We start from the raw sequence: 56,323 nt of genomic DNA, 5'->3' as shown, positions 1-56,323 counted from the left end.
GACGCCCGGAAGCCCGGGTGCTGCTGTCGACCCCAGAGGTGCCCCTCGAGGACAACAGAGCCTGGCGGCTCTACCGCAGGCTCGGATTCACCGACGTGGTGAGGCACTTCCGGTTCAGCGGCGACAGCCGTCCCTTCGCGGTACTGGGCCGGGAGCTACCCCTCCACCGCCCCACCGCCGGCCCCGGAGCCACCTCATGATCGACGCCGTCGTCGTGGGTTCCGGACACAACGCGCTCGTCTCGGCGTGCTACCTCGCCAGGGACGGGTGGTCGGTGCAGGTCCTCGAACGGGACACCGAACTCGGCGGCGCCGTCTCGACCGTGGAGCGCTTCCCCGGACACCGGGTGGATCGTGGCTCGTCGGCGCACATCATGGTCCGGCACACCGGGATCGTCGAGGAGCTCGACCTCGCGTCGCACGGCCTGCGCTACCTGGACTGCGACCCGTGGGCGTTCGCGCCTGCCCCGCCGGGCGATTCGCGTCCGGGCATCGTCTTCCACCGCGACGTCGACGCCACCTGCGCGTCGATCGCGGCGGCGTGCTCGCATCGCGACGCCGACGCCTACCGACGATTCGTCGAGGTGTGGGGACCGCGGACCGCGTCGGTGATGAAGGCATTCGGTGCGCCGCCCACCGGTGGACGCCTGGTCCGCTCGTTCTGGGGTCTCGACACCGGCGCCGGTCCCGCCACCCTGTCGCGAGAGTTCCTGGCGTCCGGCGACGCCCTGCTCGACGACTGGTTCGACGACGAACGCCTCAAGGCGGCTCTGGCCTGGTTCGGTGCGCAGTCGGGCCCACCGATGTCCGAGCCGGGCACCGCGCCGATGGTGGGTTTCGCCGCGCTGATGCACACGATCCCGCCCGGTCGCGCAGTCGGTGGCAGCGGCGCGTTGACCGCGGCGCTGGCATCTCGGTTGGCGGCGGACGGGGGCACGATCCGGTTCGGGGACGCCGTCGTGGAATTGCGCCGGGACGGCGACGGCTGGGTGACGCGCACCGAGGCGGGCCACGAGGTGCGCTCCCGCACCGTGATCGCGGGCTGCCACGTCCTCACGACACTCGGCCTCCTCGAACGCGGCGGATACGACGCGCAGCGGATCACCGACTGGCGACGCCGGATCCGCGTCGGACCCGGTATCGGCATGGTGGTGCGCCTGGGCACGTCCGCGCTGCCGCGGTATCCGAGTGCTCCCCCCGATGCGACGGTCACGTCCGGGCTGCAGTTGCTCGTCTCCGATCGCGCTCAACTGCGGCTCGCGCACGGCGCGGCCCTCGCGGGTGAACTGCCGCCGACGCCTGCCGTCCTCGCGATGAGTTTCAGCGGCCTCGACCCCAGCTTGTGTCCACCCGGCGAGCACCAGGCGACCCTGTGGTCACAGTGGCATCCGTACCGGCTCTCGGGCGGTCGCCGCTGGTCCGATCTGGCCGAGTCCGAGGGCGACCGCATCGTCGGTGAGATCGAGCGCCTCGCACCCGGTTTCGCGGGTTCCGTCACACACCGCCTGGTGCAGACGCCCGCCGACCTCGAGTCGGAACTGGGCCTGATCGGCGGCAACGTCATGCACGTGGAGATGTCGCTCGATCAGATGTTCATGTGGCGTCCTCTCCCCGAACTGGCCGGACATCGGGTGCCCGACGCGAGGGGGCTGTACCTGACCGGCGCATCCACCCATCCCGGCGGCGGGGTGTCGGGGTCGAGTGGCCGCAGCGCCGCGCGAATCGCGCTGTCGGATGCGAGATTCGGCAGGTTCCGCCGCCTGCTGAACAGATGAGTCGGCAGGCCCCGGCCGTCGTCGCCGCGGTGGTCGCGGTCGCCGCGCAGATCGTCTACCCGCTCGTCGACGGCGACGCCCGCGACACCGTCACCGTCGTCGTGGTGCTCGCGTTGACCGTCGCCGCGGTCGCGCATGCGTGGGCGACGCGCGGAGGCCGGTGGACCGCGATCATGCTCGCCGTCACCGCCGGACTCGGGCTGTTCTCGGAGATCGTGGGCACCGCAACGGGCTTCCCGTTCGGCTGCTACGCGTATGCCGACGGCAGGCTCGGCCCGGAACTGGCCGGGGTGCCGCTGCTGGTGCCGCTGGCATGGACGGCGGGCAGTTATCCGGTGTGGATCGCCGTCACCCACGTCGCCGACCGCACCCGGCCCGTCGTGCGGGTCGCACTGGTAACCGTCGGCATCGTCGGCTGGGACCTCTACCTGGATCCGCAGATGGTCGCGGACGGGCAGTGGGTGTGGTGCTCGCCGCATCCCGCGCCGCCCGGGCTCGAACCGATTCCGTGGACCAACTACCTGGGTTGGCTGCTGATCGCGGGCGCGATCGCCGTCACCCTCGCGTGGCTCGACCGGTCCCGGCCCACCTCGACCCGACGTGAGGACGTCGTTCCGCTCTCGCTCTTCCTGTGGACCTGGCTCGGATCGGCGCTGGCCCACGCCGTCTTCCTCCCGGAACTCGGGTGGTCCGCGCTCTACGGGCTCGTCGGCATGGGGATCGTCGGCGTGCCGCTGGTGACGCGTTCTCGGCGGGCTGGCACCATATCCGAGTGCTCACCGACACCCCGCCCCGTGTTCGACGACCGCGCGCCCGAGTGGCCGCGCTGACCGCGCTGCTGCTGCTCGCCGTGCCGCTGCTCAGCGGATGCCTGCGGGTTCAGGTGTCGATGGGCGTGTCCTCCGACGACCGGGTATCGGGCCAGTTGGTTGCCGCGAACGTCCCCACCAGCGCCGAGGACAAGGGTCCCGAGCTGACGGCGCCGGACTCGCTGACCGGCAAGGTACGCGTCCAGGAGTACAAGCAGGACGGGTACGTCGGCAGCCAGGTGTTCTTCACCGACCTCACCTTCGGCGAGGTCCAGCAGCTCGGATCGATGTCGAGCCAGACCGGGACCGCCGTGCAGTTGAACTTCCAGCGGGCTGGTGACGTCGTCACCCTCGACGGCAAGGCCGACCTCAAGGCCGTGCCCGACAGCAGCGACATCCAGGTCACCGTCGCGTTCCCCGCGCGGGTCGCGACCACCAACGGGACCAGGGACGGCGACTCCATCGTCACCTGGAAGCTCGTGCCCGGCGAGGTGAACACGATGCGCGCCGAGGTCCGGTATCAGGATCCGAGCACCAGGGGCTTCGCGGGCTGGGCGGGCATCATGGGCGGCATCACCCTCGGTGTGGCAATCGTCGTCGGCGTGATGGCCTACGTGAAGCGGGACCGCTCTCCCCGGTACGTGCGCAGCGACGGCGCCAACCAGAACAAGGTGTGACGCGCCGATTCGTCGGTGTCCCGGTCGCTGTGTCCGCGGCAGGGCTGGCCATCGCGGCGCTGAATGCGGCGACCGCGCCGCGTCTGCGCGCGGGTTCACCCGTCACCGAGCCGGTGACGGTGTGCATTCCGGCTCGCGACGAGGTCGAGACGCTGCCGCGTCTCGTCGCCGACCTGCGTGCGCAGCGCGGCGTCCCGGACCTACGGATCCTGATCCTGGACGACGATTCCGGTGACGGGACGGCTGCGGCGGCCATAGCAGCCGCCGCGGCCGACGGCAGGTTCTCGATCGAGGAGGCCGAAGGCGATCCCCCGGCCGGATGGCTCGGCAAACCGCACGCCTGCTCGCGACTCGCGGACCTGTCCGCCGATCGCGGCGGTGTCCTCGTCTTTCTCGACGCCGACGTCCGACTCGCCCCCGACGCGCTGGCCGCTGCCGCGCGTGCCCTGCGCGAGCTCCGGGTGGATCTGTTGTCGCCGTGGCCCTTCCAGGTCGCGGTGACGGCGGGCGAGCGGCTGCTGCAGCCGCTGCTGGGCTGGTCGTGGTTGGCCACCGCGCCGTTGCCGATCGCGAACCGAAGCATGCGCCCCTCGATGGCGGTGGCGTGCGGCCAGTTCCTGGTGTTCGACGCCGCCGCCTACCGCGCCGTCGGAGGACACCGGGCCGTCGCATCGTGCGTGGCCGAGGACCTGGAGTTGGCGCGGACGATGCGCCGCGCGGGCAGACGTACCGCCGTCGCCGTCGCAGGCGAGTTCGCGTCGTGCCGGATGTACTCGTCGGCCGCCCAGGTTCGAGACGGTCACGGCCGCTGGCTGTGGACGCAGTTCGGGTCCCCGGTCGGCGCCGCGGCGGTGCTCGGCGTGGCGGTCCTCGGGTACACGACCGGCCCGCTCGTCACCCGTCCGCGCCGGTGGGGTGCGGCGGCGTTCGCCGCTGCCGTGGCATCACGACTGCTGGCTCGCCGCGTCGAGTCGGGACGCGGACTCACCGTGCGGGACGGTGTCGACGCCGCCGCGCACCCTTTGTCCGTGGTGGGGCTCGCGGCGCTGACCGCCGACTCCCACCTACGACGCCGCCGCGGCACCCTGACCTGGAAGAACAGGCCGCTCCGCGGCTCGTGAGCGCCTTCGGCCCGCCCACGGACCACGAGGACTCACGGGCGCCGCAGGCGCCTACGCGACGTGGCTCGCGAGGCCCAGGTTGGTGAGCACCTCACGAGTGGCGCGCGCGAAGTTCAGCGTGATGAAGTGCAGGCACGGTGCACCCTCGGAGATCAGCCGCTCGGCGAGTTCGGTGGCCACCTCGATGCCCACCTCGCGGACGGCGGCCCGGTTCTCCTCCGGCCCGTCCCCGGCGGCCCTCGTGAGCCGCTCCTCCAACACCGCAGGCAGCTTCGACCCCGACAGCTCGAGACTGCGCCGCGCCGACCGCAGCGACGTGATCGGCATGATCTCCGGGATGATCGGCTTCGCGCCCTGCTCGGGGTCGAGCGCAGCGACTCGGTCCCGCAGGCGCAGGTAGTCGTCGACATCGAAGAACATCTGGGTGATCGAGTACTCGGCGCCCGCTCGGAGCTTCGCCACCAGGTACTTCGTGTCGTGGTCGAGGTCCGGTGCGCGGTAGTGCCCCTCGGGGAACGATGCGACGCCGACGTGGAAGTCGCCCATGTCGCGGACGAGGCGAACCAGTTCCTCCGCGTACTCGACGCCCTCCGGATGCTTGACCCAGTCACCCAGCGGGTCGCCCGGGGGGTCGCCGCGCAGCACGAGGACGTTGCTGATTCCGCGGTCCGCGTACGCGCCGCACATCGTGCGCAGCTCGTCGACGCTGTGCCCGACCGCGGTCAGGTGTGCGACCGGAAGCAGCGTGGTCTCTTCGGCGAGGTCGCCGGTGACGCGCACGGTCCGGTCTCGGGTGGACCCGCCCGCCCCGTAGGTCATGGACACGAAGGCCGGGCCCATGCGCTCGAACTCGCGGACGGCGCGCCACAGCCGCGCTTCGGCGTCGGCGTCGCGCGGCGGAGAGAACTCGACGGAGAACGGGATCCTGCCCTCGGCGGCACCGATACGGTCGACGATGGACGGGGTCCGGGTCACCCATCCCTCGCTGGACCGCCCCCTGACGGCATCAAAAGTCACGGCCCAATCATAGGGGCGAGCCCGTGGGGCGATCACCGGCCACCACTAGGCTGACGCCCATGACCACCCCTCCCGGCCCGACCATCTCTCCACTGCCGGCTGTCGAGGCGGCATTGCGCGGCTTCTTCGAGTCCCGTCGTCCCCTGACCGAGGCGGTCGGCGGCACGTTCACGGACGCGACGGCGACTCTGGAGGCGTTCGTCCTGCGGGGCGGTAAGCGGGTGCGGCCGGCGTTCGCGTGGACAGGCTGGCTCGGCGCGGGTGGCGACCCGAACGGCCGGGACGCCGACGCGGTGCTCCGCGCGTGCGCGGCCCTCGAACTGGTCCAGGCGTGCGCACTCGTGCACGACGACATCATCGACTCCTCGGCAACCCGCCGCGGTTTCCCGACGCTGCACGTCGAGTTCGCGCACCGGCACTCCGTCGGCGGCTGGGCCGGAGACCCCGGGAAGTTCGGCGAGTCCGTCGCCATCCTGCTCGGCGACCTCGCCCTCTCCTGGGCCGACGACATGGTCCGCGAATCCGGCGTCGACGCCGCGGCGCAGGCCCGGATCGCGCCGGTGTGGTCGGCTATGCGCACCGAGGTCCTCGGCGGGCAGTACCTCGACATCAGCACGGAGGTCACGGGCGACGAGTCGGTGGCGGCGGCCCTGCGGATCAACCGCTACAAGACCGCGGCGTACACGATCGAGCGGCCACTGCATCTCGGTGCCGCGCTGGCCGGCGCCGACGACGCGCTGATCGCGGCGTACCGGGAGTTCGGCACCGACATCGGTATCGCGTTCCAACTCCAGGACGACCTGCTCGGGGTCTTCGGGGACCCGGCGGTGACCGGGAAGCCGTCCGGTGACGACTTGCGGGAGGGCAAGCGCACGGTGCTGTTCGCCGAAGCCCTGGTGCGCGCGGACGCGTCCGATCCGGGGACCGCGGACTTCCTGCGCCGCGGTATCGGCGCCGATCTGACGGACGATCAGGTGCAGCGGATGCGGCAGGTCATCACCGACGTCGGCGCAGTGGACGCCGTGCAGGCGCGTATCGACGACCTCACCGCGGCCGGGTTGCGTGCACTGGACGCGTCGACGGCGACCGCGGCCGCGAAGGACGAACTGCGGGCGATGGCCGTCGCGGTCGGCAGACGCAGCGCCTGATGGTTCGCACGGTTCCCGGGCCCACCGACCGCGTCGTCGTCGTCGGCGCCGGCCTCGCCGGGCTCGCCGCTGCCCTGCACCTGCGCGGATCGGGACGCGAGGTGACGGTCCTCGAGCGCGACGACAGCGTCGGCGGCCGGGTCGGGGTGTTCCACGGCCCGGGATACGACATCGACAGCGGTGCAACGGTTCTCACGATGCCCGACCTGGTCGACGAGGCTCTCGCCGCAGTCGGCGCCACTGCCGGATCCGTGACCCCACCGCTGCGCATCCACCGTCTCGACCCGTCGTACCACGCTCGATTCGCGGACGGGTCCGCGCTGCGCGTGCACGCCGACGAGGACGCGATGGCCGACGAGATCACGCGGGTCTGCGGACCCGAGGAGAGCACCCGATACCGCCGGCTGCGGGCCTGGCTGGCCACGATCTTCGACGCCGACTTCGACAGCTTCATGGACGCGAACTTCGATTCGCCACTCGACCTGGTTCGCTCGTCGTCCGCGCGCCGCGACCTGGTGACGCTGGTGCGACACCGCGGGTTCGGCCGACTCGGCCCTCAGGTCGCCCGCCTGGTGCACGATCCGCGGCTGCAGCGGATCTTCACCTTCCAGGCCCTCTACGCCGGCGTCGCGCCGTCCCGGGCTCTCGGCGTGTACGGCGCGATCGCCCACATGGACACCTCGACCGGCGTGTACTTCCCCGAAGGCGGCATGCGTCGGGTCGCCGAGGCGATGGCGTCGGCGCTGACCGATGCGGGCGGTCGGATCGAACTGGATACGGAGGCCGCCTCGATCGACTACGACGGGGATCGCGCCGCGGCGGTGCGAGCCGCGGACGGACGGGTCTTCGACGCCGACGCCGTCGTCGTCACCGCCGACCTCGGTTCTGCCGAGTCCCTGCTCCCCCGCAGACGGCTGCCGCGCCGGCCGGTCCGGCACTCCCCGTCCGCGGTCGTCGCGCACGGCACCGTCCCGGTCGCGGTCGCGCAGCAGTGGCGTGACAGCGGACACCACACCATCGACTTCGGCGACGCGTGGTCGCGCACCTTCAGGGAGATCACCGCGCGCGCCGGTCGTGGCCGACTGATGAGCGACCCGTCACTGCTGCTCACCCGGCCCGCCTGCACCGACCCGGCCCTGCGGCTCACCCGCGACGGCGAACTGCACGAACCGCTCTCCGTACTCGCCCCGTGCCCCAACCTGCGCAGCGCCCGTCTCGACTGGGCCGCTCTCGGCGAACCGTACGTCCGGGAGTTGCTGGCGCTGCTGGAGTCGCGCGGCTACACCGGGATCGCCGAGCACTTCCGCGTCGATCTCCTCGACACCCCGCTCACGTGGGCGGCCAAGGGCATGGCGGACGGCTCACCGTTCGCCGCCGCGCACCTGTTCGTCCAGACCGGCCCGTTCCGACGCGGCAACCTCGACACCGGCGCCGAGAACGTCGTGCTCGCCGGCTGCGGAACAACCCCGGGAGTCGGGGTACCGACGGTTCTGTTGTCGGGCAAACTCGCAGCTGCCCGCATCGCGTGCGCGTGACCGGAGACGAAACGCCAGGTGAACAGCTACGCGTCGGCACAATTCCCGGGTCCGGCCGAACACCTACTAAACTCTGTGGCCGACACTGTTCCACCGCTCCGACGCCGGTGGCTGCCGCACGCCGATTCGGGGGGAGATCCGCAACCGATGTCAGCCCCCCTGCCTGTGTCGGCCCCACGCGGCCGTTTCCTCCGCAGTGACGCAGGCCACGCCGCGATCCTCGGAGTCGTCGGTGCGGTGATGATCACCTTCGGCAGCTTCGGCTCCGGTGCCGTACGCCGCCGCGATCCACTGCTCGAATCGATGTATCTGTCGTGGCTGCGCTTCGGACACGGCCTGATCCTGTCCGGCCTGATCGTCTGGATCGGCGTCCTGCTGATGATCGCGGCCTGGGTGCGGATCGGTCGCAACGTTCGAGCCGGGCTCGTGGACGTGCGGGAACTGCGCTGGGTGATCGCCGCACAGACCGCGCCCTTGCTGCTGGCGGTCCCGCTGTTCAGCCGGGACGCCTACTCGTACCTCGCCCAGGGCGCACTGCTCCGGGACGGGTACGACCCCTACGCCGTCGGGCCCGTCGCCAATCCGGGCGTCCTGCTCGACAACGTCAGCAACGTGTGGACGACCACGACGGCGCCGTACGGTCCGGTCTCGCTGCTCCTCGGGCAGGGCATCACCACCGTGACCGGCGACAACGTCATCGCGGGCACGATGCTGTTGCGCCTGACCATGCTTCCGGGTCTGGCTCTGATGATGTGGGCGCTGCCGAAACTCGCACGCCACCTCGGCGGCGACCCGGCGACCGCCCTCTGGCTGGCCGTTCTCAATCCGCTCGTCCTGATCCACCTGGTCGGCGGCGTGCACAACGAACTGCTCATGGTCGGCCTCATGGTCGCGGGGATCGTTCTCGCGCTCGAACGCAGGCATGTCGCGGGCATCGCGGTCATCGCCCTCGGCGTCGCGGTGAAGGCGATGGCGGGGATCGCGCTGCCGTTCGTCGTGTGGATCTGGATGATCCACGAACGCGAGAAGGCGCGCGACGAGGGACGCGAACCGGCGTCGCCCGTCATGCTGTTCGCCCGGACCGCGGGCGCCGGTTTCGGTGTCTTCGCGGCCGTATTCGCGGTCTGCTCGCTGATCGCCGGGGTCGGGCTCGGGTGGCTGACCGCGCTGCAGGGTTCGGCGAAGATCATCAACTGGCTGTCGGTTCCGACGATCCTCGCGCACATCGTGACCGTCTCGACGTCGTGGGCGACCGGACTGCGTCTCGGACCGGTGCTCGAGGTGACACGCGCGATCTCCGCGCTGGTCATGGTGGTGGCGCTGGTCGCGATCTGGTGGCACTTCCGCAGGACCGAGAAGCAGGCCGTGCTGGGCATCCTCGTCGCGCTGGTCGTGATCGTGCTGCTGTCCCCTGCCGCGCTGCCCTGGTACTACTCGTGGCCGCTCGCCGTCGCCGCGGGCTTCGCGATGTCCACGACCACCCTGGCGTGGCTCGTGGGCCTGTCCACGTGGCTCATGCTGGTGTTCCAGCCCGACGGGTCCATCGGCCTGTACTCGCTGCCGCACGTCCTGCTCGCGACGTTCGCGGCCGTGGTGGCGGGACGCTCACTCGTCGTGGTCGATCCCCTGCGACTGCGATCGGTGCGGACCGCGAAGGCGAACGCTCCGGCGGCCGCCGTCGTCACCGCGACCAGTGACTGACGTGACCGCCGTGGGCCTACCGCAGGCCGACCCCGACCTGGACGCCGCGTACCGGTACTGCAGGCAGCTCGCCGCCCACCACGGCAAGAGCTACCACCTCGCGACGCGACTGCTTCCCGGCCGCGACCGGCCCGCCGTCCACGCCCTGTACGGATTCGCCCGGACCGTCGACGACGTCGTGGACACCTCCGCCGACTCCCCCGCCGCGCGTCTCGCGGAGCTCGACCGCATCGAGACGGAACTGGCGGCGGCGCTGGCCGGCGACGCGACGAGCACCCGGTCCGTGGTGCGGGCCGTCGCCGACACAATCACCCGGTACCGCATCGACCCCGCTCACTTCGCCTCGTTCCTCACCGCGATGCGCATGGACCTGCCCGGCGCTCCCCACTTTCGGGCCACCTATCCGACGATGACAGCCCTGCGCGAGTACATGCACGGGTCTGCGGCGGCGATCGGACTGCAGATGCTGCCCGTCCTCGGCACCGTGGTCGCGACCGCCGAGGCGGAACCTGCGGCCGCAACGCTCGGCGAGGCGTTCCAGCTGACGAACTTTCTGCGCGACGTCGGCGAGGACCTCGACCGGGGTCGCGTCTACCTCCCGGCAGACGAGCTCGCCGCGTTCGGCGTCGACGCGGACCTGCTCCGCGCGTGCCGCGACCGCGGCCGTCGGGATCCGCGAGTCGACCGCGCCCTCGCGCACCTGATCGCGGTCAACCGACACTGGTACCGCCTCGCCGAACCCGGCCTGGCGATGCTGTCCCCACGCGTGCGGCCCGGGATGATCGCCGCGTTCGAGCTGTACGCGGCGATCCTCGACGAGATCGAACGAGGTGGTTTCCCGGTGCTCCAGCGGCGGGTGGTGGTGCCGCGGCGCAGGCGTGCCGCGATCGTCGCGGCAGCCCTCACAGGACGGCGTCAGCCGGCCGTGTGACCGTCGCCGAGGGCGCGGGTCCGGGCACTGACGGATCGTCCGAGCGCCTCGACCTCGGCGTCTCCCTGCGGCACGAGCACTGCGGCCGTCCGTCGGGTGTCACGCTCCCCGAGCCGCGACTGCAGTATCGGACGCAACCGCCGCAGCCATGCGACCCAGCCCGGGACGTCGATGTGTCGGGACCGCTTGGCGATGCCCTTCTCGAACCGCTTCCCGCACTCCTGCACCGACGTCGTCCTGCTCAGGGGACCGGGCAGCGAACCGAGCATCGTCCTGAACGATTCGAGGTCCGCCTTCGCCTCCCGCACGAGCGGGGTGTCGATCCACGCCATGTGCGCGGACCCGACGTCGACGCCGCGATGGGCGACCTCGAGGCGCAGGGCGTTCGCGAGGTGTTCGACTCCCGCTTTCGAGGCGTCGTACGCGGCCATGCCCGGGGCCGGGGCATAGGCCGCAGCCGACGACACGACGAGTACGTAGCCCCGGCTGTCGATGATCGAGGGCAGGGCTGCGCGAACGGTGTGGAATGCGCCGACCAGGTTGACGTCGATCACCCGCCTGAACGCCGCCGGGTCGACGGCGAGGACGGAGCCGTAGCTGCAGATTCCCGCATTGGCGACCACGACGTCGAGTCCCCCGAACGCGTCGACTCCCGTCGCCACCGCGGCGTCCATCGACCGCAGATCCGTGACATCGGCGACGGCGGTCGCCACCCGGTCCCCGAGTTCGGCGGCCAGAGCGTTCAGGGGAACCTCGTCGAGGTCGACGAGAACGAGTCGGGCGCCGCGGCGGTGCAGCCGCCGGGCCACCTCTTCACCGATGCCGCGCGCTGCGCCGGTGATCAGTACGACCTTGCCTGCAAGGCTGTCCACCGGCGTGACGTTACGCCGGTGGACAGGCGTCGAACAGGGTCAGAAGGCCATTGCCTGTGCGCGCCGGACCACTTCGCGCGCCGAGTCGGTGTGCAGGGCGGCGACCGGAGTCCCCGGCAACGTGTCGTCCTCGGTGAACAGCCAGCGAAGGATTTCGACGTCGGTGTACCCGCCGTCGCGCAGGACGCTCAGCAGGCCGGGAAGCATCCGGACGACGCCCTCGTCGGAGAAGAAGTCCTCGGGCACGGAGATGATGCCGTCACGCCGGATCGCGATCAGCTCGCCGTCGCGCAGCATCTGATGGACTCGTGTGACCACGAGACCGAGGACCTTGGCCACGTCGGGCAACTGCAGGAGCGAGACGCTGGGATCGAGGACGTCGTCGGTGTACGGAATGGCACTCACACCCGCTACGGTATCGGGTTCGGCCGACGGGTGACCGCGCTGGCTACGATCGATCGCACAGGACCGCCTGCGGGCGGCGTCGACCTGCCTGCGGGCAGCATCACGAGAAGCGAGGTAACTCCGGGTGGGGGCAGGCGATCAGCGGCTCATCGGCGAGCTGCTCGAGCGACGCTATCGGGTGGACGCCCCGATCGCGCGCGGCGGCATGTCCACGGTCTACCGCGGCATGGACCTGAGGTTGGACAGGCCGGTCGCGATCAAGGTCATGGACCCGCAGTTCGCGCAGGACCCGCAGTTCCTGTCCCGATTCGAGTTCGAGGCCCGAGCCGTGGCCCGACTGAGCCATCCCGGCCTCGTTGCCGTCCACGACCAGGGCGTCGACGGCGAACACGTCTTCCTCGTGATGGAGCTGGTCGCGGGCGGAACGCTGCGGGAACTGCTCCGTGAACGCGGACCGATGCCACCGCATGCGTCGACGGCGGTGGTCCGCCCGGTGCTCGATGCCCTCGCCGTCGCGCACCGCGCCGGACTGGTGCACCGCGACGTCAAGCCGGAGAACATCCTGATCTCGGACGCGGGTGAGGTGAAGATCGCCGATTTCGGCCTGGTTCGCGCGGTCGCGGCGTCCAACGTCACCTCGTCGAGCGTCATCCTCGGCACCGCCGCGTACCTGTCGCCCGAGCAGGTCACCTCCGGCTACGCCGATCCCCGCAGCGACGTCTACGCCACGGGCCTCATGCTGTTCGAAACGCTCACCGGTCGAACGCCGTTCACCGGCGACACGTCCTTGTCGATCGCCTACCAGCGGATCAACACCGACGTCCCGGCACCGAGTTCGATGATCCCCGGCGTGCCCCCCGAGTTCGACCAGATCGTTCTCCAGGCCACTGCCCGCAACCCCGAGGACCGGTTCGCACACGCGGGCGAGATGAGTGCCGCGCTGCAGGGCGCGGCCCGACAGCTCAACCTGCCCGACTACCGAGTACCCGCCCCCCGACGCTCCGCCCAGCACCTGAGTGCGGCGATGCAGGTCGCGGCGGCCACCACGGCCACCGAGGTGCCGGGGGCCGCGGCACCGACGGTCTCCACCGCCGCGCCGACCACCGTCGTCGCGCATCCCGCGGTCGAGCACGTCACGCCGCAGCCGACGAAGGCCGTCACCCAGCTGACACACCGCGAGGACTGGCCCCTCGATCCGATGGATCCGGCCGCACCGGACGACCATCCGGAACCGCGCGGGTACGAATTCCCCGATTTCGCTGCCGACCGGCTCCGGTCCCGGCGGTCGATGGTGATCTGGTTGACCGTGATCGTCCTCCTGGCAGCTCTCGTCGGGCTGGGGGGCTGGTGGCTCGGCTCCGGTCGCTACACGTCGGTGCCGTCCGTGGAAGGGATGAACCGGGCTGGGGCAACGGCCACGATCGAGGCCGCGGGACTGACGACGGAGATCCGCGGCGAGTACTCGGACACCGTGGCCGTCGACACGCTCCTCGGCACCGACCCCGACACGGGTGCCCGGGTGCCGCGCGACGGATCGGTGGCGCTGCTCGTATCGCTCGGCAAACCCACCGTCCCCAGCCTGTCCGTCGGGGCCGACATCGCCGCCGTCGAGGACGCCCTCCGGTCCCGGACGTTCGTCCCCGTCGACGGCGGTGAGGCGTTCAGCACCAACGCCCCGGTCGGGTCCGTCGCCGCCCTCGACCCCGGCCCCGGCACCGAACTCCCCGTCGGATCCGAGGTGAAGGTCCTGCGCAGCAAGGGGTCACCGCCGGTCGAGGTGCCGGATCTGCAGGGCAAGACCGTCGATCAGGCCCGCGCCGAACTCGATGCGCTGGGAATCGCCGTGTCCGACACCCGCGAGGTCTTTGACGAGGATGTCGACGCGGGCGACGTGGTCGGCTCCGATCCGGCACCGGGCACCACCGTCGGCGCCGGATCGAGTGTGACGTTGACGGTGTCGACCGCGGTGAAGATGCCGTCGATGCTGGGACGCACCGTCAAATCGGCCCGGGACGAGCTCGAACGCCTCGGCCTCGACGTGGAGATCCGGCGCGTCTCGAAGTCCGACAAGTCGCTCGTGGTCGCGCAGAATCCCGGTGTCGGTGAGCGAATCGAGCCGGGCGGCACCGTGACGCTGACAGCCCTGCCCTGACGAACACCTGGTAACGCGCGCCTCATCTCCCACGACACACAGGACACACGTCCCGAGGAGGCCCGATGCCCCGTCGCTCGATGTGGCTCGCCGGCCTACTGGCCTCGGCCGCGCTCGCTGTTCCCGCTACCGCCCACGCGGCGGACGCCTGGCCGGACCAGAAGGACTACTTCAGTTCCCTGTACGAGACCAGTGGGTTCCTCACTCCCACCGACCTCGACTACTGGAACCCACTGGTCGACCAGAGCCGACTCACGTCGCCCTACGGCACGAGCACCCGCATCGTGTGCAGCTCCTGGCGCGGCGTGCTGCTGGAGTGCTGGCAGGCGGACAGGGACGGCAATCCGCACAAGCTGCGGGCACTGCCGATGAACTTCCCGGCCCTGTTCCCCGACGGGCGACCCGGCGGAGGCGCCAAGCACTTCGTGTACCCGCTCTGGACCACAGGAAGTTGACCGAAGGAGTACCGATGCCCGCAGTCCACTCTCGTCGGTTCGCCCGGGCGGCTGTCGTACCGATGGCCACGGTCGCCGTTCTCGCCGCACCGACCGCCGCCCACGCCGCGGACGCCTGGCCGACGGTGCCGGACTACCCGACTCCGCTCGTCCCGTTCGAGAAGTCGGACTTCCTGACGCCGGACAACCCCGCGTACTGGAATCCGTTCGTCAACCAGGATCGGCTGACGTCGCCGTACGGCAACAGCACCCGCATCGTGTGCACCGCCTTCCACGGCGTGCTGCTGGAGTGCTGGCAGGCCGACCGCTACGGCAACCCGCACAAGCTGGTGCAGTTGCCCGCGAACCTGCCGAACGTCACCGGGTCGTCACTGCCGGGCGGCGGACCGGGCCACTTCGTCTACCCGGCGTGGTCTGCGCCGATCTAGCGGGTTCCGATCAGGACTGCGGGGTGTAGATCGCGAATGCCCCGCCCTGCGGGTCGGTGAGCACCGCGAACCGGCCGGTGCCGGGGATGTCGGTGCCGGGGACGTGCACCATGCCACCGAGCTCGGTGGCCTTCGCCGCCGACGCGTCCACGTCGTCCACACCGAAGTAGAGCGCCCAATGCGGCGGGATGCCCTCCGGAAAATCCGGTCCCATCGCCATCATGCCGCCGAAATCGGCGCCCTCCAGCCCGAACTGGGTGTAGCCGTCGCCGGCGTTGACGGACCAGCCGAACACCTCGGCGTAGAACGCCTGCGCGGCGGCGGTGTCGCGGGTACGCAGCTCGATCCAACACAGTGCGCCGGTCTCGTCGCGCCGCGCGGCACCTGCGAATCCGCGGGCCTGCCACACGGAGAACACCGCGCCCGCCGGGTCCGCGAGGACCGCGAACCGACCGAGGTCGAACACGTCCATCGGAGGGGCGATCACAGTTCCTCCGGCCGCAGTCGCCTTCGCCGCGGTGGCGTCGGCGTCCGCGACCGCGATCGACACGGTCCAGGCGACCGGCTGTCCCTCCTGGTACAGCGGGCTGGTTGCGGCCACCGGGTCGCCGTCGAGGAGCATTCTCGTGTAGCCGCCCGCGTCCGCGCTGGGCTCGCCCGGGGTCCAGCCCAACAGTTCCGAGTAGAACGCGCCCGCGGCGGCCAGGTCGGTGGTGCCCAGTTCGGACCAGCAGGGTGCGCCGAGCTGCGGTTCGGTGATCTTCATGATGCGTGCCTCACTCTCGGTGTGGGATTCATCGATCACCGCGACCATAACGCCGGGCGCCGACACCGTCGGCCCGAGACGCACCTCGGCCCGCCCCGGAGAAACCGGGACGGGCCGAGGGTCAACTGAAAATCGTTCAGCCACGCAGCATTTCGGCGACCAGGAACGCGAGCTCGAGGGACTGCTGGGTGTTCAGGCGAGGGTCGCACGCCGTCTCGTAGCGTCCCGACAGGTCGACGTCGGAGATGTCCTGAGCACCGCCGAGGCACTCGGTGACGTCCTCGCCCGTGAGCTCCACGTGGATGCCGCCCGGGTGCGTGCCCAGAGCGTTGTGCACCTCGAAGAAGCCCTGCACCTCGTCGACGACGCGGTCGAAGTGGCGGGTCTTGTACCCGGTTGACGACTCGTGCGTGTTGCCGTGCATGGGGTCGCACTGCCAGATCACCTGGTGTCCGGTGGCCTGGACCTTCTCGATGATCCCGGGCAGCAGGTCGCGCACCTTGCCGTTGCCCATCCGGGAGATCAGCGTCAGGCGGCCCGGCTTACCCGTCGGATCGAGGCGCTCCACGTACTCGACGGCCATCTCCGGCGTGGTGGACGGGCCGATCTTCAGGCCGATCGGGTTGGCCATCAGCTCCGCGAACGCGATGTGCGCGCCGTCGAGCTGGCGGGTACGGTCGCCGATCCACAGGAAGTGCGCCGACAGGTCGTACAGCTTGGGATGGTCCCCGGTGTTGTCGAGACGCAGCATCGCGCGCTCGTAGTCGAGGACGAGGGCCTCGTGGCTGGCGAAGATCTTCGCGGCCTTCAGGTTCGGGTCGACGACGCCACACGCGTCCATGAACCGCAGGCCGCGGTCGATCTCGGCGGCGAGTGCCTCGTACCGTGCGCCTGCGGGCGACGACGACACGAACTCACGGTTCCAGTCGTGCACGCGGTGCAGGTCGGCCTCGCCTGCCGCGGTGATCGCGCGGACCAGGTTCATCGCGGCACTCGCGTTCGCGTACGCGCGAACCAGACGCGACGGGTCGTGCGCGCGGACCGCGGCGTCGGCGACGATCGAGTTGACCATGTCGCCGCGGTACGACTGCAGACCGAGCGCGTCGGTGTCGGACGAGCGCGGCTTCGCGTACTGACCGGCGATCCGAGCGACCTTCACGACCGGGAGCGAGGCGCCGTACGTGAGCACGACGGCCATCTGCAGCAGGGTGCGGATGTTCCCCTTGATGTGCGGTTCGGTGTTGTCTGCGAACGTCTCCGCGCAGTCACCGCCCTGCAGCAGGAACGCCTCGCCGCGAGCCACGCTCGCCAGCTGGTTCTGCAGGTCTTCGACCTCGCTGGCCACCGTGATCGGCGGGACGCTTTCGAGAACGGTGCGCATCGCGGCAGCCTGGTCGGCGGGCCACGACGGCTGCTGCGCGGCGGGCTTGCTCAGCGCCTCGTCCAGCTTCGTTCGCAGCGCCGCGGGCAGCGGCGGCAGTTCGGGCAAGCGGTCGATCGGCACGTCGACAGTCCAGTTCACCGATCCAGGATATTCGGTCGCGGTGACGACCGACACGGGTGGGTGCGATTGTCGCCCTCCCGTGACCGGGCGGGCCGGTCGGTCAGCGCAGCATCTGGGCCCGACGGATGGCCTCGAACTTCACCAGGTTGTGGCGGGCGTCGGCGAGCGCGTCGTGCGCGTCGGTCGGCGCGGGCGGCAACGCAGGCCTGCCGCCGTCCTCCCAGTACTGCTTGAGTTCCCTCGTGAACCGCGGCATCGACTGCGGCAACGCCGTCATGTCACCCCACAACTGGCACAGGGCGACGTGGTCGTACGCGGCCACCCACGCCCACAGTTCGGGCACGATGCCGGGCCGCGGGATCAGGAACTTCAGCAGGTCGTCGCGAATCTTCTCGCGGCTGCGCCACGCCGGGGACGACCGCGGCGGCAGCTTCGGGAGCACATTGCTGCGAACCCACTTTCCAGCGCGGGACGCGTCGAACTCGGTGGACACCGCATAGAACTCTCGGCCGTCCTCGGCGGCCACGCCGATGGATACCAGGTCGATTGTGCGACCATCCTCGATGAACTCGCAGTCGTAGAAGTAGCGCACGACGGGCACCTTATGCGCCCGGCACACTGGTGACGCGACCGCCCCCGAACCGAAGGATGACTTGGTGCCGACTCCCCGCGACCCCGCGACAGCCGCTGCGCAGGTCGACGCCGACCAGTCCGCATCACCTCGACGCAGTTGGCTGCCGCCCGCGGCGACCCCGGCAGGGGCGATGCTGCGGATCGCGGCGACGGTCGCCGCACTGATCGGAATCGCATACAACCTCGTCGGGTTCCCACCGCTACGTGAGTTCGCCGCCCACTACCGCATCGACCTCGACGTCTACCGACTCGGCGGAACCGCCCTCGTGGACGGCCTCGCACTGTACGGCGCGATGCCGCCGACCGAGATCGGCAGCGCACTGCCCTTCACCTATCCCCCGCTCGCCGCGATCGTGTTCAGTCCGCTGTCGCTGATCAGCCTGGAACAGGCGAGCGTCGTACTGACCGCGATCTCGCTGGCGGCACTGTTCGGCACCGTCGCCCTGACGCTCCGCTCACTCGGGATCGTCGACCGCGCGACGGCGACATGGACGGCGGTGTCCGTGTTCGCGGGCGCGTTGCTCCTCGAGCCCGTGTACTCGACGCTCGACTACGGGCAGGTCAACATCGTGCTGATGGCGCTGGTGGCGGCGGACTGCCTGCTTCCCAGGACGCCGTGGCCGCGCGGACTGCTCGTCGGGCTGGTGGCCGCGATCAAGCTGACCCCCGCGGTGTTCGTGCTGTACTTCTTGCTGCGCAAGGACTTCCGCGCCACGATCACCACGGGCATCGGCTTCCTCGGCGGAACCGCACTCGGATTCCTCGTGACGTTCGACGACGCGAAGCAGTACTGGACGGACACGCTCCTCGACTCCGGCCGCATCGGCCGGCCTGCGTATCCGGCGAACCAGTCGATCAACGGCATGCTGGCCCGCCTCGGGCTCGACGGTTCGGTTCGATCCGTCGTGTGGCTGGCGCTCTGCGCGCTCGCCCTCGTTCTCACGGTGATCGCGGTCCGGCGCGTGCTCGCGTCCGGTCACCTCGTGCTCGCGGTGTCGTCGGTGGCGGTCCTCGGACTGCTGGCGTCGCCGGTGTCTTGGTCTCACCACTGGGTGTGGGTGGTCCCGCTGCTGATGGCGTTCGGTCACCTCGCGATCGGCCGGGCGGAGCAGGAACCGAAGCGGCGGGCGCTGTGGGCCGGGTGGACGCTCGCAGGCATCGCGCTGATGGTCGTCGCCCCGCACTGGCGGCTCACACCCGGCCGGTCCAGCGGCCTCGACTGGCCGATCCTCGACCAGGTGCTGGCGTCGTCGTACGTCTGGTGGGGCGTCGCGACGCTCGTGTTGCTCGCGGTGGTCCGACTGCCCGCTCGGACGTCGATGCCTGCCGCGGAGCGGCCCGTCGCCGATCCCGTCACCACACCCTGATCAGCCACACACCGATCACTTCTCCGCGACGGCGCGCTTCGGTGTGGTCGGCGCCTGCGCCTTCGGGTCGGACGTCTTCAGCGACGCCGCGTAGACGTCGACGTACTCCTGTCCGGAGAGTTGCATCAGCTTGTACATCACCTCGTCGGTGACGGCTCGCTCGACGAAGCGGTTGCCCGCCATCCCGTTGAAACGCGAGAAGTCGATCGGCTCACCGATCCGGACCACGATCTTCGCCGGTCGCGGAAAGCGGGATCCGATGGGATTGAGTTTCGCGGTGCCGATCATCGCGACCGGGATCACGGGCACACCCGACCAGAGGGCCATCCGGGCCATGCCGGTCTTGCCCTTGTAGAGCCGTCCGTCCGGGGAGCGTGTGCCCTCCGGGTAGATGCCGAGCAGATTGCCGTCACCGAGTACCCGCAGTCCCGCGGCCAGCGCGTCGGCCGCGGCGTCGGCGCCGGTGCGGTCGATGGGTACCTGCCCGACCGCGGTGAAGAACCACTTCTGGAATCGACCCTTGAGCCCGGGGCCGGTGAAGTACTCGCTCTTCGCGAGGAAGGTGATGCGCCGCGGCGCCCGCAGCGGCAGGTAGAACGAGTCCATCACCGCCTGGTGATTGCTCGCGAGGATCGCCGGTCCGTGCGCCGGAAGGTGTTCCGCCCCTTCGATTCGGGGCCTGCCGAGGGCGAACAGAACGGGGCCGAGAAGAACATATTTGAAGAGCCAGTACCACATGCTCGCCTCCCGACCCGGACGACACATCCGGTGTCGCGAACTGTACCGACGCCCCGTGTGCGCGACCACACGACGACACGCCAGTGGTGTCGACGGTCACATCCGCGTGCGGGCCAGATCCGCGGCCCCGACCATCGCCGCGGCCTCACCGAGTTGGGTCGGGCGGATCCGGGCGAGTGGACGATGTCCCGCCCCCGTGAGCGCTCGGGCGTAGTGCTCCCGCGCATCGTCGAGGAACAGGCCCGCCGAACTCGCGACGCCACCGGCGATCACGATCAACTCCGGATCGAAGACGTCCGCGACCATCGCCAGCCCGAGTCCGAGCCACCGTGCGAAGTCCGCCATCGTCCGTGTCGCGACCACGTCTCCGTCCCTGGCCGCCCCGGCGATCCGGCGCCCCGTGAGCGATCCCGGATCGCGAGCGACCTCCGCGGCGAGCACCGTCGAGCCGGACGGGTCGGCGGCGAGCAGTTCGATCGCCGTCTCCACCAACGCGGTTCCGCTGCAATAGCGTTCCCAGCAGCCGCGTTTCCCGCACGAGCAGGGCCTGCCGTCCGGCACCACCTGGAGGTGCCCGAGTTCCGGCGCCACTCCGAAGCTGCCGCGGTACAACTCGCCGTCCACCAGCAACGCGGCACCGATACCGGTGCCGATCGCGACCGTGACGACGTTGCCGCCGCCGGTCGCGGCACCGAAGCGGCGCTCGGCCCACGCCGCTGCGTTCGCGTCGTGCTCGAGCACGACCGGGAGCCCGAGGCGGCCACCGAGTTCTCGGGCCACCTCCACCTCCACCCACGGCAGGTGCGGGGCGAACCTCACGACCCTGCGGTCCTGCGAGACGAAGCCGGCGACCGCGAGCCCGACCGCGTCGACCGCGTTGCGGCCGATCAGTTCGCGGAGCGTGCGGTCGAGGGCGTCCTCCAGTGCGCTCGCCGACCTCGGCGTCGGAGCCTGCGCCGTGTCGAGGACGTCGCCGCCGGAGTCGACCACGGCCGCGCGGATGCTGGTGCCTCCGACGTCGACGCCGATCGTCAGGCCGGTTCCGCGCGCTGTCGTCATGCTTCGGGATTGTCCTCGATCCGGACCTGGATCGGGACGAAGGCGCGACTCCGCGTCGCCTGCGGGTCACCATCCGAACCCCCGCCGTCGGGACCGTCGCCGCCGTCGTACTCGGCCAGCAGCGCCCGGACCAGCGCAAGCAGTGCCGCGATCTGCGTGCTCACCAGTGTCACCAGATCGTGCGGTTCGCCCCTGACGAGGGCGACGAGCGCGCACACCGGGCACCACGAGCAACCAGAGGTTCCCCCCGCGGCATCGCCGGCGGTCTCGGTGCCCGGATCCTGCTGCGGGCCGTCGTGTGTCGACTCCGAGGCGGCCTGCGCCGCACGTTCGAGGATCGGCTCGAGGCGGTCGAGCGCGGCCAGCGCGATCGCCCGGAGTTCGGCCATCAGCGCGGCGTGGTCGGCGGTCACTGCGGCCATACCTCCGGATTCGGCCGGAACCGCACCACGAGATCCTGCCCTTCGACGCCCGCGCCGATCGCGTCGCACCGTTTCAGCACCGACGCCAGTGGCCACCGCCGCCGCACTCCGGCGGCGCCGACGAGCAGGTCGTCGCCGACGCGTCCGAGCGTCACGGTCGCGGGGTCGACGAGGGGCAGCGGAATCCGCAACGCGTACACCGAGTCCACCCCCACTTCCGATTCGAGTTCCACCGTCGACACCAGGCGCGTCGAACCGTCCGCGGGTGCGGGATCGACTCCGTCCGGAAAGGCGTCGTCGGCGACGACCCCGAGAGCGCCCAACCCTACCGGCTCGCCGCCGTCGTCGTGGACCACCCGAATCGGCGGGTCCGACAGAGCCGCACGCAGTTCCGCCACGACGGCGGACTGTTCGCTGCTGCGGCGGGCGTACCACCGGCCCGACTGCGATCCGGAGTCGTCGACCTCGTCCGGATCCGCACTCGAATCAGTCTGCGGGAGTACACCGTTGACAACGACGTCGTCGACGTGAACACCCAGGAGCGCCAGCACGGTGATCGTCCGCCGTACCTCCGCGGCGGCGACCCTCCTCGGCTCCGTCACCAACCGGACGCCGCACCGCTGCGGGTCCGTCAGCAGCGCACGGATCGGCGCCGTCGACTCGACGAGACGGTCGACGAGCAACGCCGTCACGAGCTGCCACTGCGCGGCACCCTGCCCCAGGGTGACGCGCGCGTGCCGCGGCCAGATCCGCTCGACGCCGTCCGCTACCAGATCGGCGACCGTCAGCAGTCGCACGCTGTCCGCGGTCGCGGGACAGTCCACGACGACCAGGTCCCAGTCGCCGCCGTCGGCGAGCCTCGTCACCTCCGCGAGCCCGAGCAGTTCCTCGGCCAGCGGCAGCCCCGTCAATTCCTCCGGTTCGGGAAGCGAGAGCGGCGAGGTGTGGTCGTGGTCGCCGCCCGCCGGCACGAGGGCCGCGAGCGTCGTGAGCCTGCGCTCGAGCAGAGCGCGGGTGTCGAGTTCGAGCATCGCGATCGCGCCTGCGGTCAACCCCGGGACGTCGTGGATCGCGTCCGCGCCGCCGGGCCTCGCGTCGACACCGAACACCGTCGCGAGCGAATGCGACGGGTCGAGCGAGACGACGAGTACCCGGGCACCCGAACGCGCAGCGGCCACCGCGGTGACGGCCGCGACGGTCGACTTGCCGACGCCTCCCTTGCCGACGACGAACTGCACCCTCGGATGCGCGTCGGCCTCCCGCGGGCTCAGCCCTCCACCCTCTTCTTGAGCTCGTTGAGCGCGGTGTCCGTGATCGCCTTCTCCGCCTTGCGTTTGAACAGCCCGATCATCGGAATCGTGAGGTCCACCGTCAGTTCGTAGGTGACCAGGGTCGACCCGTCGGGCTGCGGCGCGAGCAGGTACGACCCGGACTGCGCCTTCTGGATCTCGCCGGAAACCAGTTCCCACGACACCGCGCGACCGTCTTCGGCCCACCGGAACTCGAGAACGTAGGTGTCCTTGACCATCCCGGCGTCCAGCACGAATCGCACCCGGTGGGCACGACCCGACGGCCCGACGTCGAGGACCTCGACCGACTTCGCGGCCGCGACCCATTCCGGGTAGCTGTCGTAGTCCGCGATCACGTCCATCACGCGGCCCGGCGGTGCCGCGATCGTGATCGACCTCTTGGTCTTCTCCGACATCCGAGAACGTTCCCTTTCCTCGCGCCGTCACCCACGCCGCGGCGTCAGCTGGACTGCGGCGACTCTCCGGCGGGGCGGCCTGCCTCGAGCTCCCGCTTCGCCTCGAACGTGACGACCTTGCCCGCGAGCCTGCGAGCGTGGTTCATTCCGGCGAGGTCGAGGGACGCAACGTCTCCGGCCGCCACACCTGCCGGTTCGGCGTGCAGGAAGTAGTGGACGATCGTGCCGTCCAGCTCGGGCTCGAGCCAGACCTCCATCGTCCCGGTGAGCGCACCGCCGACGGTCCAGCGAATCCCCTTCTCGGCGCGGTCCTCCCGCACGTCGAGGCGGAGGTCCGGCCACCAACGGCCCCATTTGCGCTGCGCCGACAGACACTCGGCGACGCGCTCGGGCGCCGCCGCGATGAACGTCTGGTCTGCGACCTGAATGCTGCTCACCCGGACAGCTTCACACATCACCCGCGATCGACGTGGCGCAGGTCGCATCCTCGAGGGTTTACAGTGAGAAGAGCACAACCTACTCGTCAGTATTCTTTCAGGTCGGAGGCCTCACGTGCGTGAGTTCAGTGTCCCCCTCAACTTCACCGTTCCCGACGACGGATCCGCTGTCGACGCGGTGTACGCCCACGCCGAGAAGAACCCGACGCTTGCTCTCTTCAAGCGGCGGACGGGCGGCACGTGGGTGGACGTGACCGCCCGCGAGATCGCCGAGACGGTCACCGCCGTCGCCAAGGGCCTGATCGCGTCCGGCGTCGGGCCGGGCGACCGCGTCGCCCTCATGTCCGGCACCCGCTACGAGTGGCCGATCCTCGACTTCGCGATCTGGTCGGCAGGCGGCGTGACCGTCCCGGTCTACGAGACCTCCTCCGCCGAGCAGGTCCGCTGGATCCTCCAGGACTCCGCCGCGGTGGCCCTGATCGTCGAGAACGCCACCCACACGAACACCGTCGCCGGCGTCGTCGGCGACTTCCCCGGCCTGACGACGGTCCTGCAGATCGAACCCGGTGACGACGAGCCCGGTGCGATCGCGACCCTCGTCGAGCGCGGCGCCGACATCGCCGACGACGAGGTGCGCGCCCGCACGGCAGCGCTGAAGGCGTCCGACCCCGCCACCCTGATCTACACCTCCGGCACCACCGGACGCCCCAAGGGTTGCATGCTCACGCACTCGAACCTCATCGCGGAGTCGAACGCCATCGCCACGTCCGGCTTCGGGGTGCTGCTGCAGCCCGGGCGACGCAATCTGATGTTCCTGCCGCTCGCGCACGTCCTCGCTCGGGCCGTGAGCCTCGCCGCGTTCAACGCGGGCACCACCGTCGGCCACACGTCGGACACGAAGAACATCGTCGCGATCTTCGGCGAGTTCAAGCCCGACTTCATCCTGTCGGTGCCGCGCGTGTTCGAGAAGGTCTACAACACCGCCCGGCAGAAAGCGCACAGCGAAGGCAAGGGCAAGATCTTCGACGCGGCCGCCGAGGTCGCGGTCGAGTGGAGCCAGGCCCAGGACACCGGCGGCGCGGGCTTCTTCCTGAATCTCAAGCACACCGTCTTCGACAAGCTGGTCTACGGCAAGCTCAAGGCGGCCCTCGGTGGCCAGTGCCAGCTCGCCATCTCCGGCGGTGCGCCGCTCGGCGCGCGACTCGGTCACTTCTTCCGCGGCCTGGGCGTCACCATCTACGAGGGCTACGGCCTCACCGAGACCACTGCCGCGATCACCGTCAACTCCCCCGGCAACCAGAAGGTCGGTACCGTCGGAAAGCCGTTGGCAGGCAACTCCGTTCGCATCGCCGAGGACGGCGAGATCCTGCTCAAGGGCCCGGTCGTGTTCACCGAGTACTGGAAGAACGAGGCCGCCACGAAGGACGCCATCGAGGACGGCTGGTTCCACACCGGCGACCTCGGTTCGCTCGACACCGAGGGCTACCTGAGCATCACCGGTCGCAAGAAGGAGATCATCGTCACCGCGGGCGGCAAGAACGTCGCCCCCGCGGGCCTCGAGGATCACCTGCGGGCGCACCCGCTGATCAGCCAGGCCCTCGTCGTCGGCGACCAGAAGCCGTTCATCGGCGCACTGATCACCATCGATCCGGAGGCATGGCCGGGCTGGCTCGAGCGCAACGAGAAGGCCTCCGATGCGACCATCGAGAGCCTGATCGCCGACGTCGACCTGATCGCGGAGATCGACGAGGCCATCGCCGAGGCGAACAAGCTCGTCTCGGCCGCCGAGTCGATCAAGAAGTACCGCATCCTGCCGCTCGACTTCACCGAGGAGACCGGCGAACTGACGCCGACCCTCAAGCTCAAGCGCAACATCATCCTGCAGAACCACGGCGCCGCGATCGAGGCGATCTACAGCCGGTAGTGGGTCCGCCGCCCGTGAGTCCTTTCGCCCCGTGCGGGCGAAAGGACTCACGGCGCGAAGCGCCTACAGCAGCGACGCGAGCTTCGCGGCGAGCACGTCCCAGCGCCACTGCTCCGCGACCCAGGCCCGCCCCGCGACACCCATCGCGGCCGCGCGGTCACGATCCTCGAGCACCGAGATCACCGACTCCGCCACCGCCGACACCGAGCGGCCGTTCACGACATGGCCGGTCTCGCCCTCGCGCACCGTTTCCGGGGCGCCACCCGAGGCTCCCGCGATGACCGGAACACCCGACGCCGAGGCCTCCAGGTACACGATCCCGAGGCCCTCGACGTCCAGCCCTGCACCGCGCGTGCGGCACGGCATCGCGAACACGTCCGCAATCGTGTGGTGTGCGGCCAGTTCCGCGGACGGGACACCACCGGTGAACACCACGTGGTCCTCGACTCCGACCGAACGCGTCAATCGGCGCAGCGACTCCTCGTAGGGCCCTCCGCCGACGATCACCAGCACTGCACCGTCGATGGCACGACGAATCTGCGGCAGCGCACGAATCAGGACGTCCTGCCCCTTGCGCGGCACGAGCCGCGACAGGCACAGGATCGTCGGCCGCTCTCCCAGCCCGTACCGGGCCCGCAGCTCCGCTCGGGCCGCGGGGTCGGGGCGGAACGTCTCACTGTCCACGCCGGGCGGAACGTGCTCGAGCCCGGCCCGCGGACCGAACGCGGCCGAGAACCGTCGCCGCGTGTACTTGCTGACGTAGGTGACGGCGTCGGTGGTGTCCCCGATCCGGCGCAGCGACTGCCGTGCCGCGGGCAGCATCGACCATCCGACCTCGTGACCGTGGGTACTCGCCACGATGCGGTCCGCGCCCGCGCGACGCAGGTGCGGCCCGAGCAACGCGAGCGGCGCCGCGGCGCCGAACCAGACCGTCTCGCAATCGTGCCTGCGCACCAGCTTTGCCGCCTTCCGCGCGACGAGCGGAGTGGGCAGCATGAGGGTCGTGGAATGGCGGACCACCTCGAACGGTTGCTCGGCGTCGAACCGGATGTGGCTGTCACCGCGCCAGCGGGGGGCGTACACGATGAGCTCGTGCGCGGGCAGCGCGGACGTCAGGGACTGCAGATAGGACTGGATGCCGCCCGGTCGCGGTGGAAAGTCGTTCGTCACCAGCAGAGTTCGGCGCATGCGATCACGGTAGGCGGTGGTCGACGCGGTGCGGGAAGAGGGGTCGGGTCACCGGACGTTGTCGGACAGCCACGACCCCCACTGTCCGATCAGTTCCTGCGCCGGCACCCCGATCGACGACCGGATCCGTTCCTCGACGGTCGCCTGATCCGCAGGCCCGGTCGACAGCTCCCCGTACATCGACCGCAGGCTTTCCTCGCCGAATCGGTCGGCGACGAATTCGGCTACGGTCCAAGCGGATTCGTAGGCCGCGAGCGACCGCTCGCCGCCTGCCCCGAAATCGTCGTCGGAGGGAAGGCGAACCGGCGGTCCGTGTGCCACGACCGCGGCGGACACCGTCGGTGCGACGTCGACGACGTCGGAACCGGAACCGCGGTGACCGACGTAGTCGGCGAACCCTTCGAGAACCCACATCGGGGACCCGTCGACGGTGGTCGACCTGGCCGCGACGTGCGTCAACTCGTGCCGGAGCACCGCCCGCCTGCTCGCCTCCGTGAGACGCTCTCCCGCGGTGGGGCTGAACACGATTCGCTGACCGGTTACGGTGTCCGACCCCGGCGTCACCGCATCGGACACCGCGACGGCGGCGATGTCCGAGCCACTGTGCTGATGGCCCACCTGTTCGGTGAACTCCTCCTGGCCCGCAGTGACGAGTACCAGTGCTCGGCGTGGCCACTGCGGCCCCCACACCTCGGTGACCGCGGGAACGGCGGTGACGAGTTCGGCAGCGATGGCGTCGACGCGGTCCTGCTGCCACGGGTGGCCGAGCACCACGGACACGCCGCCATCGGTCGGCACGGACCGTGCCACGACGGGCCCGAAGTCCCAGGGGCCACGCCAGGTGCTCCGGTCGTACTGAGGCAGTGCGCCGTCCGAGACGAGCTTCCACTCCTCGCCGCGCCGCGCCACGACGAGCGAGACGGGCTTGCGGGTCGAGGCCGTGTCGGCGCCCGCGATCCCGTACCTGAGGAGGACGTGCGGCGCCCACACGTCGGTGGCCTGTAGGCGCTCGGCGATGTCTCCGGGGACCGGAGTCTCTGGGCCGGAGCCGATTTCGTAGCCCCAGTCCGCCAACGGCACCCCTGCCAGGTTGCGCGACCGACGCACCTCCGCGGCCAGGAACTCGGGCGCGGCGCCCGCGTCGAACAGTGCCGCCAACGCGGCATCATCACCCGATCGGACGGCTTTGGCCCACCGGTTCAGCAGGTCCTGCACGCCCTCGCGGCGAGCCTGCTCGAACGGATTGGACTCCGCGGACACCGTGGAAGCACCGTCCGGCTGCTGGCTCAGCACGATCCCCGCTGCGCCCGCGACGGCGACGAGGAGCCCTGCGAGCGCAACCGCCTCCCAGCGCCGAATCCCGCGCCGCGTCTCCCGCGGCGAACTCCCCCGCTCGATGGTCAGTACCGGCGGGCGCCGTAGAACGGATACGCATCGACCGGTGCGACCTTGACGGGCACTCCGTAGGTCGACGCGTGCACGATGTTGCCGTCGCCGACGTACATCCCGACGTGGGACGCGTCGTCGTAGTACAGGACGAGGTCCCCGGGCTGGAGATCCTGCCTGCGCACCGGGATTCCGGCCGCCGCCTGCGCCTGGCTCGATCGCGGCAACCCCTTGCCGATCTGCCGGTACGCCCACACCATCAGGCCCGAGCAGTCGTAGCCGTCGGGCCCGGTGGCGCCCCACACGTACGGCTTGCCGACCTGGGAGAGCGCCGCCTCAACGGCACTCACGTTGGACCCGGGAACCAGACCCTTCAGGACGATCGACGGGTCGAAGCCGGGAGGAAAGACCGAACCGGCGAGCTGAGCCTTCTCCGCGCTGCTCAGCTCCGCGAACGCCGCCGTCACGTCGGCGATCTGTTCCTTCAGGTCGCTCTGGGTGCGCTGCAGGTCGTCGCTGATCACCCGTGCGTGCTCGGTGGCGGTCCTGGCATCGTCGGCGGACCTGCGCGAGGACTCCTCGGCGGCGGTGGCGGCGTCACTCGCATCCTTGAACTCGCGCACCTGGGCGGCGGTGTCCGCGGAGAGCACGCTGAGCGTGGACATCTGGTCGAGCAACTGCTGCGGCGAATCGGACACCATCACCGCGAACAGCCGGTTGACGCGTCCGCCCTGGTAGTTCGCGGCGGTGAGCCGGTCGACGGCCGGCTGGAACCGGGCCATCTCCGCGCGCGCGGCGTCGGCGCGTTCGAGATCCTGCTGGTGACGTGCCTCCGAGTCGCGCTGGACGGCCAGTTTCGAGTCGAGATCGATCTGGGCGTTGTGCATGGCCTCGGCCGTCTGTTCGGACGTGCGCGAGAGCTCGGAGAGTCGTTCGAGGGCCGCGGTCGGATTGTCCAGTGCGGGATCTGCTGCGGCAGGCCCGGCCGTCCCGGCGATCAGGGCGAACGCGAGCACGCCGGTCGCAAGTGTGGTGGACCTACTTCTCAGTGACGCCACGAACCGGGTACTCCTCTTCTCCCGCGCTGAAAGGTCTCGGCAAGGTTACGGAACGGCATACGACGGTGTCCACTCTGACAGACGGGATCTCCAACGCCGACGGGCCCGGCGATCCGAGTCGGATCGCCGGGCCCGTCGTGAGCTCGCCGAGAGCGCCCGCGACACTTCCCCTGTCGCGGTGCGCGGCGTGTCACAGCCGCGGTGCGCAGCCTGTCACAGTCGCGGTGCGCAGCCTGTCACAGCCGTGGTGCGCCATGCCTCAGTAGCGGCGTGCGCCGTCCATCGGCATGGAGGAGATCGGGGCGCGCTTGACCGGGGTGCCGGACGTCGCGGCGTGGATGACCTCACCGTTGCCTGCGTAGATGCCCGAGTGCGAGCCACCGTAGAAGGAGACGACGTCGCCCGGCTGGAGGGCGTTGGTCGACACCGGGGTGCCTGCCGCGGCCTGGTCGTAGCTGGTGCGGGGCAGGTTCAGGCCCGCCTGCTTGAAGGCCCACTGGACGAGGCCGGAGCAGTCGAAGGAGTCCGGGCCCGATGCGCCGTAGACGTAGGGCGCGCCGATCTTGCTGGCGGCTGCGTCGACGGCCTTCTGACCGGCGGTGATGATGGGGGCCACGGCCGCGGGAGCGCCGGGGACCTGGCCCTGCAGCTGCGGGAGGCCGGGGATCTCGATCGTCTGGGCGGGGACACCCGGGATGTCGAAGGTGCCGACGCCGGGAACGGTGACGGGCTCAGCCAGTGCCGGGGCCGCGGATGCCGCGATCGCGCCGAGGGCGAGGGTGCTGGCGACGGCGACGCGCCGGGCCTTGGTACTCAGTGTTGCCACGAAAGGAGGTGCCTTTCTTCCATTCCTCCGCCGACCGAGTTAGCTGACGGGTTCGGGCTGGGAAGATCAGCCCTACCCGGCGTCACGCGTGTGCGCTCCGTCGGGATTCACCCCAGAAAACGGTGGGTTCCCGGTTCGAGTCCCTCACGGGAGTTCGATTAGGCGGTACCTCGCGACGCCGCTCCGGTCTGGGGCGGCGAGACTCCGCTAGGTCTCGAGAAGATTACGAAAGCACCCGGGCGGTGTCGACTCATCGGACGTCGCAAACCCGACATTTCGCCCTAATTGCGCGCAAACCACCGGCTACGCGACACCCGCATCACGAACAGATAACGACCAGGCGGTCTGTGTCCCGCCGGCCGCCTCGACGAGCCGAAGCGGAGGAACGAGGTCCGCATCGGCCAGCACCGCCAGCGCGACCCGTTCGTCCTGCTCAAGACTCATCCGCGCGACAGCACCCGACCGAGGGGTCTGCGTGGACTCGTCGAACTCCGGATAACCGAGCAGAACCGTGACGACGCAGTCGCCGCACGCGACACCGCGCACCGCACATCCGCTGCAATCAACAATCACTGTGACCCTCGTCTCTTTCGGCGTTTCCGGGCGATTTTCGAGCCCGACAGGGGCAAAGTAACGCCCCCTGCCGACAGGAATGCCCAGGACGAATCCCGCTCCGGCGGGCGGTGTCGGTGCCGCCCCCTAATCTCGGCACCGTGAGTTCCCGCGACGCAACAGCACGCCAGTTGACGTTCGACGAACTGGACACCCCGCTCCGGGACACCACCTTCGTCGTCGTGGACCTCGAAACCACCGGAAGCAACTCGGGCGACGACGCGATCACCGAGATCGGCGCGGTCAAGATCCGCGGCGGAGAGGTCATCGGCGAGATGTCGACCTTCGTCGACCCCGGCCGGACCCTCCCACCCTTCATCGTTCAACTGACCGGCATCACGTCCGCGATGCTCGTCGACGCACCTCGTATCGAGCAGGTGCTCCCCAGCTTCCTCGAGTTCGCCCGCGGCGCCGTCCTGGTCGCACACAACGCCCCGTTCGACATCGGCTTCCTCCGAGCCGCAACCACCCGCTGCGACGTCGCCTGGCCACCGTTCCAGGTGCTGTGCACCGTGCGCCTGGCCAGGCGCGTCCTTTCCCGCGACGAAGCCCCGTCGGTGAAACTGTCCGCGCTTGCCGACCTGTTCCAGGTGTCGACCCGACCGACCCACCGGGCGCTCGACGACGCCCGCGCCACCGTCGACGTGCTCCACGCCCTGATCGAACGGGTCGGCAACCTCGGCGTGCACAGCTATCCGGAACTGGTCGACTACCTACCCAACGTGTCGGCCGCCCAGCGCGGCAAACGGGGCCTCGCGGCGCACCTGCCCCGGACACCGGGTGTCTATCTGTTCCGCGGACCGTCGGACGAGGTCCTCTATGTCGGGACCGCCGTCAATCTGCAGCGACGGGTGCGCGGCTACTTCACCGGGTCCGAGACCCGCGCCAGAATGAAGGAGATGGTCGCGCTCGCCACCCGAGTCGACCACGTCGAGTGCGCGCACGGACTCGAGGCAGGCGTACGCGAACTGCGACTTCTCGCCGCCCACGCGCCCCCCTACAACCGCCGTTCCAAGTTCCCGAAGCGCGCCTGGTGGATCACCCTCACCGATGAAGCGTTCCCGCGCCTGTCGATCACCCGGCGCGCGGGCCGCGACGCACTCGGCCCGTTCACCAACCGCACCGACGCCACCGACATCGCGGCCACGATCACCGAAGCCTGTCGACTCCGGCAGTGCACCAGGAAGATTCGCCCGGACGGCCTCCACGGGCCGGACTGCCCCGACGACGCCGTGGGCGGCTGTCCGGCCGGGAGCACGCCACAGTCGGCCGCACAGTACTCCGTCACCGTCGACCTGACGCGGGACCTGATCCGCGGCGAGACCGACCGTCCCCTGCTCGCACTGCGTGCCCGTATCGAAGACCTGGCCGCCTCCGAACTGTTCGAGAACGCCGCCCGACTTCGGGACCGGACGGCCGCACTCGGCATCGCGCTGCGGCGCTGTCAACGCCTCGCGGCGGTCGCGGCGATCGACGAACTCGTCGCCGCCCGTCCCCGCGACGAAGGCGGGTGGGAGTTCGCGGTCATCAGATCGGGACGACTGGCGTCGGCGGGTGTCGCGGCACGTGGGGTCGCACCGATGCCGGTCGTTGACGCACTCACCCTCTCGGCGGAAACGGTTCTCCCGGACCCGTCGCCACTGCGCGGGGCCATGGCCGACGAGGTTCGCCTGGTCGCGAACTGGCTCGACGCGCCGGGGGTGCGGATTGTGCGCACCACCGACGGCTATCGCGAACCTGCGCGCGGCGCGGGTTCGTGGCAGGAGTGGTGTGCGCTCGCCCGGGGTGCGGGCGAATACGCTGAACGAGCACCGCACCCCCGTCACTAGGAGCGAGATGATCAACGCCATCGTCCTCATTCACGCCGAGGCGAACCGGATCCCCGAGACCGCCCAGGCCGTCGCCGACATCGCAGGTGTCTCCGAGGTGTACTCGTGCGCGGGCGACGTCGATCTGATCGCCATCGTCAAGGTGCGCGGCCACGAGGAGATCGCCGACGTCGTCACGGGCGCCATCAACAAGGTCGACGGAGTGTTGCGGACGACCACCCACATCGCGTTCCGCTCCTACGCGAGCGCCGACGTCGAGGCCGCCTTCTCCATCGGAGAGTGACGGTCGGGCGAACGCCGGCCCCGGTCGGCGTTCGCTAGCCGGCGATGCGCGTGCTGACGTCCACCCAGCGCTGGAGCAGCTCGGCCGCCGCCCCGTTGTCGACGACCTCGACGGCACGCGCGATCCCCGATCGCAGCGCGTCGTCCAGGTTGCCGCCGAGTCCGCTGTAGGCGGCGATCGCCGCGCCTGCATTGAGCACCACGGCATCGTGGACCGGCCCCCGTTCGCCGGCCAGGACCGACCGGGCGATCGTCGCGTTGGCCTCGGCGTCCCCGCCGCGCAGGGCGTCGAGCGGTACACGCTCGATTCCCAGCGCCGTCGGGTCGATCCGCGCCTCACGCACGGTCCCGCCGTCCACCACGAAGGCCGTGCTGGTCGTGGAGGTGGTGATCTCGTCGAGTCCGTCGTCGCCGCGGACCACCAACGCCGACACGCCCCGGCGCGCCAGGACCCCGGCGACCACCGGCTGCAGGTCGGCGAACGCGCACCCGATCAGGCCTGCGCGGGGCCGGGCCGGGTTCGTCAGCGGCCCGAGGACGTTGAACACGGTGGGGATGCCGATCTCCTTGCGCGGACCGGAGGTGAACCGGAACGCGGGATGGAAGGTCGGTGCGAAGCAGAAGCCGATGCCGACCTCGCGGACGCACTGTGCGACACCGGCGGGGTCGAGGTTGATGCGGACTCCGAGCGCTTCGAGGACGTCGGCGCCACCGCTCTTCGAGGACGCCGCCCGGTTTCCGTGCTTGACGACGCGGACACCCGCTGCCGCCACCACGACCGACGCCATCGTGGAGATGTTGACGGTGTGCTGACGGTCCCCGCCCGTTCCGACGATGTCGACGGCATCGTCGTCCACGTCGAGGGTCCGGGCGTTCTCGAGCATCGCGTCGGCGATCCCCGCCACCTCGGACGGCGTCGGGCCCTTCATCTTGAGCGCGACGCCGAACGCCGCGATCTGGGCCGAGGTGGCGTTGTCGGACATGATCTCGCTCATCGCCCAGGAAGCGGTCGTCGCGTCGAGATCCTGTCCGTCCGTCAGAGCGCCAAGCACCTCGGGCCACGTCGCCATTCCAACCGCCTCTTGTCGTCGCTGCAATCCGCAAGGCAGCTTAGTCAGAGCGCCCCGCTCCGCGGAGGTTGCAGGGCATCCCAACCCACGACGGTTCCGCCCGCTCGCTGCGCCAGACCCGCCATCCGCGACTTCTCCTGTGAGCAGTGCAGTGCGTCGAGGGTCTGGGTGCGTTGCAGGACGACGGCGACCAGACCGTCGGACACCTCCACTCCGGGGGCGTCGACGGGATCCGAGGCAATCACGTACCCGTCCTGGGCGGCCAGCTCGACGGCGCGCTCGACGCCGCCCCCCGGCAACCGGAGATGGTGCCGTAGGACAGCCTCGTCCTGCTCACTCCACGCGGGTGCGGTCTCGGCGCCACGGGCCAGTGCGGTGCTGCATGCCTCGGCGTCGTCGAAGCTCGACACGACCACCACCAGATCGGTGCGATCGGCGTCCAGCGCCACCGTCTTGCCCCGTCCGAAAAGCTGCTTCCACCACCGCGCACCAGTCATGTGATCAGCCTGCCATGAGCACCGACCTGCACAATCGCGACTTCAGGCATACTGGAATTCGGGCACGACGCGCCAACAGCGGACCCGGGTGGTCCTCTCGTACGACAACGCGTCATACTTCCTTCTGTGACGAGCGCAGTAGGGACCCAAGGATCCGCAATCACCCAGCGCGTGCACTCGCTGAACCGGCCGAACATGGTCAGCGTCGGCACCATTATCTGGCTGTCCAGCGAGCTGATGTTCTTCGCTGGTTTGTTCGCGATGTATTTCGTCGCGCGTGCACAGGCGAACGGCAATTGGCCGCCGGAGCCCACCGAGTTGAACCTGGCACTCGCCGTGCCGGTCACCGCGGTGCTCGTGGCCTCGTCGTTCACCTGCCAGATGGGCGTTTTCGCCGCCGAGAAGGGCGACGTCTTCGGCCTGCGCCGCTGGTATGTCCTCACGCTGGCCATGGGCACGTTCTTCGTGCTCGGCCAGGCGTACGAGTACATCCACCTGGTGGAGCACGGCACGACGCTGTCGAGCAGCGCGTACGGCTCCGTCTTCTACATCACGACCGGCTTCCACGGCCTGCACGTGATCGGTGGTCTCGTCGCCTTCGTCTTCCTGATTGTCCGAACCAAAGTCAGCAAGTTCACCCCGGCACAGGCGACGGCTGCAATCGTCGTCTCGTACTACTGGCACTTCGTCGACATCGTGTGGATCGGCCTGTTCGCCACCATCTATTTCATCCGTTAGCAGCTGAACGCAGTACCCAGCCCCAGCCCGTTCAGTCCGTCCCGCGAGACCAAAGGGATACAGATGAGTTCATCCCCCCCTTCAGCAGCCGCCGACAGCGCGTCTGCAACACGAGCCCGTCGTCAGCGCAAGTTCCGCCGCCGGATCACCGGCGCGCTGATCCTGATGATGGGACTTGTCGGCGCCGGCTTCCTCGCCTCGGCCCTCACGCCCACCCCGCAGGTCGCCACGGCGTCCGACGACGCGTCGGCGTTGATCCGCGAGGGCAAGCAGCTCTACGACACCTCGTGCGTCACCTGCCACGGTGCGAACCTGCAGGGTGTCCAGGACCGCGGCCCGAGCCTGATCGGTGTCGGTGAGGCAGCCGTGTACTTCCAGGTGTCCTCCGGCCGCATGCCGATGGTCCGCAACGAAGCACAGGCCGTCCGCAAGCCGACGAAGTTCGACGCCCGTCAGACCGACGCCATCGGCGCCTACATCCAGGCCAACGGCGGCGGCCCGACCACCGTGCGGGACGAGAATGGCGAGATCGCAACGACGTCGCTGCGTGGTGACGACATCGCCCGCGGCAGCGAGCTGTTCCGGCTGAACTGCGCGTCCTGCCACAACTTCACCGGTCGCGGCGGCGCACTGTCGTCCGGCAAGTTCGCGCCCGAGCTCGACGCCCCGAACGAGCAGCAGATCTACCAGGCGATGGCCACCGGTCCGCAGAACATGCCCAAGTTCTCGGATCGCCAGTTGAGCCCGGACGAGAAGCGCGACATCATCGCGTACATCAAGTCCGCCAGCGAGACGCAGAGCCCCGGCGGCTACGGCCTCGGCGGTTTCGGCCCCGCCTCGGAGGGCATGGCCATGTGGGCCATCGGAATCGTTGCCGTCGTCGGCGCAGCAATGTGGATCGGAGCAAGGTCATGAGCGACGCCGGACACGGCGGTACGCCGAAGAAGGACTACACGAAGGAAGAACTCGACGCGATGAGTCGCGACGAGCTCGTCACCCTCGGCACCAATCTCGACGGTGTCGACGTGGCGTTCCGTCGTGAGCGTTGGACAGTCGAGGGAACCAAGGCAGAGAAGCGTGCCGAGCGCGCCGTCGCCTACTGGTTCGCTCTCGCGGGCATCTCCGCGGTCGCGTTCATCGCGATCTACCTCTTCTGGCCCTGGGAGTACAAGGGCATCGGAGAAGAGGGCTACGACAAGTACAGCCTGTACACGCCGCTCATCGGTTTGACGATGGGCCTGGCGATCCTCGGGCTCGGTGTCGGTGCGGTGCTGTTCACCAAGAAGTTCGTTCCCGAAGAGGTGTCGATCCAGGATCGTCACGACCAGGGCGGTTCCGCCGAGGTCGACCGCAAGACGATCGTCGCCGAGCTGTCCGATTCGCTGGAGACCTCCACGATCGGTCGCCGCAAGGTCATCAAGCGCACTCTCGGTTTCGGTGCGGGTGCGCTGGGCGTCATGGCGATCATGCCGCTCGGTGGCCTGATCAAGAACCCGTGGGCCAAGGGCGACAAGTCCGACCTGTGGACCTCCGGCTGGACCCCCACCTTCCCGGGCGAGACCATCTACCTGCGCCGCTACACAGGCCGTCCGCACGACATCGTCCTGGTTCGCCCGGAGGATCTCGACGCGGGAGCCATGGAGACGGTCTTCCCGTTCCGTGAGTCCGAGCGCGGCAACGAGAAGGCGCTCGCGCACGCACTCAAGCGCGCCGACAACCCGGTGATGCTGATCCGTCTTCGCACCGAGGACAGCGACCGCGCGGTCCGCCGCAAGGGTCAGGAGAGCTTCAACTTCGGCGACTACTGGGCGTACTCGAAGCTGTGCACCCACCTGGGCTGCCCGACCTCGCTGTACGAGCAGCAGTCCAACCGGATTCTCTGCCCGTGCCACCAGTCGCAGTTCGACGCTCTGCAGTACGGCAAGCCAATCTTCGGTCCCGCGGCTCGCGCTCTGCCCCAGTTGCCGATTACCGTGAACGAAGAGGGTTTCCTCGTCGCCAACGGTGACTTCGTCGAGGCCCTCGGCCCCGGATTTTGGGAGCGTCGTTCATGACAACCATCACTGGCGGCCAGACCAAGGCCGCAGCTCACGCCGCGAAAGCCGGCGAGAATCTCGACTCGCGCTACCACCTGGCAGCCGGGATGCGAAAGCAGATCAACAAGGTCTTCCCGACGCACTGGTCGTTCATGCTCGGCGAGATCGCGCTGTACTCGTTCCTCATCCTGCTGATCTCGGGTGTGTACCTCACCCTCTTCTTCGACCCGTCGATGGCGGAGGTCGTCTACAACGGCGCCTACCAGCCGCTTCGCGGTGTCGAGATGTCGCGGGCGTACGCGACCACCCTGGACATCTCGTTCGAGGTCCGCGGCGGTCTGTTCGTCCGACAGATCCACCACTGGGCCGCGCTGATGTTCGCGGCGTCGATCATCGTCCACCTGCTTCGCATCTTCTTCACCGGCGCGTTCCGTCGCCCGCGTGAGGCGAACTGGGTGATCGGCTGCCTGCTGCTCATCCTGGCGATGTTCGAGGGCTTCTTCGGCTACTCGCTCCCCGACGACCTGCTGTCCGGCACCGGCCTCCGCGCCGCCCTGTCCGGCATCACCCTGTCGGTCCCGATCGTCGGTAGCTGGTTGCAGTTCCTGATCTTCGACGGCGACTTCCCGGGCACGCTGATCATCCCGCGTCTGTACGTCGCGCACGTGCTGCTCGTTCCCGGCATCATCCTGGCCCTGATCGGCGCGCACCTCGCGCTGGTCTGGTACCAGAAGCACACGCAGTTCCCCGGCACCGGCCGCACCGAGAACAACGTCGTCGGCGTCCGAATCCTGCCGGTCTTCGCCCTCAAGGGTGGCGCGTTCTTCGCCTTCACCTTCGGCATCCTCGCCGTCATGGGTGGCGTCCTGCAGATCAACCCGATCTGGAACATCGGCCCGTACAACGCGTCGCAGGTGTCCGCTGGTAGCCAGCCCGACATCTACATGATGTGGACGGACGGCCTGGCCCGACTGTGGCCGGCGTGGGAGCTCTACCCGTTCGGCCGGTACACGATCCCCGCGGTGTTCGCGGTCGCGCTGATCATGGGCCTGGTGTTCACGGTGCTGATCGCCTACCCGTGGATCGAGAAGAAGTTCACCAAGGACGACGCGCACCACAACCTGCTGCAGCGTCCGCGTGACGTGCCGGTCCGTACCGGCCTCGGCGTCATGGCCGTGACCTTCTACGCGATCCTCACGATCATGTGCATCAACGACATCATCGCGTTCAAGTTCGACATCTCGCTCAACGCGATGACGTGGATCGGCCGCATCGGAATGGTGCTGCTGCCTCCGATCGCCTACTTCGTCACCTACCGGTTCTGCCTGGGCCTCCAGCGCAGCGACCGCGCGGTGCTCGAGCACGGCATCGAGACCGGCGTCATCAAGCGCCTGCCGCACGGCGAGTACGTCGAGGTTCACCAGCCCCTCGGACCGGTGGACGATCACGGCCACCCGATCCCGCTCGAGTACCAGGGTGCTGCGATCCCGAAGAAGATGAACAAGCTCGGATCGGCCGGCAAGCCCGGTTCCGGCAGCCTGCTCTACGCCGACCCGGCAGACGAGGCAGCCGCGCTCCTCGCCGCCGAGCACGAGAAGGAGCACGAGCTCCTCACGACGCTGAAGGACTACCAGGACGAGGTGCACGGCATCGAGTCCGGTGCCAAGAGCATCGAGTCTGCGGACGGCGACGCGAAGCACTGATCGCAGTCGGCAACGACAACGGGGAAGGCCCCGAACCCACTACGGGTTCGGGGCCTTCCCCGTTGTCGTCCCGGACCGTCGATGCCTCGGGTTAGCTCACGCGCGTGCAGGCAACCGCTCCCCTACCCCATCGCCTCCGAGTTCCGCAGAACGCGCCGTAGGGCGTTCAACGCCCAGTGCTGACGCAGGAGAACCTCGTCCGGACCGACACCGAGGAGCCGTGCGGTGCGCTCCACGGACAGTCCGCGCACGACGCGCAGATGCAGTACGAGCCGCTGGTGCTGAGGGAGTTCGGCGATCAGGCTCGTCGCGTCGACTGTCGTCACCCCGTGATCGTGTCGAACGACAGGTCCCGGGTGGAAGAGGTGGGTGTCCCGAGCGTCCGGGACAATCCCGTCCCGGACCAGGACCGACCGCCTGACCACAGCGGCGGCCTACCATTCGGTGATGATCCTGGAACACGCTCGCCTGGTGGTGAAGCCCGGTATGGCCACCGAATTCGAGTCCGCGTTCGGTCACGCCAAGCAGATCATCGCCGGGATGCCGGGCTTCCGAAGCCTGAGCCTGTCCCGGTGCATCGAACGACCCGGCGCCTACCTACTGCTCGTCGAATGGGAGGCGCTGGAGGACCACACCGAAGGGTTCCGCGGATCTCCCGAGTATCAGCAGTGGCGTCGCCTGTTGCACCACTTCTACGAGCCCTTCCCCACGGTCGAGCACTACGAGCAGGTCGACGCCCGTTCGCCCCTGAGATCGAATCTGACGGCCACTCGTCAGGCCTGAATGCCCGGGATGACCAACCGAAGGGGAACACGTCGTGGCCGCGATCGGGGCGCTCCTACTCGTCATCGGCACGGTGGGAACCGTGGGCGCCATCCTGTTCGGTGGCCCCTTCATCGGTCCGTGGGCGCTGCCCGCGTCCGTGGCCTTCGTGGTCGTCGGGGTCATCGGCGTGCTCCTCATCGGAGGACGACATCGCTAGGGAGTGAACTGCGCCCCTTCAACGGAGCGAGCAACGGGTCATGGCCCGGCGGCGAACAACAGGGACACCCGCACCCCGGACACGCCGAAACGCCGAGGGCGCCGCACTCTGTGTGGAGTGCGGCGCCCTCGGCGCGAACGTGTGTGCCGCTGTCAGTGCTTCTCGGGACCGACGTGGTACTCGAAGACCAGGCCCGCGGCCGACGCGATGACCAGGATGGCACCGACGACGATCATCCAGGGCTGGAAGAACGCGAGGGCGACAGCCGTGAATGCGGCTCCGAAGGCGACCAGGATGGGCCAGAAGCTACCCGGGCTGAAGAAGCCCAGATCGCCTGCACCGTCGGAGATCTCGGCCTCCTCGTAGTCCTCGGGGCGGGTGTCGAGGCGGCGAGCGACGAATCGGAAGTAGGTTCCGATGATCAGGCTCAGCCCGCCGGTCAGCACCAGCGCGGTGGTGCCCGCCCACTCGACACCGGTGCGTGAGACGGCGGTGAAGATGCCGTACACGATCGCGATGAAGATGAAAAACACCGTCAAGATCTCGAAGAGCTTCGCTTCGATCTTCATATCAGCTCGTCCTTCAGCAGGTAGCTAGGTCGTTGGATGCCAGTGGCGCGGCATGCCCTGCATGCCCGGCGCGCCTACTGGTATTCGCCCTCGAGAACCTCGGTGGCCTGGCGGTAGGTGCGATCGGTGTTGAACGGTGTCGTCGACGTCGCAACCGGCGACTCACCGATCGCGTCGAGAGCCTCCGCGGTCGTCATGCCCTTGCCACCCTCGTCGGTGGGCTTGCGCAGCTCGATGTACTGCTCGAACTTCTCCGGGCTCACGGCGCGGACCTCGAAGTTCATCATCGCGTGGTACGTGCCGCACATCTCGGCGCAGCGGCCGACGAACGCGCCTTCCTTCTGGATCTCACTGATCTGGAAGACGTTGTCGGAGTGGTTCTCCTTCGGGTTCGGCATGACGTCCCGCTTGAAGAGGAACTCCGGAACCCAGAACGCGTGGATGACGTCGGACGCGGCGAGCACGAACTCGATCCGCTTGCCGGTCGGAAGGACCAGGATCGGGATCTCGGTGCTGCTGCCGACGGTCTCGATGGTGTCGTAGCGCAGGTAGGACAGGTCGTGCTCACCCTTGCCGGCGAGCGGCGGGGGGACGGCCTTGCCGTGGATGATCTGCTCTTCGGCCGGAGCCTCGGCCGCGGCCTGAGCTTCCTTGTCGACGCCGTCGTACTTCGCCGTGCCCTCACCGAGATCGATCGACCGGTAACCGAACTTCCAGTTCCACTGGAATGCGGTCACGTCGACGACGACGTTCGGGTCTTCCTTCTTCTCGTGGACGTAGTTCTGCACGACCACGGTGAAGTAGAACAGCACGGCGATGATGACGAACGGCACGGCTGTGTAGAACAGCTCGAGCGGCACGTTGTAGGCCGTCTGCCTCGGGAACTCCGGCGAGTCCTTCTTCTTCCGGTGGAAGATGACCGTCCAGAACGTCAGGCCCCACACGATCACGCCCATGAACAGGGCGGCGATGACCGACCAGGTCCACAGTTCGCGCATCCGCTCGGCCTGGGGGGTGATGCCCGACGGCCATCCGAAGCGAAGCACCGAATTGTCGATCGAACATCCCGACAGCAGCATGGCGGCCAGTCCCAATGAGACCACTAGCCCCGCTCGCCGAAGGATCCGACTCTGCGCCACGTTCACGCCTTCCTGATCGCCGCAAAATTGATAGGGGCAGCCCAGCGGACCACCCGAATACTACGCAGCGTAGACCAAAGCCGTCGCCTATCCACTCCCGGGTCACACCCAGCGGTTCGGCGGGTCTGCGGCATACTCGGCAGAATCAATCGGCAACTTCCTCCCCACCTGTTCACGCCGGTGCGGAGGTGCCCCCGAAGCGAATAGAGGTATTGGACGCTGTGTGTGGACTGCTCGGGTTACTGACCTCGGACGGAACCTCCGACGACACCGTCGCCCGGGTCGATTCCGCGATGCACTGCCTGCGTCATCGCGGCCCCGACGAGCACGGCACGTGGCACGACGACGACCTCGTTTTCGGCTTCAACCGACTCTCGATCATCGACATCGAGCATTCGCACCAGCCGCTGCGCTGGGGTCCCGCGGACAACCCGACCCGGTATGCGCTGACGTTCAACGGCGAGATCTACAACTACCTGGAGTTGCGCGAGGAACTCGCTCGCGACCACGGCGCCGAGTTCGCCACCGAGGGTGACAGCGAGGCCATCGTCGCGGCGTTCCATCACTGGGGTTCGGATGCGGTGAGCCGGCTGCGCGGCATGTTCGCTTTCGCGATCTGGGACACCGAGAAGCGGGAACTGTTCATCGCCCGGGACCCGTTCGGCATCAAGCCGCTGTTCCTGGCGTCCGGATCCGCGGGGACGGCGTTCGGCAGCGAGAAGAAGAGCCTGCTCGAACTGGCCGACGTCATCGGCATCGACACCGATCTCGATCCGCGGGCGATCGAGCACTACACGGTCCTGCAGTACGTCCCGGAGCCGGAATCGCTGCACGCCGACATCCGGCGTCTCGAGTCCGGTTCCTACGCGTGGGTGCGTCCCGGCGAGCAGCCGCGGATCACGCGGTACTTCACCCCGAAATTCCCGGTGCGGCCGTTCGCGCCCGGCTCGGAGCAGGTTCGTTACCGCGAGATCGCGGAGGCGCTCGAGGACTCCGTCGCCAAGCACATGCGCGCGGACGTCACGGTCGGCTCGTTCCTGTCCGGCGGCATCGACTCGACGGCGATCGCGGCGCTGGCGATGCGGCACAACCCGAAGCTGATCACCTTCACCACCGGATTCGAACGCGAGGGCTACTCGGAGGTCGACGTGGCCGCCGAGTCGGCCGCCGCGATCGGCGCCCGCCACATCGTGAAGGTCGTCTCCCCCGCCGAGTTCGCCGCTGCGATTCCCGAGATCATCTGGTACCTGGACGATCCGGTGGCGGACCCCGCACTCGTGCCGCTGTGGTTCGTCGCGAAGGAAGCCCGTAAGCACGTCAAGGTGGTGCTGTCGGGCGAGGGCGCCGACGAGCTGTTCGGCGGGTACACCATCTATCGGGAACCGTTGTCGCTCAAGCCGTTCGAATACCTGCCCGCGCCTCTGCGCCGGGCCGCCGGGAAGCTGTCGGAGCGGATCCCCGAAGGCACTCGGGGCAAGAGCCTCCTCAACCGCGGTTCGATGACCCTCGAGGAGCGCTACTACGGCAACGCCCGCAGCTTCAACGACGCACAGCTGCGGGCCGTGCTGCGGGACTTCCGCCCGGAGTGGACGCACCGGGACGTCACCGCGCCGATTTATGCGCAGTCTGCGGGCTGGGATCCGGTCGCGCGGATGCAGCATCTGGACCTGTTCACCTGGCTGCGCGGCGACATCCTCGTCAAGGCCGACAAGATGACGATGGCGAACTCGCTCGAGTTGCGCGTGCCGTTCCTCGACACCGAGGTCTTCGAGGTCGCCTCACAGGTGCCGCTGGATCAGAAGATCACCAAGAGCACCACCAAGTACGCACTGCGGCAGGCGCTCGAGGGGATCGTCCCGGCGCACGTGCTGCACCGCGCGAAGCTGGGCTTCCCGGTTCCGCTGCGGCACTGGCTGGCAGGCACCGAACTGTTCGACTGGGCGCACCAGCAGATCGCGGACTCGCAGACGGACCACATCTTCGACAAGGCCGCGGTGGCGTCGATGCTGAACGAGCACCGCGCGGGCACGTCGGATCACAGCCGTCGCCTGTGGACGGTGCTGTGCTTCATGGTGTGGCACGGGATCTTCGTCGAGAAGCGGATCGTGCCGCAGATCCAGGAGCCGGTGTACCCGGTCCACGTGTAGGGCGCGTCGCGCCCGTGAGTCCTCTCGGCCCGACACGGGACCGGAAGGATTCACGGGCGGCGCAGCCGCCTGCTACTTCAGCAGGGTGGCGATCTCCTCGGCGGCCTCGGTGCCGTACGCCTCCGCGAGACGCTTGACGGCGTCGTCCCGGTCGAGGGTCCACTCCTGGGTCCCGACGGTCTCGAGGACCAGCACCGCGACCAGCGACCCGAGCTGCGCGGACCGCTCGAGGCCGAGTCCGGCGCTGCGGCCCGTCAGGAATCCGGCACGGAAGGCGTCGCCGACACCGGTCGGATCGACCTTCGCCCGCTCCGGGACGACGCCGACGTGGACGAAGTTGCCCTCGCGGTCGACGATCTCGACGCCCTTCGCGCCGAGAGTGGTGACGCGCAGACCGATCTGATCGGCGACCTCCTTCTCGGTCAGGCCGGTCTTCTGGAGCAGCAGCGCCCACTCGTACTCGTTGGTGAACAGGTACTCGGCGCCGCCGATGAGTTCGCGTGCCTCGGCGCCGGAGAGCCGCGCCAGCTGCTGCGACGGGTCCGCCGCGAACGGGAGCCCGAGCTCGCGGCACTGCTGCGTGTGCCGTGCCATCGCGGCGGGGTCGTTCGCGCCGACCAGGACCAGGTCGACGCCCGCGGGCAGGTCGGCGAGGGAGATGTCCCGGGCCTCGCTCATCGCACCGGGGTAGAACGACGCGATCTGCGCCATGTCCTCGTCGGTCGTGCAGACGAAACGAGCGGTGTGCGCGACTTCGGACACGTGAACGGCGCCGCAGTCGACACCGTGCTTCTCGAGCCAGCCCCGGTACTCGGCGAAGTCTGCTCCGACCGCTCCGACCAGCAGCGGCGATCCGCCGAGCACACCCATCGCGAACGCGATGTTGCCGCCCACGCCACCGCGCCGGACCACGAGGTCGTCGACGAGGAAGCTGAGCGAGATGTGCTGCAGCTGATCGGCGATCAACTGCTCGGCGAAGCGTCCGGGGAAACGCATCAGGTGATCGGTGGCGATGGAACCGGTGACCGCGATTGTCACGCGCTGACCTTTCAGTTCGACGGGTGCAAAGTGCACACGCTACCCGCCGGGCGCACCACCCCTGGACACACGTCCGGCGCGGCACCCGAGTGGATGCCGCGCCGGCGGGGAGGGTGCGGTGCGATCAGTTGAACGAATCGCCGCAGGCGCAGGAGCCGGTGGCGTTCGGGTTGTCGATCGTGAAGCCCTGCTTCTCGATGGAGTCGACGAAGTCGATGGTGGCGCCCTCGACGTACGGTGCGCTCATCCGGTCCACGGCGAGGTTCACACCGCCGAAGTTGACGACGAGGTCACCGTCGAGAGAGCGGTCGTCGAAGAACAGCTGGTACCGGAGTCCGGCGCAGCCACCCGGCTGAACGGCGATACGCAGGGCCAGGTCGTCGCGACCTTCCTGGTCGAGCAGAGCCTTCGCCTTCGAGGCGGCGGCGTCGCTCATCACGACCTTGTGTGCAGCCTCGTCCTGCACCGCACCTTCGGACTGAACGGCACTCTCGTTCTGCACTGACATGGACTCTCCCTGTTCGCTCGTACCAAAACCGTGAACATGTCAACCGTACTCTCCGCCGCACTATTCCCGCCGTCGGCGTGCTGTTTCGAGCGGCGATCACCACGTCCGTGCGACGCGCGCGGCCAGGTCGGCCAGTTGCGTCGCCGCGTCGTCCATCGCCAGCTGTACCGATCCGGCGTGCTCGGCGACGGAATGGACGCCTCGCAGGCCGAGTTCCGCCAGGTCGGAATCGGTCCTGTCGACAGCGACCTGACCTGCGAGAACGACCACGGGAACACCGTGGATGCGGGCGGCGCGGGCCACTGCGACCGCGACCTTTCCGCCGAGGGACTGGCGATCGAACCGGCCCTCGCCGGTCACGACGACGTCGGAGTCGCGGAGCAGGGCGTCCTGTCCGGTGACGTCGGCCACCACGTCGGCGCCCGATCGTCGCTGCGCCCCGAGCGCGAGGAGCGCGGCGCCGAGACCGCCCGCGGCGCCCGCACCGACGGCGCCGGACACGGAACCGCCCGCTTGGGCGTCGAGAATCGGCGCCCAAGCGGCGTTGCGGCGTTCGAGTTCGTCGACGGCGGCGGGATCGGCGCCCTTCTGCGGTCCGAACACCGCGGCCGCGCCCCGCGGTCCCAGGAGCGGATTCTCGACATCCGTGGCCGCGACGAGACGCACACCGGCGAGCCGCTCACGCGCTGCGGCCAGCCCGGCGGCGTCGGGTGTGCCACCGAGCGCGGTGACCAGACCGCGACCGCCGTCGGTGCAGCCACTGCCACCGAGCCCGACGACGACGGTGCGCGCGCCCGCGTCGAGCGCCGCGACCACCAGTTCGCCGACTCCGGTGCTGTGCGCGGCGAGGGCGGTGGCAGGTTCGGGTCGGAGCAGGTGCAGGCCACATGCCTGCGCCGATTCCACGTAGGCGGTATCGCCTGCCTGCACCCACCTGGCGACGACGCGTTCGTCGAGGGGGCCCGACACGGCGGCCTCACGAATCAGACCGCCGTGAACCGCCAGGACGTCGACGAAGCCGGGCCCGCCGTCGGAGCGCGGCGCCGACACCAGGTCGTCGCCGGGGCGGGCCCGCGTCCACCCGGCGGCGATCGCGGCGGCCGCCTCGACCGCGGTGAGGGTGTCGCCGAACGAATCGGGAGCGATGAGCACTCGCATCGGGCGAGTGTAGGACCGGATCGGCGGGCGGGCCCTGCCGCCGATCGGGCGGGACGGGTGAGCGGGGTCGAAAGGAGTACCCGCAGGCAAGTAGCCTGGTGACGTGAAACTGCTGCGCCGTGGAAACCCCGACAATCCCGACAACGGTGACGCCGGTGACGCCGGGGTCGACGAGTCGACCGCCACCGAGCCGAGCTCGAAGGCACCGTCCGCTGTCACCGAAGGCAAGGGCAGGCCGACGCCGTCCCGCCGCGAGGCGGAAGGCAAGCGACGCGGCCCGGTCACGCCCGCACCCATGACCTCCAAGGAGGCACGGGCCAGGCGCAAGGAGAGCCGCGGCGACAAGGAGCAGCGCAAGGCGGCCGCCGCCGAGCGGCGTGCGGACGCCGCGGATCGGCGCGCCCGGATGCTCGCGGGCGAGGACAAGTACCTCCTGCCCCGCGACAAGGGCGAGGTCCGGGCCTACGTGCGCGACCTCGTCGACTCGCGTCGTCACCTGGTCGGCATGTTCATGCCGCTGGCGGTGCTGCTGATCATGGCGATGTTCCTCAATCCCGCGATGCAGGCGATCGTCACGCTGGTCATGTTCGTGATGATGCTGTTCATGGTCGTCGAGGGCGTGATCATGGGACGTCAGATCAACAACAAGGTCCGCGAGCGTTTCCCGGATTCGATCGACGGCGGATTCAAGCTCGGCTGGTATGCGTTCGTGCGCTCGTCGCAGATCCGCAAGATGCGTGCCCCGCAGCCCCGCGTCTCCCCCGGCGACGCCGTCTGATCTCGGCGCCGTCCGACCTCGATGCCGGCGGGCCGCGTCCCGCCGGCATCGAGGTCAGTTGTGCGGTGCTCTCCCCCGGAGAACCGTCATGTCGGCGGCGATGCGTTCGACATCCCGGTCGGTGACGGCCTCCGCTCCGCGGCGCGGGTCGACGAGGTGACGATTCCTTCGTGCTCGTTGTCGGCCCTTCGTGAACACCGCTGCGACGGCCCGACTCATGGTGTCGTTCATGGCAGTAATTCTTCGACCGAATAATTGCTGCCGAAAGTGGCAGCAATGACAAACACCGTCAAGATAGCGCCATAGACTGAAGTCATGCTGTCGCGCGTGTCGGTCCTCCTCCTGGACCGGGTGGCAATGTTCGAGTTCGGCACCACCTGCGAGGTGTTCGGCCTGGACCGGTCGGCTACCGGTGTGCCCGCCTTCGACTTCCGCGTTTGCGGCATCGAGGCCGGAGTTCCCCTGCGCACCAACATCTCCGGCACCACCCTCACCCCGGACCACGGCCTCGACGGGCTCGCGGGCGCCGACCTCGTCGTCCTCTCGGCCACGACGATCCGGGACAACTATCCGCCCGACGCCGTCGACGCGATCCGATCTGCCGCCGAGTCCGGCGCCATCGTCCTGTCGGTGTGCTCCGGCGCCTTCCTCGCCGGGGCCGCGGGACTGCTGGACGGGCGCCGGTGCACCACGCACTGGATGCACACCGAGGAACTCGCCCGCGCGTTCCCTGCGACGACCGTCGACCCGGACGTCCTCTTCGTCGACGAGGGTGCGCTGGTCACCAGCGCGGGCACCGCCGCGGGCATCGACGCCTGTCTGCACGTCGTTCGCCGCGAACTCGGGTCCGACGTCGCGAACACCATCGCCCGGCGCATGGTGACCTCACCGCAGCGCGACGGCGGTCAACGGCAGTTCATCGAACGTCCTACCCCCGACTGCGCCGCGGGTGGCGTCGCCGACCTGCTCGACTGGCTCGGCGACCATCTCGCCGCACCGCACACGGTCGAATCGTTGGCGTCCCGCGCCGCGATGTCCCCTCGCACCTTCGCCCGCAGGTTCGCCGCCGAGACCGGGACCACTCCCGGAAGATGGCTCACGGCACAGCGAGTACTTCTCGCGCAGGATCTGCTGGAACGGTCCGATCTTCCCGTCGAGGACGTCGCCCACCGCTGCGGATTCGGGTCCGCCGCCCTGCTGCGTCACCACTTCCAGCGGCAGCGCGGACTCGCGCCTGCCGAGTACCGCCGACGCTTCGGAGACGCCGCCGAGGCCGTTGGTACCGTCTAGCGCGTGTCCACCGCCGCGCATCGCACCCTGGTTCTCGGCGGGGCTCGTTCCGGCAAGTCCGGCCACGCCGAGTCCCTGATGCCTGCAGGCGCGGTCCGGTACATCGCAACGTCCGCGCTCGATCCCGACGACACCGACTGGGCCGACCGGATCGAGGAGCACCGCAGACGCCGACCTGCGCACTGGACGACCCTGGAGAGCGCATCGGGACCCGGCCTCGCCGAACTCCTGCGTGCGGGCGGTCCGCCGACGCTGGTCGACGATCTCGGAACATGGCTCACCACCGAACTCGACGCCGCCGACGCGTGGGATGCGCCGCGCGGCACGATCGGCACCCGCTGCGACGACCTGGTCGACGCGGTCTCCGGCCACGCCGGAATGCTGGTGCTGGTCAGCCCGGAGGTGGGGCTGGGTGTCATTCCCGAGACCCGGTCGGGCAGGCTGTTCCGGGACGAGATCGGCGCCCTGAACGGCAGGCTGGCACAGGTGTGCGACGAGGTACTGCTCTCCGTCGCGGGCCTGACGGTCCGATTGAAGTGATCATGCCTCGGCATCCAACGAAAGGCCCACTGTGACAACCGATTCGAACTCGACCTCCGAGTCCGTGACGTTCGACCCGGTCATCGCACCGTCGGCCATGGTCCGCTCCGCCGCCAATGCCCGGCAGGCTCAGCTGACGAAGCCCGCGGGGTCGCTCGGTCGCCTCGAGGCCCTGTCCGCGTGGGTCGCCGCATGCCAGGGCGAGTGCCCTCCCACGGTTTTCACGCGCCCGCGGGTGGTGGTGTTCGCGGGTGACCACGGCATCGCCCGGCACGGTGTGTCCGCGTACCCCGCCGAGGTTACCGCTCAGATGGTCGCCAACATCACCTCCGGAGGGGCCGCGGTGAACGCCCTCGCCGCGACCACCGGCGCCGGTGTCCGCGTCGTCGACATCTCGGTCGACGCCGACACCGATCCCACCGTCTCCCAGTTCAAGATTCGCCGCTCGAGTGGCGCCATCGACCGCGAGGACGCCCTGACCCAGGACGAGGTCGTCCGGGCGATCGACGCGGGCCGCGCCATCGCGGACGCCGAGGTCGACGAGGGCGCCGACCTGCTGATCGCGGGCGAGATGGGCATCGGCAACACGACACCGGCGACCGTGCTGATCGCGGCGCTCACCGACACCGAACCCGTGGCTGCCGTGGGCCGAGGCACCGGCGTCGACGATGCGGGCTGGTCACGGAAGACCGCGGCGATCCGCGATGCCCTCCGACGGGTGCGTCCCCACGTCGCCGATCCGGTGGCGCTGCTCCGGATCGGCGGCGGCGCGGACCTCGCCGCGATGGCGGGATTCCTCGCGCAGGCAGCGGTGCGGCGCACGCCGGTGATCGTGGACGGGGTCGTCGTCACGGCGGCAGCGTTGGTCGCCGAGGACCTCGCTCCCGGCGCCCGCGAATGGTGGGTCGCCGGCCACCGGTCCCCCGAACCGGCGCATGCCGTGGCGCTGCGACAGCTGCAGCTCGATCCGATCATCGACCTCGGCATGCGCCTGGGCGAGGGGTCGGGGGCGCTCGTCGCCTATCCGATCCTGCAGGGCGCGGTCGCGACCCTCGCGAACATGGCGACCTTCGACGACGCGGGCGTGAGCACCCGGGACGCCGCCCCCGAGTCCGAGCCCGAGTCAGCGGAGTAGTCCGGTGCTCGGCGGGTTGCGACTGGCGCTGTCCTGGCTGACGGTCCTGCCCGTCCCGCATCGCGACGACGGCCCGGCGATCGACCGGACGTCGGGCCGACGCGCGATCACCTCGACGCCACTGGTCGGACTGCTGCTCGGAGCGGCCGCCGCCGCGGTGCTGTGGATCGCCCTCCGTGCGTCGCTCGACCCCGCCCTCGCCGGGCTGATCGCCGTTGCCGCGTTGGCACTGGTGACCCGGGGCATGCACGTCGACGGGCTCGCCGACACCGTCGACGGACTCGGCTGTTACGGCGCACCTGACCGCGCACTCGAGGTGATGCGCAGCGGCGGCGTCGGACCCTTCGGCGCGGCCGCACTCCTGATCTGCCTTGGCGGACAGGCACTCTCGTTCGGCGCACTCGCCTCGGGCGGACAGTGGGCCGCGATCGTCACGGCGGTGGCGGCGGGCCGTGTCGCGGCCGTCCTCACCTGCCGGACCACCCTGCCCGCGGCCGCCCCCACCGGGTTCGGCGCTCTCGTCGCGGGGACGCAGAGGGCATCGGTGTGCGCGGCGTGGTCGACGGTCCTCGTCGCGGGTGCGGTGTTCGCGGTCCCGGACCGCTGGTGGCAGGGTCCCGTGGTCGCCGCCGCCGCATTGGCGCTGGCGCTCGGACTGACCCGGCACTGTGCCCGCCGGTTCGGTGGCGTCACCGGCGACGTCCTCGGCGCTGCGATCGAGGTGTCCGTCGCCGTGACCGCGGTCGGGTTCCTCGTCGGAGGCTGACCTGCGCCTCAGCAGGTACCGGCCAGGCCCGGCAGGTCGTCCGACGCACACCGGGCGCCACCCGCCGGCTCGCGAGCCGGGCCGAGCGCGTGCTCGACCCCGGCGTGGTGCTGCGCGCCGACTCCGGGGCGGGCTCCGCCACGGTCGGCCGCGTGATCAGCGCGGCCGACCTCGACCGACCGTGTCAGGCCAGGGTGGTCATCCAGCCGTGGGTGTCGGCGAAGGTGCCCCGTTGGATGCCGGTGAGGGTGTCACGCAGCGCCATCGTCACCTCACCCGGTTCGCCGCCGCTGACCGTGAACTCGCCCTCGGCGGACTTGACCGTGCCGACCGGAGTGATGACCGCGGCGGTGCCACAGGCGAACACCTCGGTGATCTCGCCCGAGGCCGCCTTCTCACGCCACTCGGCGGTGCTGATCCGACGCTCTTCGACGGCGTACCCGGCGTCGGCGGCGAGGGTGAGCAGGGAGTTGCGGGTGATGCCCGGCAGCAGTGAACCCGACAGTTCGGGGGTGACCAGGCGCGCCTCGGAGCCGGAACCGAAGACGAAGAACAGGTTCATCCCGCCCATCTCCTCGACGTAGGTGCGTTCGATCGCGTCGAGCCAGACGACCTGGTCGCACCCCTTCTCCGCGGCCTGCGCCTGCGCGACGAGCGACGCCGCGTAGTTGCCCGCGAACTTGGCCGCACCGGTACCGCCCGGCGCGGCGCGCACGTACTCGGTGGACAGCCAGACACTCACCGGCTTGACGCCCTTCGAGAAGTACGCGCCCGCCGGCGACGCGATGAGCAGGTACTTGTAGCTGTTCGACGGACGCACCCCGAGCCCGACCTCCGTCGAGATCATGAACGGCCGCATGTACAGGGCGTCCTCGCCGCCCGCGGCAGGCACCCAGTCGCCGTCCACGGCGAGCAGCTCCGTGATCGACCGGTGGAACAGGTCCTCCGGAAGGTCCGGCATCGCCATCCGCCGAGCAGACGTGTTCAGGCGCTCCGCGTTCGCGGACACCCGGAACGACGCGATCGACCCGTCCTGCTGGCGGTATGCCTTCAGTCCTTCGAAGATCGCCTGCCCGTAGTGCAGGACCATCGTCGCCGGATCCATCTGCAGCGGTGCGTACGGCTGCACCGTGGCGTCGTGCCAGCCGCGGCCCTCGGTGTAGTCGATCGTCACCATGTGGTCGGTGAAGTACGTTCCGAACCCGGGGGCGGCCAGTACTCGCGCGCGCTCCTGCTCGGAAGCAGGTGAGGGATGCGGAACGCGCGTGAATTCGAGGACACCAGTCATGCGCCGAATCTTATCCAACCCTCCGTGCACGACATTGCGCGAGTGTGGGTCTTCGTTCCGTCACAGCCCCGGGAGGTGCCTGTTTCAGCGCGTGTGCACCGGAACGAACGGAGGCGCGACCACCTCGCACCCCAGCGCACGGCCACGCACGTCGACGGTCAGTTCGTCGCCCGCCGCCAGACCCGCGGACGAGTCGAGCAAGGCCAGCGCGATCCCCACCTTCAACGTCGGCGAGAACGTCCCCGACGTCGTCTCTCCGACCACGACGCCGTCGCGCAGCACCGACTGCCCCTGCCGCAGCACGCCGCGGTCGAGTGCACGCAGACCCCACATCGTTCGCGCCGGGCCGGCCGCCTTCTGCGCGAGGAGCGCGTCGCGGCCCCAGAACTGCGGCTTCTTCCAGCCGATCGCCCAACTGCACCGCGCCTCGAGCGGCGAGATCTCGGTCGACAGTTCGTGACCGTGCAGCGGATACCCCGCCTCCGTCCGCAGGGTGTCGCGCGCGCCGAGGCCTGCGACCTGGCCTCCGGCCTGCTCGACTGCCGCGACCAGCGCACGGAACACCGTCGCGGTGTCGTCCCAGCGGGGCAGCAGTTCGAAACCACGTTCGCCGGTGTAGCCGGTCCGGCACACCCGCACCGGAGAGCCCTCGAACTCCGCGTCGGCGAAGGCCATGTAGTCCATGTCGGTGGGCAACCCGAGCGCAGTGAGCACCTCGGCCGACCGCGGACCCTGGACGGCGAGCACGCCGTGGTCGCGGTGCAGGTCCGTCACCGTCACGCCCTCCGGGGCCTGCGCCGCCAGTTCCGCCACCACCGCGGCGGTGTTCGCCGCGTTCGGCACCAGGAACACCTCGTCGTCGGAGACGAAGTACGCGATCAGGTCGTCGATCACGCCGCCCGTCTCGTTGGCGCACAACGTGTACTGGGCGAGGCCCGGGCCGATCCGGTCGAGATCGTTTGTCAGACAGGCGTTCACGAAGGCCGCGGCACCCGGACCGACCACCGAGGCCTTACCGAGGTGGCTGACGTCGAACACACCGACCGTGTCGCGAACCGCGGTGTGCTCCGCCACGACTCCCGCGTACGACACGGGCATCTCCCATCCACCGAACGGCGCGAACGTGGCGCCGAGTTCGACATGGAGGGCGTGGAGGGGACCGTGCTGGAGTTCCGCATTGCTCATGCCACCACGCTAACGGACCGCGCACGCTGCAACGCCGCCGAATCCGCCGACGACCCGTCCCGGTGCCGCGGCAACGGCGCCGGCCGCGCCGTGACGCCTCGAACTACAGTTGCGGACAACGCAATCACTTACACCCCAGGAGTTGACCGTGAGCCCTGCCACGTCCGACGCACCGATCGGCCCGGAACTCGTCCTCGCCGGCTCGATCACCGCCCGGGTCGACGTGCTCGTCGTCGGCCTCACCACCGGCCCCGACGGGCCGGAGGTCTCGGTCGGCGAGGCCCTCGACGACGCGACCGCGGAAGCCGTCCTCGCTGGTCTGGTCGCCGTCGGCGCGACCGGCAAGGCGGAGGAGATCACCCGCGTCCCCGCACCGGCGGGCCTGTCCGTCTCGAGCATCGTCGCCGTCGGGCTCGGCGCCCCGGACGCGGTCGACACCGAGCAGGTCCGCGCGTCGGCGGGTGCCGCCGCACGCGCTCTGAGCGGCACCGCAGTCGCCGCGACGACGCTGTCGTTCATCGACCTGGCAGGCGCGGCCGAGGGTTTCTACCTCGGCGCGTACACATTCACCGAGTTCAAGGCGAAATCGGCACCCAAGGACGACGCCCTGCCGGTCCGCCGCGTCGAGCTGCTCGTGGACTCGCCGCGCACCGCCGCCACCAAGAAGGTTCTCGCGCGCAGCGCGGCGATCGCCGAAGCCGTCGCCACCGCACGTGAATTCGTGAACACGCCGCCGAGTCACCTCTACCCGGAGGAGTTCGCCGCCCGCGCGAAGGCTCTGGGCACCGCGGCAGGCCTCAAGGTCGAGGTCCTCGACCAGAAGGCACTCGAGAAGGGCGGCTACGGCGGCATCGTCGGCGTCGGCAAGGGCTCGTCGCGCGGTCCCCGCCTGGTCCGGCTCACCCACACCGGTGGACGCGGCGCGACGAAGGTCGCCCTCGTCGGCAAGGGCATCACCTTCGACACCGGCGGCATCTCCATCAAGCCTGCCGCCGGCATGGAGAACATGACGTCCGACATGGGCGGCGCCGCCGCGGTCATCGCGACCGTCGTGCTCGCCGCGAAGCTGGGCCTGAAGGTCACGGTCGACGCCTACGCACCGATGGCGGAGAACATGCCGTCGGCGACCGCGCAACGCCCCGGCGACGTCCTCACCCAGTACGGCGGCACCACGGTCGAGGTCGTCAACACCGACGCCGAGGGACGACTCGTCCTCGCCGACGCGATCGTCAAGGCCTGCGAACAGAACCCCGACTACCTGCTCGACACCGCGACCCTGACCGGTGCGCAGATGGTCGCGCTCGGCACCCGCACATCCGGCGTGATGGGTACCGACGACTTCCGGGACCGCGTCGCCCGCATCGCGCAGGAGGTCGGCGAGAACGCGTGGGCGATGCCGCTGCCCAAGGAACTGCGCGCCGACCTGAACTCGAAGGTCGCGGACCTGATGAACGTGACCAACCATCGGTGGGGCGGCATGCTCGCGGCGGCCGTGTACCTCAAGGAGTTCGTCGCGGACGGCGTGCAGTGGGCGCACATCGACATCGCGGGCCCGTCGTACAACACCGGTGGCCCGTTCGGATACACCCCGAAGGGCGGCACCGGTGTCCCGGTCCGCACCATGATCACCGTTCTGGAGGACATCGCCGCCAACGGGTAGGCGTGCTGCACGCCTGTGCGTGATCCTCGCTCCCCCCGGGGGGTGAGGATCACGCACGGGCGGCGTCGCCGCTCACGCCTCCCGGGCGCGTTTGCGGAGGATCCGCTGCCGCGAGTCGTAGTCGCGCATCCGCTGCGGATACCCGGTCTTGCGCACGTCGTACACGGGGATGCGCAGGTCGTGGCCGAGTTTGCGGGCACCGCGCTCACCGCCGACTGCGCGACGCGTCCACGCGCCGTCGTTCGCGACGAGTACGACGGTCGTCGGCGTGACGGTGGTCTTCGGTTCGACGAAGGCCTCAACTCCGATGTGGGAACGCGCCCAGTTCGCGAGATAGGCGGCGTCCTCGTCGCGGACCCGCTCACCCTTCCGGTGGGAAGAGCCGAACAGTTTCATACGCAGCCCCATCGCGCTCACCTCGTTCCGATCCCACACACCTGTGCAATTGCAGTGTGCCAGCGAATGCTGTGAGGGTGGTGAGACGTTGTGATGCGGACCTCATCGGACGGCGAATCCGCGTAGGTGTAAGGATGAGTACGCACCGCGGCGCGGCTGTTCGGACGGCGTGTTCATCCATCGCAGCCCAACCCGAGGCAGCACCCGTACTGCAGAATGAATTTCGACCACAAGTCGACAAACTCACAAACCCGAACACAACTGTCGAGGAGTCAAAAGAAATGGCCTTCTCCGTCCAGATGCCGGCTCTCGGTGAGAGCGTCACCGAGGGAACCGTCACGAGGTGGCTCAAGCAGGAGGGAGACACGGTTGAACTCGACGAGCCCCTGCTCGAAGTCTCCACAGACAAGGTCGACACCGAGATCCCCTCGCCTGCTGCCGGCATCCTGACCAAGATCGTTGCGCAGGAGGACGACACCGTCGAGATCGGTGGCGAGCTCGGAGTCATCGGTGGCGCCGACGAGGCCCCCGCAGCACCCGCGGCCCCTGCGGCTCCCGCAGTCGAGGCCCCCGCCGCGCCCGTCGCGGAGGCTCCCGCGGCCCCGGCTGCACCCGCGCCTGCCGCGCCCGCAGCCCCGGCATCCGGCACCCCGGTCACCATGCCCGAGCTCGGCGAGTCCGTCACCGAGGGCACCGTCACCCGCTGGCTCAAGGCCGTCGGTGACGATGTCGCCGTCGACGAGCCCCTCCTCGAGGTCTCGACCGACAAGGTCGACACCGAGATCCCCTCCCCGGTCGCGGGAACCCTGCTCGAGATCAATGCGCAGGAAGACGACACCATCGCGGTCGGCGCGCAGCTCGCCGTCGTCGGCTCCGGCACCCCGGCCGCCGCACCGGCAGCACCTGCCGCTCCCCCGGCACCGCCTGCCCCTCCGGCAC

At 69.6% G+C, this 56,323-nt stretch carries 59 protein-coding genes and 1 riboswitch (1 of these 60 cut by a window edge); of the genes, 30 read left to right on the top strand and 29 right to left on the bottom strand.

All coding sequences use genetic code 11. The features are described 5' to 3' along the window. The 5 genes in view from FFS72_RS07275 to FFS72_RS07255 are tightly spaced (each overlapping or abutting the next) and all read left to right on the top strand, a layout consistent with a single transcriptional unit that may run on beyond the window. Positions 1-200, top strand: the 3' portion of a protein-coding gene (locus FFS72_RS07275; RefSeq protein WP_137873313.1) for a GNAT family N-acetyltransferase. 466 nt of this gene lie to the left of the window's left edge; the window shows 200 of its 666 coding nt (coding positions 467-666); its start codon lies off the left edge, out of view; the stop codon is at positions 198-200. Beyond that, entirely contained in the window at positions 197-1,774 is a 1,578-nt protein-coding gene (locus FFS72_RS07270) for a phytoene desaturase family protein (protein ID WP_137873312.1), read from the top strand. Before FFS72_RS07275 ends, FFS72_RS07270 begins: the two co-directional genes overlap by 4 nt. Further along, positions 1,771-2,604 carry a carotenoid biosynthesis protein gene (locus FFS72_RS07265; RefSeq protein WP_137873311.1) on the top strand — a complete coding sequence of 278 codons (834 nt, stop codon included), beginning with the start codon at positions 1,771-1,773 and terminating at the stop codon, positions 2,602-2,604. The genes FFS72_RS07270 and FFS72_RS07265 overlap by 4 nt, the downstream gene beginning before the upstream one ends. Further along, positions 2,592-3,260: an LppM family (lipo)protein gene (locus FFS72_RS07260; RefSeq protein ID WP_137873501.1), complete on the top strand. Its 669-nt coding sequence runs from the start codon at positions 2,592-2,594 to the stop codon at positions 3,258-3,260. Before FFS72_RS07265 ends, FFS72_RS07260 begins: the two co-directional genes overlap by 13 nt. Then, on the top strand, positions 3,257-4,381 hold the full coding sequence (locus FFS72_RS07255) for a glycosyltransferase family 2 protein (RefSeq protein ID WP_137873310.1): 1,125 nt from the start codon (positions 3,257-3,259) through the stop codon (positions 4,379-4,381). Before FFS72_RS07260 ends, FFS72_RS07255 begins: the two co-directional genes overlap by 4 nt. A 51-nt stretch (positions 4,382-4,432) precedes the next feature. Here FFS72_RS07255 and FFS72_RS07250 read toward each other — a convergent pair whose 3' ends face one another. Further along, a complete protein-coding gene (locus FFS72_RS07250; RefSeq protein ID WP_050065016.1) occupies positions 4,433-5,356 on the bottom strand; it encodes a methylenetetrahydrofolate reductase in 924 nt (307 codons plus the stop codon). 101 nt (positions 5,357-5,457) lie between these two features. On the opposite strand from FFS72_RS07250, the gene FFS72_RS07245 reads away from it, so the two are divergent. The 4 genes from FFS72_RS07245 to FFS72_RS07230 all read left to right on the top strand — a co-directional run bounded on the left by FFS72_RS07245 (position 5,458) and on the right by FFS72_RS07230 (position 10,713). Beyond that, a complete protein-coding gene (locus FFS72_RS07245; protein ID WP_137873309.1) occupies positions 5,458-6,546 on the top strand; it encodes a polyprenyl synthetase family protein in 1,089 nt (362 codons plus the stop codon). After that, positions 6,546-8,081, top strand: a complete 1,536-nt coding sequence (crtI, locus tag FFS72_RS07240; RefSeq protein ID WP_137873308.1) for a phytoene desaturase family protein — start codon at positions 6,546-6,548, stop codon at positions 8,079-8,081. Before FFS72_RS07245 ends, crtI begins: the two co-directional genes overlap by 1 nt. A 147-nt stretch (positions 8,082-8,228) precedes the next feature. Further along, a complete protein-coding gene (locus tag FFS72_RS07235; protein WP_137873307.1) occupies positions 8,229-9,782 on the top strand; it encodes an alpha-(1->6)-mannopyranosyltransferase A in 1,554 nt (517 codons plus the stop codon). Between the two features lie 10 nt (positions 9,783-9,792). After that, positions 9,793-10,713, top strand: coding sequence for a phytoene/squalene synthase family protein (locus FFS72_RS07230; RefSeq protein WP_137873500.1), 921 nt, complete (start codon positions 9,793-9,795; stop codon positions 10,711-10,713). Here the strand turns inward: FFS72_RS07230 and FFS72_RS07225 are convergent. Beyond that, on the bottom strand, positions 10,698-11,585 hold the full coding sequence (locus tag FFS72_RS07225) for an SDR family oxidoreductase (RefSeq protein WP_137873306.1): 888 nt from the start codon (positions 11,583-11,585) through the stop codon (positions 10,698-10,700). The genes FFS72_RS07230 and FFS72_RS07225 overlap by 16 nt on opposite strands. A 39-nt stretch (positions 11,586-11,624) precedes the next feature. Then, a complete protein-coding gene (locus FFS72_RS07220) occupies positions 11,625-11,990 on the bottom strand; it encodes an Rv2175c family DNA-binding protein (RefSeq protein WP_137873305.1) in 366 nt (121 codons plus the stop codon). 124 nt (positions 11,991-12,114) lie between these two features. Between FFS72_RS07220 and pknB the strand changes: the two genes are divergently transcribed. The 3 genes from pknB to FFS72_RS07205 all read left to right on the top strand — a co-directional run bounded on the left by pknB (position 12,115) and on the right by FFS72_RS07205 (position 15,025). After that, complete coding sequence (gene pknB, locus FFS72_RS07215; RefSeq protein WP_137873304.1) at positions 12,115-14,142, top strand: Stk1 family PASTA domain-containing Ser/Thr kinase; 2,028 nt, start codon at positions 12,115-12,117, stop codon at positions 14,140-14,142. Positions 14,143-14,207: 65 nt separating this feature from the next. Continuing rightward, positions 14,208-14,597, top strand: a complete 390-nt coding sequence (locus FFS72_RS07210) for a hypothetical protein (RefSeq protein WP_137873303.1) — start codon at positions 14,208-14,210, stop codon at positions 14,595-14,597. A 14-nt stretch (positions 14,598-14,611) separates the two neighbouring features. Then, a complete protein-coding gene (locus FFS72_RS07205; RefSeq protein WP_137873302.1) occupies positions 14,612-15,025 on the top strand; it encodes a hypothetical protein in 414 nt (137 codons plus the stop codon). A gap of 10 nt (positions 15,026-15,035) precedes the next feature. On the opposite strand, the gene FFS72_RS07200 is transcribed toward FFS72_RS07205, so the two are convergent. The 3 genes from FFS72_RS07200 to FFS72_RS07190 all read right to left on the bottom strand — a co-directional run bounded on the left by FFS72_RS07200 (position 15,036) and on the right by FFS72_RS07190 (position 17,887). Further along, positions 15,036-15,791 carry a VOC family protein gene (locus FFS72_RS07200; RefSeq protein ID WP_137873301.1) on the bottom strand — a complete coding sequence of 252 codons (756 nt, stop codon included), beginning with the start codon at positions 15,789-15,791 and terminating at the stop codon, positions 15,036-15,038. Between the two features lie 136 nt (positions 15,792-15,927). Next, positions 15,928-17,313 carry a class II 3-deoxy-7-phosphoheptulonate synthase gene (locus FFS72_RS07195; protein ID WP_137873300.1) on the bottom strand — a complete coding sequence of 462 codons (1,386 nt, stop codon included), beginning with the start codon at positions 17,311-17,313 and terminating at the stop codon, positions 15,928-15,930. 82 nt (positions 17,314-17,395) lie between these two features. Further along, entirely contained in the window at positions 17,396-17,887 is a 492-nt protein-coding gene (locus FFS72_RS07190) for a polyadenylate-specific 3'-exoribonuclease AS (protein WP_137873299.1), read from the bottom strand. A 64-nt stretch (positions 17,888-17,951) separates the two neighbouring features. Between FFS72_RS07190 and FFS72_RS07185 the strand changes: the two genes are divergently transcribed. Further along, on the top strand, positions 17,952-19,295 hold the full coding sequence (locus tag FFS72_RS07185; RefSeq protein WP_249353173.1) for a glycosyltransferase 87 family protein: 1,344 nt from the start codon (positions 17,952-17,954) through the stop codon (positions 19,293-19,295). Between the two features lie 15 nt (positions 19,296-19,310). Here the strand turns inward: FFS72_RS07185 and FFS72_RS07180 are convergent, their stop codons facing one another. From FFS72_RS07180 to FFS72_RS07155, 6 genes are all read right to left on the bottom strand, one after another. Further along, positions 19,311-20,033, bottom strand: coding sequence for a lysophospholipid acyltransferase family protein (locus tag FFS72_RS07180; RefSeq protein WP_137873298.1), 723 nt, complete (start codon positions 20,031-20,033; stop codon positions 19,311-19,313). A 96-nt stretch (positions 20,034-20,129) separates the two neighbouring features. Continuing rightward, positions 20,130-21,092: an ROK family protein gene (locus FFS72_RS07175; RefSeq protein WP_137873297.1), complete on the bottom strand. Its 963-nt coding sequence runs from the start codon at positions 21,090-21,092 to the stop codon at positions 20,130-20,132. Then, positions 21,089-21,514 carry a hypothetical protein gene (locus FFS72_RS07170; protein ID WP_137873296.1) on the bottom strand — a complete coding sequence of 142 codons (426 nt, stop codon included), beginning with the start codon at positions 21,512-21,514 and terminating at the stop codon, positions 21,089-21,091. Before FFS72_RS07170 ends, FFS72_RS07175 begins: the two co-directional genes overlap by 4 nt. Then, positions 21,502-22,752 (bottom strand): ArsA family ATPase, encoded by a 1,251-nt coding sequence (locus tag FFS72_RS07165; RefSeq protein WP_171018590.1) that lies wholly within the window; start codon positions 22,750-22,752, stop codon positions 21,502-21,504. Before FFS72_RS07165 ends, FFS72_RS07170 begins: the two co-directional genes overlap by 13 nt. Positions 22,753-22,781: 29 nt before the next feature. Beyond that, positions 22,782-23,219, bottom strand: coding sequence for an SRPBCC family protein (locus FFS72_RS07160; RefSeq protein ID WP_050065004.1), 438 nt, complete (start codon positions 23,217-23,219; stop codon positions 22,782-22,784). A gap of 44 nt (positions 23,220-23,263) precedes the next feature. Further along, positions 23,264-23,656: a polyketide cyclase / dehydrase and lipid transport gene (locus FFS72_RS07155; protein WP_137873294.1), complete on the bottom strand. Its 393-nt coding sequence runs from the start codon at positions 23,654-23,656 to the stop codon at positions 23,264-23,266. A 115-nt stretch (positions 23,657-23,771) separates the two neighbouring features. On the opposite strand from FFS72_RS07155, the gene FFS72_RS07150 reads away from it, so the two are divergent. Beyond that, positions 23,772-25,580: an AMP-dependent synthetase/ligase gene (locus FFS72_RS07150; RefSeq protein WP_137873293.1), complete on the top strand. Its 1,809-nt coding sequence runs from the start codon at positions 23,772-23,774 to the stop codon at positions 25,578-25,580. Between the two features lie 63 nt (positions 25,581-25,643). Here FFS72_RS07150 and FFS72_RS07145 read toward each other — a convergent pair whose 3' ends face one another. The 5 genes from FFS72_RS07145 to FFS72_RS07125 all read right to left on the bottom strand — a co-directional run bounded on the left by FFS72_RS07145 (position 25,644) and on the right by FFS72_RS07125 (position 30,584). Continuing rightward, a complete protein-coding gene (locus FFS72_RS07145) occupies positions 25,644-26,768 on the bottom strand; it encodes a glycosyltransferase family 4 protein (RefSeq protein ID WP_137873292.1) in 1,125 nt (374 codons plus the stop codon). 48 nt (positions 26,769-26,816) lie between these two features. Then, complete coding sequence (locus FFS72_RS07140) at positions 26,817-28,127, bottom strand: hypothetical protein (RefSeq protein ID WP_137873498.1); 1,311 nt, start codon at positions 28,125-28,127, stop codon at positions 26,817-26,819. A 41-nt stretch (positions 28,128-28,168) separates the two neighbouring features. Then, positions 28,169-29,212: a C40 family peptidase gene (locus FFS72_RS07135; RefSeq protein WP_137873291.1), complete on the bottom strand. Its 1,044-nt coding sequence runs from the start codon at positions 29,210-29,212 to the stop codon at positions 28,169-28,171. Between the two features lie 259 nt (positions 29,213-29,471). Next, on the bottom strand, positions 29,472-30,038 hold the full coding sequence (locus FFS72_RS07130) for an NlpC/P60 family protein (protein ID WP_137873290.1): 567 nt from the start codon (positions 30,036-30,038) through the stop codon (positions 29,472-29,474). 12 nt (positions 30,039-30,050) lie between these two features. After that, positions 30,051-30,213: riboswitch (cyclic di-AMP (ydaO/yuaA leader) on the bottom strand. A 128-nt stretch (positions 30,214-30,341) separates the two neighbouring features. Next, entirely contained in the window at positions 30,342-30,584 is a 243-nt protein-coding gene (locus FFS72_RS07125) for a hypothetical protein (protein ID WP_502704085.1), read from the bottom strand. A 167-nt stretch (positions 30,585-30,751) separates the two neighbouring features. Here FFS72_RS07125 and FFS72_RS07120 point away from each other — a divergent pair, with 167 nt between their 5' ends. Both FFS72_RS07120 and FFS72_RS07115 read left to right on the top strand, forming a co-directional pair. Continuing rightward, a complete protein-coding gene (locus tag FFS72_RS07120) occupies positions 30,752-32,479 on the top strand; it encodes a DEDD exonuclease domain-containing protein (protein ID WP_137873288.1) in 1,728 nt (575 codons plus the stop codon). Between the two features lie 7 nt (positions 32,480-32,486). Beyond that, on the top strand, positions 32,487-32,762 hold the full coding sequence (locus tag FFS72_RS07115) for an Lrp/AsnC family transcriptional regulator (protein WP_050064997.1): 276 nt from the start codon (positions 32,487-32,489) through the stop codon (positions 32,760-32,762). 34 nt (positions 32,763-32,796) lie between these two features. Here FFS72_RS07115 and trpD read toward each other — a convergent pair whose 3' ends face one another. Together trpD and FFS72_RS07105 are read right to left on the bottom strand one after the other, a co-directional pair. Then, the gene (gene trpD / locus FFS72_RS07110; protein WP_137873287.1) at positions 32,797-33,831 is read right to left on the bottom strand and encodes an anthranilate phosphoribosyltransferase; all 1,035 of its coding nucleotides are present in this window, start codon (positions 33,829-33,831) and stop codon (positions 32,797-32,799) included. A gap of 44 nt (positions 33,832-33,875) precedes the next feature. After that, the gene (locus tag FFS72_RS07105) at positions 33,876-34,328 is read right to left on the bottom strand and encodes a hypothetical protein (RefSeq protein ID WP_137873286.1); all 453 of its coding nucleotides are present in this window, start codon (positions 34,326-34,328) and stop codon (positions 33,876-33,878) included. A gap of 126 nt (positions 34,329-34,454) precedes the next feature. Between FFS72_RS07105 and ctaE the strand changes: the two genes are divergently transcribed. The 4 genes from ctaE (at position 34,455) to qcrB (ending at position 38,805) form a co-directional block, all read left to right on the top strand. Then, positions 34,455-35,066: an aa3-type cytochrome oxidase subunit III gene (gene ctaE, locus FFS72_RS07100; RefSeq protein ID WP_050064994.1), complete on the top strand. Its 612-nt coding sequence runs from the start codon at positions 34,455-34,457 to the stop codon at positions 35,064-35,066. A 63-nt stretch (positions 35,067-35,129) separates the two neighbouring features. Next, positions 35,130-35,981 carry a cytochrome bc1 complex diheme cytochrome c subunit gene (gene qcrC / locus FFS72_RS07095; protein ID WP_171018589.1) on the top strand — a complete coding sequence of 284 codons (852 nt, stop codon included), beginning with the start codon at positions 35,130-35,132 and terminating at the stop codon, positions 35,979-35,981. Further along, entirely contained in the window at positions 35,978-37,120 is a 1,143-nt protein-coding gene (qcrA, locus tag FFS72_RS07090) for a cytochrome bc1 complex Rieske iron-sulfur subunit (RefSeq protein WP_137873285.1), read from the top strand. Before qcrC ends, qcrA begins: the two co-directional genes overlap by 4 nt. Next, positions 37,117-38,805, top strand: a complete 1,689-nt coding sequence (qcrB, locus tag FFS72_RS07085; RefSeq protein ID WP_137873284.1) for a cytochrome bc1 complex cytochrome b subunit — start codon at positions 37,117-37,119, stop codon at positions 38,803-38,805. The genes qcrA and qcrB overlap by 4 nt, the downstream gene beginning before the upstream one ends. A 122-nt stretch (positions 38,806-38,927) precedes the next feature. On the opposite strand, the gene FFS72_RS07080 is transcribed toward qcrB, so the two are convergent. Next, entirely contained in the window at positions 38,928-39,131 is a 204-nt protein-coding gene (locus tag FFS72_RS07080; protein WP_171018588.1) for a sigma factor-like helix-turn-helix DNA-binding protein, read from the bottom strand. Positions 39,132-39,252: 121 nt separating this feature from the next. On the opposite strand from FFS72_RS07080, the gene FFS72_RS07075 reads away from it, so the two are divergent. Next, the gene (locus tag FFS72_RS07075; RefSeq protein WP_137873282.1) at positions 39,253-39,588 is read left to right on the top strand and encodes an antibiotic biosynthesis monooxygenase family protein; all 336 of its coding nucleotides are present in this window, start codon (positions 39,253-39,255) and stop codon (positions 39,586-39,588) included. 34 nt (positions 39,589-39,622) lie between these two features. After that, complete coding sequence (locus FFS72_RS26370; RefSeq protein ID WP_171018587.1) at positions 39,623-39,787, top strand: hypothetical protein; 165 nt, start codon at positions 39,623-39,625, stop codon at positions 39,785-39,787. A 152-nt stretch (positions 39,788-39,939) separates the two neighbouring features. On the opposite strand, the gene FFS72_RS07070 is transcribed toward FFS72_RS26370, so the two are convergent. Next, on the bottom strand, positions 39,940-40,356 hold the full coding sequence (locus FFS72_RS07070) for a cytochrome c oxidase subunit 4 (protein ID WP_137873281.1): 417 nt from the start codon (positions 40,354-40,356) through the stop codon (positions 39,940-39,942). Positions 40,357-40,430: 74 nt separating this feature from the next. Continuing rightward, on the bottom strand, positions 40,431-41,501 hold the full coding sequence (gene ctaC / locus FFS72_RS07065; RefSeq protein WP_137873280.1) for an aa3-type cytochrome oxidase subunit II: 1,071 nt from the start codon (positions 41,499-41,501) through the stop codon (positions 40,431-40,433). A gap of 215 nt (positions 41,502-41,716) precedes the next feature. On the opposite strand from ctaC, the gene asnB reads away from it, so the two are divergent. After that, the gene (gene asnB / locus FFS72_RS07060) at positions 41,717-43,642 is read left to right on the top strand and encodes an asparagine synthase (glutamine-hydrolyzing) (RefSeq protein ID WP_137873279.1); all 1,926 of its coding nucleotides are present in this window, start codon (positions 41,717-41,719) and stop codon (positions 43,640-43,642) included. A 72-nt stretch (positions 43,643-43,714) separates the two neighbouring features. Here the strand turns inward: asnB and FFS72_RS07055 are convergent, their stop codons facing one another. The 3 genes from FFS72_RS07055 to FFS72_RS07045 form a co-directional block, all read right to left on the bottom strand. Next, positions 43,715-44,680, bottom strand: a complete 966-nt coding sequence (locus FFS72_RS07055) for a carbohydrate kinase family protein (protein ID WP_137873278.1) — start codon at positions 44,678-44,680, stop codon at positions 43,715-43,717. A 124-nt stretch (positions 44,681-44,804) separates the two neighbouring features. Further along, complete coding sequence (locus tag FFS72_RS07050) at positions 44,805-45,188, bottom strand: HesB/IscA family protein (protein ID WP_050064984.1); 384 nt, start codon at positions 45,186-45,188, stop codon at positions 44,805-44,807. A 96-nt stretch (positions 45,189-45,284) separates the two neighbouring features. After that, entirely contained in the window at positions 45,285-46,346 is a 1,062-nt protein-coding gene (locus tag FFS72_RS07045; RefSeq protein WP_137873277.1) for a glycerate kinase family protein, read from the bottom strand. Positions 46,347-46,449: 103 nt separating this feature from the next. Between FFS72_RS07045 and FFS72_RS07040 the strand changes: the two genes are divergently transcribed. Further along, on the top strand, positions 46,450-47,124 hold the full coding sequence (locus tag FFS72_RS07040) for a DUF3043 domain-containing protein (protein WP_137873276.1): 675 nt from the start codon (positions 46,450-46,452) through the stop codon (positions 47,122-47,124). Positions 47,125-47,178: 54 nt separating this feature from the next. On the opposite strand, the gene FFS72_RS26365 is transcribed toward FFS72_RS07040, so the two are convergent. After that, a complete protein-coding gene (locus FFS72_RS26365; protein ID WP_171018585.1) occupies positions 47,179-47,355 on the bottom strand; it encodes a hypothetical protein in 177 nt (58 codons plus the stop codon). 84 nt (positions 47,356-47,439) lie between these two features. On the opposite strand from FFS72_RS26365, the gene FFS72_RS07035 reads away from it, so the two are divergent. From FFS72_RS07035 to FFS72_RS07020, 4 genes are all read left to right on the top strand, one after another. Beyond that, complete coding sequence (locus FFS72_RS07035; RefSeq protein WP_137873275.1) at positions 47,440-48,414, top strand: helix-turn-helix domain-containing protein; 975 nt, start codon at positions 47,440-47,442, stop codon at positions 48,412-48,414. A 78-nt stretch (positions 48,415-48,492) separates the two neighbouring features. Continuing rightward, positions 48,493-48,954: a bifunctional adenosylcobinamide kinase/adenosylcobinamide-phosphate guanylyltransferase gene (locus tag FFS72_RS07030; protein ID WP_502704089.1), complete on the top strand. Its 462-nt coding sequence runs from the start codon at positions 48,493-48,495 to the stop codon at positions 48,952-48,954. Between the two features lie 97 nt (positions 48,955-49,051). Beyond that, a complete protein-coding gene (cobT, locus tag FFS72_RS07025; RefSeq protein ID WP_249353189.1) occupies positions 49,052-50,089 on the top strand; it encodes a nicotinate-nucleotide--dimethylbenzimidazole phosphoribosyltransferase in 1,038 nt (345 codons plus the stop codon). Between the two features lie 4 nt (positions 50,090-50,093). Continuing rightward, complete coding sequence (locus FFS72_RS07020; protein WP_137873272.1) at positions 50,094-50,855, top strand: adenosylcobinamide-GDP ribazoletransferase; 762 nt, start codon at positions 50,094-50,096, stop codon at positions 50,853-50,855. A gap of 184 nt (positions 50,856-51,039) precedes the next feature. Here the strand turns inward: FFS72_RS07020 and FFS72_RS07015 are convergent, their stop codons facing one another. Next, positions 51,040-52,143 carry a branched-chain amino acid aminotransferase gene (locus FFS72_RS07015; protein WP_137873271.1) on the bottom strand — a complete coding sequence of 368 codons (1,104 nt, stop codon included), beginning with the start codon at positions 52,141-52,143 and terminating at the stop codon, positions 51,040-51,042. Between the two features lie 84 nt (positions 52,144-52,227). After that, on the bottom strand, positions 52,228-53,328 hold the full coding sequence (gcvT, locus tag FFS72_RS07010) for a glycine cleavage system aminomethyltransferase GcvT (protein WP_137873270.1): 1,101 nt from the start codon (positions 53,326-53,328) through the stop codon (positions 52,228-52,230). 148 nt (positions 53,329-53,476) lie between these two features. Here gcvT and FFS72_RS07005 point away from each other — a divergent pair, with 148 nt between their 5' ends. Next, positions 53,477-54,988 carry a leucyl aminopeptidase gene (locus tag FFS72_RS07005; RefSeq protein WP_137873269.1) on the top strand — a complete coding sequence of 504 codons (1,512 nt, stop codon included), beginning with the start codon at positions 53,477-53,479 and terminating at the stop codon, positions 54,986-54,988. Positions 54,989-55,060: 72 nt separating this feature from the next. Here FFS72_RS07005 and FFS72_RS07000 read toward each other — a convergent pair whose 3' ends face one another. Continuing rightward, positions 55,061-55,396, bottom strand: a complete 336-nt coding sequence (locus FFS72_RS07000) for an oxidoreductase (RefSeq protein ID WP_502704084.1) — start codon at positions 55,394-55,396, stop codon at positions 55,061-55,063. A gap of 269 nt (positions 55,397-55,665) precedes the next feature. On the opposite strand from FFS72_RS07000, the gene FFS72_RS06995 reads away from it, so the two are divergent. Beyond that, on the top strand, positions 55,666-56,323 hold a 658-nt coding region (locus tag FFS72_RS06995), incomplete at its 3' end, for a biotin/lipoyl-containing protein (protein WP_283235406.1).

It is taken from the genome of Rhodococcus sp. Q (assembly GCF_005503035.1).
Classification (GTDB): domain Bacteria; phylum Actinomycetota; class Actinomycetes; order Mycobacteriales; family Mycobacteriaceae; genus Rhodococcus_G.
The sequence above is the reverse complement of the archived record's forward strand: the minus strand, read 5'-3'. Positions and strand labels throughout refer to the sequence as shown.

What these genes read in the sequence shown, in the direction of transcription:
- FFS72_RS07245 (WP_137873309.1), top strand. Translation starts at nt 5,458, where the DNA reads ATGACCACCCCTCCCGGCCCGACCATCTCTCCACTGCCGGCTGTCGAG.
- FFS72_RS07145 (WP_137873292.1), bottom strand. Translation starts at nt 26,768, where the DNA reads ATGCGCCGAACTCTGCTGGTGACGAACGACTTTCCACCGCGACCGGGC.
- qcrC (WP_171018589.1), top strand. Translation starts at nt 35,130, where the DNA reads ATGAGTTCATCCCCCCCTTCAGCAGCCGCCGACAGCGCGTCTGCAACA.
- FFS72_RS07160 (WP_050065004.1), bottom strand. Translation starts at nt 23,219, where the DNA reads ATGTCGGAGAAGACCAAGAGGTCGATCACGATCGCGGCACCGCCGGGC.
- FFS72_RS07205 (WP_137873302.1), top strand. Translation starts at nt 14,612, where the DNA reads ATGCCCGCAGTCCACTCTCGTCGGTTCGCCCGGGCGGCTGTCGTACCG.
- FFS72_RS26365 (WP_171018585.1), bottom strand. Translation starts at nt 47,355, where the DNA reads ATGAACGACACCATGAGTCGGGCCGTCGCAGCGGTGTTCACGAAGGGC.
- FFS72_RS07015 (WP_137873271.1), bottom strand. Translation starts at nt 52,143, where the DNA reads ATGACTGGTGTCCTCGAATTCACGCGCGTTCCGCATCCCTCACCTGCT.
- FFS72_RS07180 (WP_137873298.1), bottom strand. Translation starts at nt 20,033, where the DNA reads ATGTGGTACTGGCTCTTCAAATATGTTCTTCTCGGCCCCGTTCTGTTC.
- FFS72_RS07070 (WP_137873281.1), bottom strand. Translation starts at nt 40,356, where the DNA reads ATGAAGATCGAAGCGAAGCTCTTCGAGATCTTGACGGTGTTTTTCATC.
- FFS72_RS07000 (WP_502704084.1), bottom strand. Translation starts at nt 55,396, where the DNA reads ATGGGGCTGCGTATGAAACTGTTCGGCTCTTCCCACCGGAAGGGTGAG.
- FFS72_RS07270 (WP_137873312.1), top strand. Translation starts at nt 197, where the DNA reads ATGATCGACGCCGTCGTCGTGGGTTCCGGACACAACGCGCTCGTCTCG.
- FFS72_RS07030 (WP_502704089.1), top strand. Translation starts at nt 48,493, where the DNA reads ATGCCTGCAGGCGCGGTCCGGTACATCGCAACGTCCGCGCTCGATCCC.
- trpD (WP_137873287.1), bottom strand. Translation starts at nt 33,831, where the DNA reads ATGGCGACGTGGCCCGAGGTGCTTGGCGCTCTGACGGACGGACAGGAT.
- crtI (WP_137873308.1), top strand. Translation starts at nt 6,546, where the DNA reads ATGGTTCGCACGGTTCCCGGGCCCACCGACCGCGTCGTCGTCGTCGGC.
- qcrB (WP_137873284.1), top strand. Translation starts at nt 37,117, where the DNA reads ATGACAACCATCACTGGCGGCCAGACCAAGGCCGCAGCTCACGCCGCG.
- FFS72_RS07035 (WP_137873275.1), top strand. Translation starts at nt 47,440, where the DNA reads ATGCTGTCGCGCGTGTCGGTCCTCCTCCTGGACCGGGTGGCAATGTTC.
- FFS72_RS07105 (WP_137873286.1), bottom strand. Translation starts at nt 34,328, where the DNA reads ATGACTGGTGCGCGGTGGTGGAAGCAGCTTTTCGGACGGGGCAAGACG.
- gcvT (WP_137873270.1), bottom strand. Translation starts at nt 53,328, where the DNA reads ATGAGCAATGCGGAACTCCAGCACGGTCCCCTCCACGCCCTCCATGTC.
- qcrA (WP_137873285.1), top strand. Translation starts at nt 35,978, where the DNA reads ATGAGCGACGCCGGACACGGCGGTACGCCGAAGAAGGACTACACGAAG.
- FFS72_RS07075 (WP_137873282.1), top strand. Translation starts at nt 39,253, where the DNA reads ATGATCCTGGAACACGCTCGCCTGGTGGTGAAGCCCGGTATGGCCACC.
- FFS72_RS07170 (WP_137873296.1), bottom strand. Translation starts at nt 21,514, where the DNA reads ATGGCCGCAGTGACCGCCGACCACGCCGCGCTGATGGCCGAACTCCGG.
- FFS72_RS07050 (WP_050064984.1), bottom strand. Translation starts at nt 45,188, where the DNA reads ATGTCAGTGCAGAACGAGAGTGCCGTTCAGTCCGAAGGTGCGGTGCAG.
- FFS72_RS07210 (WP_137873303.1), top strand. Translation starts at nt 14,208, where the DNA reads ATGCCCCGTCGCTCGATGTGGCTCGCCGGCCTACTGGCCTCGGCCGCG.
- FFS72_RS07175 (WP_137873297.1), bottom strand. Translation starts at nt 21,092, where the DNA reads ATGACGACAGCGCGCGGAACCGGCCTGACGATCGGCGTCGACGTCGGA.
- FFS72_RS07115 (WP_050064997.1), top strand. Translation starts at nt 32,487, where the DNA reads ATGATCAACGCCATCGTCCTCATTCACGCCGAGGCGAACCGGATCCCC.
- FFS72_RS07235 (WP_137873307.1), top strand. Translation starts at nt 8,229, where the DNA reads ATGTCAGCCCCCCTGCCTGTGTCGGCCCCACGCGGCCGTTTCCTCCGC.
- cobT (WP_249353189.1), top strand. Translation starts at nt 49,052, where the DNA reads ATGGTCCGCTCCGCCGCCAATGCCCGGCAGGCTCAGCTGACGAAGCCC.
- FFS72_RS07265 (WP_137873311.1), top strand. Translation starts at nt 1,771, where the DNA reads ATGAGTCGGCAGGCCCCGGCCGTCGTCGCCGCGGTGGTCGCGGTCGCC.
- FFS72_RS07200 (WP_137873301.1), bottom strand. Translation starts at nt 15,791, where the DNA reads ATGAAGATCACCGAACCGCAGCTCGGCGCACCCTGCTGGTCCGAACTG.
- FFS72_RS07045 (WP_137873277.1), bottom strand. Translation starts at nt 46,346, where the DNA reads ATGCGAGTGCTCATCGCTCCCGATTCGTTCGGCGACACCCTCACCGCG.